At 63.6% G+C, this 57,671-nt stretch carries 47 protein-coding genes and 2 tRNA genes (1 of these 49 running past the window's edge); 12 read left to right on the top strand and 37 right to left on the bottom strand.

Going from position 1 to position 57,671, the window contains the following annotated elements:
- Nucleotides 1-3,114 carry the 3' portion of a DUF4082 domain-containing protein gene (locus QRM57_RS14390; RefSeq protein WP_284987111.1) on the top strand. 1,776 nt of this gene lie to the left of the window's left edge, so only the last 3,114 of its 4,890 coding nucleotides appear in the window; its start codon lies beyond the left edge, outside the window; the stop codon is at nucleotides 3,112-3,114.
- 52 nt (nucleotides 3,115-3,166) lie between these two features.
- On the opposite strand, the gene QRM57_RS14385 is transcribed toward QRM57_RS14390, so the two are convergent.
- The 8 genes from QRM57_RS14385 to coaD form a co-directional block, all read right to left on the bottom strand.
- Nucleotides 3,167-4,195 (bottom strand): TolB family protein, encoded by a 1,029-nt coding sequence (locus QRM57_RS14385; protein WP_284987110.1) that lies wholly within the window; start codon nucleotides 4,193-4,195, stop codon nucleotides 3,167-3,169.
- Entirely contained in the window at nucleotides 4,192-5,409 is a 1,218-nt protein-coding gene (locus tag QRM57_RS14380; RefSeq protein WP_284987130.1) for an MFS transporter, read from the bottom strand. Before QRM57_RS14380 ends, QRM57_RS14385 begins: the two co-directional genes overlap by 4 nt.
- 83 nt (nucleotides 5,410-5,492) lie before the next feature.
- Nucleotides 5,493-6,200: a hypothetical protein gene (locus QRM57_RS14375; RefSeq protein WP_284987109.1), complete on the bottom strand. Its 708-nt coding sequence runs from the start codon at nucleotides 6,198-6,200 to the stop codon at nucleotides 5,493-5,495.
- Between the two features lie 102 nt (nucleotides 6,201-6,302).
- Nucleotides 6,303-7,274 carry a bifunctional DNA-formamidopyrimidine glycosylase/DNA-(apurinic or apyrimidinic site) lyase gene (gene mutM, locus QRM57_RS14370; RefSeq protein WP_284987108.1) on the bottom strand — a complete coding sequence of 324 codons (972 nt, stop codon included), beginning with the start codon at nucleotides 7,272-7,274 and terminating at the stop codon, nucleotides 6,303-6,305.
- Between the two features lie 3 nt (nucleotides 7,275-7,277).
- Nucleotides 7,278-7,988 (bottom strand): ribonuclease III, encoded by a 711-nt coding sequence (rnc, locus tag QRM57_RS14365; RefSeq protein WP_257369063.1) that lies wholly within the window; start codon nucleotides 7,986-7,988, stop codon nucleotides 7,278-7,280.
- 23 nt (nucleotides 7,989-8,011) lie between these two features.
- Nucleotides 8,012-8,215, bottom strand: coding sequence for a 50S ribosomal protein L32 (gene rpmF, locus QRM57_RS14360; protein ID WP_011775139.1), 204 nt, complete (start codon nucleotides 8,213-8,215; stop codon nucleotides 8,012-8,014).
- A 33-nt stretch (nucleotides 8,216-8,248) separates the two neighbouring features.
- Nucleotides 8,249-8,776 (bottom strand): YceD family protein, encoded by a 528-nt coding sequence (locus QRM57_RS14355; RefSeq protein ID WP_257369064.1) that lies wholly within the window; start codon nucleotides 8,774-8,776, stop codon nucleotides 8,249-8,251.
- A gap of 164 nt (nucleotides 8,777-8,940) precedes the next feature.
- On the bottom strand, nucleotides 8,941-9,441 hold the full coding sequence (gene coaD, locus QRM57_RS14350) for a pantetheine-phosphate adenylyltransferase (RefSeq protein WP_211713506.1): 501 nt from the start codon (nucleotides 9,439-9,441) through the stop codon (nucleotides 8,941-8,943).
- 35 nt (nucleotides 9,442-9,476) lie between these two features.
- Between coaD and QRM57_RS14345 the strand changes: the two genes are divergently transcribed.
- Together QRM57_RS14345 and QRM57_RS14340 are read left to right on the top strand one after the other, a co-directional pair.
- Nucleotides 9,477-10,748, top strand: a complete 1,272-nt coding sequence (locus QRM57_RS14345; RefSeq protein WP_284987107.1) for an aminotransferase class I/II-fold pyridoxal phosphate-dependent enzyme — start codon at nucleotides 9,477-9,479, stop codon at nucleotides 10,746-10,748.
- Nucleotides 10,745-11,530 (top strand): spermidine synthase, encoded by a 786-nt coding sequence (locus QRM57_RS14340; RefSeq protein WP_284987129.1) that lies wholly within the window; start codon nucleotides 10,745-10,747, stop codon nucleotides 11,528-11,530. The genes QRM57_RS14345 and QRM57_RS14340 overlap by 4 nt, the downstream gene beginning before the upstream one ends.
- A 13-nt stretch (nucleotides 11,531-11,543) precedes the next feature.
- On the opposite strand, the gene rsmD is transcribed toward QRM57_RS14340, so the two are convergent.
- From rsmD to thiL, 4 genes are read right to left on the bottom strand one after another with little or no spacing between them, the layout of a single operon-like run.
- Nucleotides 11,544-12,110 carry a 16S rRNA (guanine(966)-N(2))-methyltransferase RsmD gene (gene rsmD, locus QRM57_RS14335; protein WP_284987106.1) on the bottom strand — a complete coding sequence of 189 codons (567 nt, stop codon included), beginning with the start codon at nucleotides 12,108-12,110 and terminating at the stop codon, nucleotides 11,544-11,546.
- A 39-nt stretch (nucleotides 12,111-12,149) separates the two neighbouring features.
- Nucleotides 12,150-14,405, bottom strand: a complete 2,256-nt coding sequence (locus QRM57_RS14330; RefSeq protein WP_284987128.1) for an ATP-dependent DNA helicase RecG — start codon at nucleotides 14,403-14,405, stop codon at nucleotides 12,150-12,152.
- Nucleotides 14,395-15,441, bottom strand: a complete 1,047-nt coding sequence (locus QRM57_RS14325; RefSeq protein ID WP_284987105.1) for a DAK2 domain-containing protein — start codon at nucleotides 15,439-15,441, stop codon at nucleotides 14,395-14,397. The genes QRM57_RS14330 and QRM57_RS14325 overlap by 11 nt, the downstream gene beginning before the upstream one ends.
- Before the next feature lie 22 nt (nucleotides 15,442-15,463).
- On the bottom strand, nucleotides 15,464-16,477 hold the full coding sequence (thiL, locus tag QRM57_RS14320; RefSeq protein ID WP_284987104.1) for a thiamine-phosphate kinase: 1,014 nt from the start codon (nucleotides 16,475-16,477) through the stop codon (nucleotides 15,464-15,466).
- 121 nt (nucleotides 16,478-16,598) lie between these two features.
- Between thiL and QRM57_RS14315 the strand changes: the two genes are divergently transcribed.
- The gene (locus QRM57_RS14315; protein ID WP_257369070.1) at nucleotides 16,599-17,108 is read left to right on the top strand and encodes a DUF3515 domain-containing protein; all 510 of its coding nucleotides are present in this window, start codon (nucleotides 16,599-16,601) and stop codon (nucleotides 17,106-17,108) included.
- A 21-nt stretch (nucleotides 17,109-17,129) separates the two neighbouring features.
- On the opposite strand, the gene QRM57_RS14310 is transcribed toward QRM57_RS14315, so the two are convergent.
- From QRM57_RS14310 to leuC, 6 genes are all read right to left on the bottom strand, one after another.
- Nucleotides 17,130-18,266 carry a D-alanine--D-alanine ligase family protein gene (locus QRM57_RS14310; protein WP_235521517.1) on the bottom strand — a complete coding sequence of 379 codons (1,137 nt, stop codon included), beginning with the start codon at nucleotides 18,264-18,266 and terminating at the stop codon, nucleotides 17,130-17,132.
- The gene (locus tag QRM57_RS14305) at nucleotides 18,266-19,318 is read right to left on the bottom strand and encodes an NAD(P)H-dependent glycerol-3-phosphate dehydrogenase (protein ID WP_284987103.1); all 1,053 of its coding nucleotides are present in this window, start codon (nucleotides 19,316-19,318) and stop codon (nucleotides 18,266-18,268) included. The genes QRM57_RS14310 and QRM57_RS14305 overlap by 1 nt, the downstream gene beginning before the upstream one ends.
- Nucleotides 19,315-20,088 carry a lysophospholipid acyltransferase family protein gene (locus QRM57_RS14300; RefSeq protein ID WP_284987102.1) on the bottom strand — a complete coding sequence of 258 codons (774 nt, stop codon included), beginning with the start codon at nucleotides 20,086-20,088 and terminating at the stop codon, nucleotides 19,315-19,317. The genes QRM57_RS14305 and QRM57_RS14300 overlap by 4 nt, the downstream gene beginning before the upstream one ends.
- Nucleotides 20,089-20,099: 11 nt before the next feature.
- On the bottom strand, nucleotides 20,100-21,425 hold the full coding sequence (gene murA / locus QRM57_RS14295; RefSeq protein ID WP_257369073.1) for a UDP-N-acetylglucosamine 1-carboxyvinyltransferase: 1,326 nt from the start codon (nucleotides 21,423-21,425) through the stop codon (nucleotides 20,100-20,102).
- A 224-nt stretch (nucleotides 21,426-21,649) separates the two neighbouring features.
- Nucleotides 21,650-22,252, bottom strand: a complete 603-nt coding sequence (gene leuD / locus QRM57_RS14290; RefSeq protein WP_284987101.1) for a 3-isopropylmalate dehydratase small subunit — start codon at nucleotides 22,250-22,252, stop codon at nucleotides 21,650-21,652.
- A gap of 9 nt (nucleotides 22,253-22,261) precedes the next feature.
- Nucleotides 22,262-23,713, bottom strand: coding sequence for a 3-isopropylmalate dehydratase large subunit (gene leuC, locus QRM57_RS14285; RefSeq protein WP_235521522.1), 1,452 nt, complete (start codon nucleotides 23,711-23,713; stop codon nucleotides 22,262-22,264).
- A 114-nt stretch (nucleotides 23,714-23,827) separates the two neighbouring features.
- Between leuC and QRM57_RS14280 the strand changes: the two genes are divergently transcribed.
- Entirely contained in the window at nucleotides 23,828-24,547 is a 720-nt protein-coding gene (locus QRM57_RS14280) for an IclR family transcriptional regulator (RefSeq protein ID WP_014922101.1), read from the top strand.
- A gap of 54 nt (nucleotides 24,548-24,601) precedes the next feature.
- Complete coding sequence (locus QRM57_RS14275; protein WP_284987100.1) at nucleotides 24,602-25,138, top strand: DUF1697 domain-containing protein; 537 nt, start codon at nucleotides 24,602-24,604, stop codon at nucleotides 25,136-25,138.
- Here the strand turns inward: QRM57_RS14275 and QRM57_RS14270 are convergent.
- From QRM57_RS14270 to QRM57_RS14225, 10 genes are all read right to left on the bottom strand, one after another.
- Entirely contained in the window at nucleotides 25,135-26,754 is a 1,620-nt protein-coding gene (locus QRM57_RS14270) for a GTPase (protein WP_284987099.1), read from the bottom strand. The genes QRM57_RS14275 and QRM57_RS14270 overlap by 4 nt on opposite strands.
- Nucleotides 26,751-28,529 carry a dynamin family protein gene (locus QRM57_RS14265; RefSeq protein WP_502868652.1) on the bottom strand — a complete coding sequence of 593 codons (1,779 nt, stop codon included), beginning with the start codon at nucleotides 28,527-28,529 and terminating at the stop codon, nucleotides 26,751-26,753. The genes QRM57_RS14270 and QRM57_RS14265 overlap by 4 nt, the downstream gene beginning before the upstream one ends.
- 102 nt (nucleotides 28,530-28,631) lie before the next feature.
- Nucleotides 28,632-28,704 (bottom strand) — tRNA-Glu (locus QRM57_RS14260).
- A gap of 126 nt (nucleotides 28,705-28,830) precedes the next feature.
- A tRNA-Gln gene (locus QRM57_RS14255) sits at nucleotides 28,831-28,902 on the bottom strand.
- A gap of 137 nt (nucleotides 28,903-29,039) precedes the next feature.
- Nucleotides 29,040-29,768 (bottom strand): HAD family hydrolase, encoded by a 729-nt coding sequence (locus QRM57_RS14250; protein ID WP_257369077.1) that lies wholly within the window; start codon nucleotides 29,766-29,768, stop codon nucleotides 29,040-29,042.
- An 11-nt stretch (nucleotides 29,769-29,779) separates the two neighbouring features.
- Nucleotides 29,780-31,303: a glutamate--tRNA ligase gene (gene gltX, locus QRM57_RS14245; protein WP_284987097.1), complete on the bottom strand. Its 1,524-nt coding sequence runs from the start codon at nucleotides 31,301-31,303 to the stop codon at nucleotides 29,780-29,782.
- A gap of 122 nt (nucleotides 31,304-31,425) precedes the next feature.
- Complete coding sequence (locus QRM57_RS14240; protein ID WP_257369079.1) at nucleotides 31,426-32,202, bottom strand: fumarylacetoacetate hydrolase family protein; 777 nt, start codon at nucleotides 32,200-32,202, stop codon at nucleotides 31,426-31,428.
- A 23-nt stretch (nucleotides 32,203-32,225) separates the two neighbouring features.
- Nucleotides 32,226-33,104 carry an MBL fold metallo-hydrolase gene (locus QRM57_RS14235; RefSeq protein ID WP_284987096.1) on the bottom strand — a complete coding sequence of 293 codons (879 nt, stop codon included), beginning with the start codon at nucleotides 33,102-33,104 and terminating at the stop codon, nucleotides 32,226-32,228.
- A 513-nt stretch (nucleotides 33,105-33,617) separates the two neighbouring features.
- Nucleotides 33,618-34,730: a branched-chain amino acid aminotransferase gene (locus QRM57_RS14230; protein ID WP_257369081.1), complete on the bottom strand. Its 1,113-nt coding sequence runs from the start codon at nucleotides 34,728-34,730 to the stop codon at nucleotides 33,618-33,620.
- A 117-nt stretch (nucleotides 34,731-34,847) separates the two neighbouring features.
- Entirely contained in the window at nucleotides 34,848-35,900 is a 1,053-nt protein-coding gene (locus QRM57_RS14225; protein ID WP_284987095.1) for a 3-isopropylmalate dehydrogenase, read from the bottom strand.
- 125 nt (nucleotides 35,901-36,025) lie between these two features.
- Here QRM57_RS14225 and QRM57_RS14220 point away from each other — a divergent pair, with 125 nt between their 5' ends.
- From QRM57_RS14220 to QRM57_RS14205, 4 genes are all read left to right on the top strand, one after another.
- Nucleotides 36,026-37,210, top strand: a complete 1,185-nt coding sequence (locus QRM57_RS14220) for a sensor histidine kinase (RefSeq protein ID WP_284987094.1) — start codon at nucleotides 36,026-36,028, stop codon at nucleotides 37,208-37,210.
- Nucleotides 37,211-37,213: 3 nt separating this feature from the next.
- A complete protein-coding gene (locus tag QRM57_RS14215; RefSeq protein WP_235521533.1) occupies nucleotides 37,214-37,927 on the top strand; it encodes a response regulator in 714 nt (237 codons plus the stop codon).
- A gap of 108 nt (nucleotides 37,928-38,035) precedes the next feature.
- The gene (locus tag QRM57_RS14210) at nucleotides 38,036-38,830 is read left to right on the top strand and encodes an ABC transporter ATP-binding protein (protein WP_284987093.1); all 795 of its coding nucleotides are present in this window, start codon (nucleotides 38,036-38,038) and stop codon (nucleotides 38,828-38,830) included.
- 3 nt (nucleotides 38,831-38,833) lie between these two features.
- Nucleotides 38,834-41,302 carry an ABC transporter permease gene (locus QRM57_RS14205; RefSeq protein ID WP_284987092.1) on the top strand — a complete coding sequence of 823 codons (2,469 nt, stop codon included), beginning with the start codon at nucleotides 38,834-38,836 and terminating at the stop codon, nucleotides 41,300-41,302.
- A 110-nt stretch (nucleotides 41,303-41,412) separates the two neighbouring features.
- Here the strand turns inward: QRM57_RS14205 and metG are convergent, their stop codons facing one another.
- The 9 genes from metG to QRM57_RS14160 form a co-directional block, all read right to left on the bottom strand.
- Nucleotides 41,413-42,972, bottom strand: a complete 1,560-nt coding sequence (metG, locus tag QRM57_RS14200; RefSeq protein WP_284987090.1) for a methionine--tRNA ligase — start codon at nucleotides 42,970-42,972, stop codon at nucleotides 41,413-41,415.
- A gap of 34 nt (nucleotides 42,973-43,006) precedes the next feature.
- The gene (locus QRM57_RS14195; RefSeq protein ID WP_235521537.1) at nucleotides 43,007-43,762 is read right to left on the bottom strand and encodes an ABC transporter ATP-binding protein; all 756 of its coding nucleotides are present in this window, start codon (nucleotides 43,760-43,762) and stop codon (nucleotides 43,007-43,009) included.
- Nucleotides 43,759-46,569: an ABC transporter permease gene (locus QRM57_RS14190; RefSeq protein WP_284987088.1), complete on the bottom strand. Its 2,811-nt coding sequence runs from the start codon at nucleotides 46,567-46,569 to the stop codon at nucleotides 43,759-43,761. The genes QRM57_RS14195 and QRM57_RS14190 overlap by 4 nt, the downstream gene beginning before the upstream one ends.
- Nucleotides 46,570-46,781: 212 nt before the next feature.
- On the bottom strand, nucleotides 46,782-48,377 hold the full coding sequence (serA, locus tag QRM57_RS14185) for a phosphoglycerate dehydrogenase (RefSeq protein ID WP_211711613.1): 1,596 nt from the start codon (nucleotides 48,375-48,377) through the stop codon (nucleotides 46,782-46,784).
- A gap of 289 nt (nucleotides 48,378-48,666) precedes the next feature.
- Complete coding sequence (ilvC, locus tag QRM57_RS14180) at nucleotides 48,667-49,692, bottom strand: ketol-acid reductoisomerase (protein ID WP_235521540.1); 1,026 nt, start codon at nucleotides 49,690-49,692, stop codon at nucleotides 48,667-48,669.
- A gap of 65 nt (nucleotides 49,693-49,757) precedes the next feature.
- Nucleotides 49,758-50,270: an acetolactate synthase small subunit gene (ilvN, locus tag QRM57_RS14175; RefSeq protein ID WP_021470923.1), complete on the bottom strand. Its 513-nt coding sequence runs from the start codon at nucleotides 50,268-50,270 to the stop codon at nucleotides 49,758-49,760.
- Nucleotides 50,271-50,272: 2 nt separating this feature from the next.
- Nucleotides 50,273-52,177 carry an acetolactate synthase large subunit gene (locus QRM57_RS14170; protein ID WP_284987087.1) on the bottom strand — a complete coding sequence of 635 codons (1,905 nt, stop codon included), beginning with the start codon at nucleotides 52,175-52,177 and terminating at the stop codon, nucleotides 50,273-50,275.
- A gap of 287 nt (nucleotides 52,178-52,464) precedes the next feature.
- Entirely contained in the window at nucleotides 52,465-54,186 is a 1,722-nt protein-coding gene (ilvD, locus tag QRM57_RS14165) for a dihydroxy-acid dehydratase (RefSeq protein ID WP_235521542.1), read from the bottom strand.
- 88 nt (nucleotides 54,187-54,274) lie between these two features.
- Nucleotides 54,275-55,225: a LysR family transcriptional regulator gene (locus QRM57_RS14160; RefSeq protein WP_284987086.1), complete on the bottom strand. Its 951-nt coding sequence runs from the start codon at nucleotides 55,223-55,225 to the stop codon at nucleotides 54,275-54,277.
- A gap of 177 nt (nucleotides 55,226-55,402) precedes the next feature.
- Here QRM57_RS14160 and QRM57_RS14155 point away from each other — a divergent pair, with 177 nt between their 5' ends.
- Together QRM57_RS14155 and QRM57_RS14150 are read left to right on the top strand one after the other, a co-directional pair.
- Nucleotides 55,403-56,347, top strand: coding sequence for a sunset domain-containing protein (locus QRM57_RS14155; protein ID WP_284987085.1), 945 nt, complete (start codon nucleotides 55,403-55,405; stop codon nucleotides 56,345-56,347).
- Between the two features lie 15 nt (nucleotides 56,348-56,362).
- Complete coding sequence (locus QRM57_RS14150) at nucleotides 56,363-57,496, top strand: PQQ-dependent sugar dehydrogenase (protein WP_284987084.1); 1,134 nt, start codon at nucleotides 56,363-56,365, stop codon at nucleotides 57,494-57,496.
- Nucleotides 57,497-57,671: the final 175 nt, after the last annotated feature.

Here is a 57,671-nt window from a genome sequence, read left to right as displayed (position 1 = left end):
ACGAGTTGGAGTTACACCTACGTGCAGAAGGGCCTTGCCACGGCAACCGTCCAGGCACGGGCCATCGACGACAGCGCCAACGTGGGTGCTGCCGTGAGCCGCAACCTCACCCTCAACGGCCCCTACAGTGTCTTCGGCCAAACAGTTCCCGCTGTCCAGGACTCCGGTGACGGCGGGGCTTATGAAATGGGCTTGCGCTTCACGCCCTCTGTGGATGGCTTCATCACAGGCGTCCGTTTCTATAAGAGCACCGCCAACACCGGAACCCACACAGGCTCCTTGTGGAGCTCCACCGGCGAGCGCCTGGCCACGGCCACATTCACCAATGAGACCGCTTCGGGGTGGCAATCAGTCCTGTTCGCCCAAGCAGTCCCCGTGGCTGCGGGCCAGAAGTACACAGCCTCGTTCTGGGCCCCCAACGGCCACTACGCCACCAAGGACTATCAGTGGGCCAGCTTTGGTTTCACTGACGCCCCGTTGAAGGTAGCGGGAGGATTCGGGGCGGAGCCGGCCGGCGTGTACAGCACATCGCAGAGTTTCCCGACCACCAGCTACAACGGTGGCAACTACTTCGCAGACGCCATCTTCAGCACTGTAGATACCTCCCCCATGACAGTTTCGGGCCAGACACCCATCCCGTCGTCGTCGAGCGTAGCGGTCGACACCAAAGTGAGCGCGGTATTTTCCAAGCCGGTCACCCCAGCCAGCGTCCAACTGACGTTGCAGTCGCCCTCCGGGCCAGTAGCGGGCACTACCGCATATGACGCCGCCACGCGGCGGGCTACTTTTACGCCGTCGAGCGCATTGGCGTTCAGTACCCAGTTCACGGCGACCTTGGCCGGCACTGACTCAACCGGTGGTCCAGTGACGGCGGGTGGGACCTGGTCCTTCACGACGGCGGCGACCCTCCCGGTTCCCGGCGCGTGCCCCTGCAGCCTTTTCGATGACTCTGTCACACCAGGGATAGCGGAACTGCGGGAAGGCGTACCCGTAACCCTTGGTGTGAGGTTCTCGAGTGTTTCGGCAGGCCAGGTGCTTGGCGTCCGCTTCTACAAGTCCGCCGGCAACACGGGCACCCACAACGGCGCCCTGTACACGGCAACCGGCCAGCAGCTGGCCACGGTCGCGTTCACCAACGAAAGCAGTTCCGGATGGCAGACGGCCATGTTCAGCCAACCCATCCAGATGGCTGCGAATACGGACTACATCGTGTCCTACAAGTCCCTGACCGGGACGTATTCGGCCACGACCAACGGATTCGGTTCGGGTATGAGCGTAGGACCACTGCGGGCAGCTTCTGACGCTGGCGCGTACACGTACAGCGGAGATTTTGCTTCCTCCAGGTCCACAACCAGCTACTTGGTGGACGTCGTGGTCACAGTGCCGAACACTCCATTCACTGTGGGTTCCCAATCGCCGTTGCCCAACGCCTCCAGTGTCCCCCTGAACACCACGGTCAGCGCCGTGCTCTCCGAGGCCGCCGTAGCGTCGAGCGTGAGCACGACGTTGAAAGTAACCGGCGGAGCCGCCGTAGCCGGGACGTCCAGCTACGATCCAGCAACGCGTAAAGCCACGTTCACTCCCACAGCCGCCCTCGCAGCAGGGACGGGTTATACGGCCACGGTGACAGCTACGGCGCAGTCCGGTCAGCCGATGTCGGGCGGCGGGACGTGGACCTTCACCACGGTTCCGGCACCGAGGACCCCTGGTGTGTGCCCATGCACTCTGTACCAGGACACGGTGACGCCAACGACGCCGGATGCCAACGACGGCGTGCCGTTGTCCCTGGGCGTCAGGTTCGCGAGCGACACAGCCGGGCAAGTCACCGGCGTGCGCTTCTACAAGGCGGCCGGCAACACCGGCACGCACACCGGTTCGCTCTACACCGTCAACGGACAACTGCTCGCTACCGTCACATTCACCAATGAATCCAGCAGCGGATGGCAGACAGCCGTGTTCAGTCAACCGGTGAACATCGAGGCCAACACGGAATACGTGGCAGCGTACAAGTCCCCCACCGGCAGTTACTCCTACTCTGCGGGCGGATTCGGTCCGGGCTTCACCAGTGGACCGCTGCGCACGGACACAGATTCTGGAGAATATGCCTACAACAGCGACTTCCCCAATGCGTCCACCACTGCCAGTTACCTGGTGGACCTGGTCTTCGCTACGCCAACAGCACCCCTCACTGTAACGGAGCAGGTTCCGGCACCGGGCGCCACGGACATCCCCACCGACGTGAAGCCGTCCATCACCTTCTCCTCCGGGATCAACGCCGGTTCGTCCTTTACCCTGACGGCGAACGGCTCATCCATTGCCGGCACGGCCGCTCTCTCCTCCGATAGCCGGACGGTCACGTTCACGCCGGCCGGACCCCTTCCCAACAGCACGGTCATCTCAGCCAGCGTGGCCAACGTGGTCTCCCAACAGGGGCAGGCTTACCCCACCACCAACTGGCAGTTCACAACTGCAGCCCCGACCGTCCAGGTGTCCACCATCTTCGGTTCACTGACCCCCCAGACAGCGTCCGCCTCGGATGCCCTGTCTGTGGAGTTGGGCACGGCCTTCACCGTTTCCCAGGCGGGCAACGTCACGGGCATCCGTTTCTACAAGGGGACCGGAAACACAGGAACCCACGTCGGCTCGCTCTGGAACTCGGCGGGCACGCGGCTGGCACAAGTGACCTTCACCAATGAGACGGCAACAGGATGGCAGACCGCCACACTGGCCACGCCCGTGGCGTTGTCGACCGGCCAGACCTACGTGGTTTCCTACCGTGCCCCCGTCGGCCGGTACTCGTATACGCAAGGCTTCTTCAACCAGACCTGGACGTCCGGCGTCTTCACCGCTTCCGGGCCCAATAACGGGCGCTACCGGTACGGCTCAGGAGGCGTCATGCCGGCCAGCTCGTTCGGGGCGACGAACTACTTCGTGGACGTTGTCTACTCAAGTGCCGCACCCGCCCAGCAAGCGGCGGCGGCGCCGTCCCCGTCGCCTACCGCCACAGCCACGCCTACCCCGACAGCTACGGCAACGCCTACTGCGACACCGAGCCCGTTACCGAGCCCGACGCAGTCCGGTGGTTTGCTCTGCGGGCTGTTGCCGCTCTGCTGATCACACAGCAGAGGACCTAGTTAACGGGTGGCTTGCTCAACGGGTGGCTTGCTCAACGGATGACGCTGGGCGACCACGCGTGGGCAATGAACATAGCCGGTTGCGAACCGGGAGTGGTGCCCAGCTGCCAGATGTTGCTGTCCCCTTCCACGGCCTCATCCGCCAACCCGTAAAGAAGGTTCTGGTTGTCCAGCCATTCAATCTGGTCATCGACGCTTCGCTTCTCGGAAAGGACCGTCTCCTGCCCGGTGGCGAGGTCAAGCACAGCCACCTTCCAATGCGCAGCCAAAGCACCGCCGTCGTTCTTCTTGAAGGCAATCCTGGTCCCGTCGGGCGAAATCGATGGGCACTCCACATTGTCGTGCACAGCGGTCAGCGTCTTTGCTGAGATACTTCCGCGGACCAACCAGATCCGCCCCGACGACGCCGCCGTGGCGTAGAAGGCATCCTTTTGTCCCGGCACGAACGTTACTCCCCAGATGTTCCTGTCAGTGGCCACCAGCCGTTGTCCGTTGACCAGGAGGGCGTAGTCCTCCAGGTTTTCGGGTGTTCCTCCCGACTGTGTGATCTCCGTGGCCGTCGAGAACCCGGCGGTCGCATACGAGTGGCCCGTGACAAACACGGTGGTGGCGATCATTGAGCCATCAGGACTGATCCGTGTCCTGCTGGGTATGCCCTTGATGGGCCACGAGCTTTGGGGTTCCCAGTCCCGGTTCAAGAGCGAAGCTTCGAACGCGGTCACCAGCCCGCGGTTGGTCTTCAGGCAGACGGAAGACTCCTTTGTTCCATACACACGGTCGCATTCCTGTTCGCTGACGGACCTGGCTCCCGCCGGAGCCGAGAGGGGAACGGTTGCTGCGTGGCCGTATCCCTGCCCGGAAGCTGTGTTCCGGAAGAGGACAAAGGGAACGCTTGGCAGCGGTTGCGCTGCCGTGACACCCACGGTCGAGGCCGCAGAGCGGCTCTCCTCAAACCGCTGATAGGCCCCCACCGCGTAGATTCCTGCTCCTGCCAGGACCAAGGCAGTCACGGCCAGCAGAAGGCCCCACCTAACCTTTCCCAGGCCCAGCGCTTCACTCATGCGTCGGCGTTAACGACATTGGCTGGCGAAGTGCCCCGCAGGATGAAAATGACGGCCACAACCACGCACCCCAGCAACGCGCCCGCTATCACCATGGCTGACGATGCACCCGCCGCGTACCAGAGCACACCGAAGCCGGCTGAAGCGATCATCCTGGTGAGCGCCACAACTGTCTGGGCCGAAGCGATACCCGTGGCCAGTTTCCCGGGCGGGGTCAGTTGGCTGGCCAATGCGGCCAATACGCCGTCGGTTGCCGCGTAAAACGCACCCAGCAGAACCAGGCAACCCACTGTGGTAACAAGTCCACCGATGGGCGAAGCCGCGAGGAGATAGGTGGCCAGGAGCGCCACGTGGCCGCCAACAAATACCGGGATCTTGCCTACCCGGTCAGCCAATCGTCCCATGGGAACCGCAAACGCCAGGAAGACCACGTTGGTGCCTACGAACAACAGCGGGAACCACTGGACAGCAAAAGAGTCCCTGGCCTGCAGGACCAGGTAGATAAAGCCGTCGCCAATGGTCACCAAGCCCAGGAGCCCGGCAGCGATCAGCACCTTTCCCAGGCCCGGCTCCTTCAGGTGGCTCCACGAAAAAGCGAACAGCCGGCGCCCCTCGCGTTCGGCTGCGTCCGGCAGCCCATCCGCCCGGACGTCCGGCACAATCAGCCCCAGGACGGCAACGCCAATCACAGCGAACGCAAGCGAGACGACAAAAACCGTGCTGAAACCGTTGGGAATCATCAGCAGGACAAAGAACGCGATCAACGGTCCGGCTGCTGCCCCGATATTGTCCAGCATCCGGTGCACCCCGAAGGACCTGGCAAGATGCTCAGGCTGCGCGGACACTGAAATGAGCGCATCCCTGGGGGCAGTGCGTATACCTTTGCCGATCCTGTCCCCCGTGACAATCGCGGCAATCGCCCAGAATCCCCCGGCGAACAGGAAACCTATCCTTGCAACCATGGACAAGCCGTACCCGGCCAACGCAATTCGTTTTGGATGGCCGCTCCGGTCCGCTGCCCAGCCCGCGGCAATTCTGACGATCGCGCTGGCGCCTTGATTGATCCCGTCAATGAAACCAAATGCGATCGTGGACAACCCCAGGAAGCCGGTCACGTACAACGGGAGAATGGCTGTGACCGATTCCGAGGAGACATCCGTGACCATGCTGACGATGCCCAGCCATACGATCACCGGTGACAACCGGAACGGCACTCCACTCGGCAGCGCCGTTTCCGCACCTTGCGGCTTGGCCCGTTTGCCGCCCCGGTCTGAAAGCGAAATGTACACGGCCGCCCCTAGCCCGCCGTCGTATGCAGGGTGCCCAGCAGTTGGAACCGCGATGCGCCGGTACCCGTCGTCGTCACGGACACTGTCACGGTATCGCTGCCACGAACGAAACGTGAGGCCACAGCACCGTCAGCGGCGGGAGCTTGCTCAGACCAGAACCCATGGGACACAAGGGACTGGCTGAAGGAGCCCAGCACTTCGCTTTGGGGTTTGGCCACGATCCCATCCGCTGCCACTTGAAGGGCATTGCCCGAAGTCGACACTGAGGTGGAACCTATGGTTGTTCCGGCAGGCAGGGTGAGAATGTCAACCGGCCATCCGTCCACCACCTTGCCGGCGGCCGTACCCGGCGCAGGCAAGGCACCCGAGATCAAGGGGGCGGGCGCGGATGGTTCGGGCAAGCCGGAGGGGCTCGCGGTCACCGGTGGAAGGACTTCCAGGGGTTTGGCGGTGGACTGGCCGTCGCCGCCGGTCTCCGGGCCGGCGCCAGCCTGGCCCGGCGACGGACTGCCGGACGCAGGGGTACCCCCACCCGGGGTCGCGCCGGCCGGAGCACTTTGACCCTGGCCACTGGAGCTGGGGGCCGGGCGTGAAGCGGAGGAATCCTGCGCGGTGGTGGACGCGGTCCTTCCAGCCATTTGATCGAAAATTACTGCCACGGCGGCGACCAGCAGGGCAAGGCAAATACCTGCGATGACCAGCCGCCGCGCCATCATGGTTTGGCCGGGCTGGGTACGCCGTCAAGCGGCTGATTCGGGGCCACACGTTTCATGGGGACAGTCTGCCATCGCGACCCGGATTCCGGAACAGTTTTGGCGCTACCAACGCCCATTCCGCGGGCGTGGTTGGCACACAGGGCAGGTATAAGAGGAGCGGTTCATGAACTGCTCCCGTTTGATGACACTCCTGAGCCCGGTTGCTTCGCAGCGCGGGCACAGCTCACCAGCCCGCCCATAAGCGTTAAGGGAACGGGAAAAGTACCCCGAATCACCGTTCACATTCACGTAGAGGGAATCAAAACTCGTCCCTCCTGCAGCCAACGCAGCATTCATGACCTCTTGCGCGGCCACCACCAGGCGCTCGGCATCGGAACGGCGAAGGGTGTCCGTGGCCCGGGCGTAGTGGAGGCGGGCGCGCCACAGTGCTTCATCGGCGTAGATGTTGCCAATTCCCGAGATGACACCCTGGTCCAGGAGCGCCCTCTTGAGGCCCGTCTTGCGGTTCTTGATCTTTCGGTAGAACGCATCGAAGGAAAAGTGCGGGTCGAGCGGGTCCCGGGCGATGTGCGATGCTTCTTCTGCGATCTCGGGCAGGGGCGATTCGCCAAGGCCGCCAGGGCCGCCGTCGACGGTTGGGATCAACGACGTGACGAAGAGTCCACCGAAAATGCGCTGGTCGACAAACCGCAGCTGCTCCGGCATGCCGTCCACCGGGCTGAGCTTGATCCGGACCTTGAGGTGCTTCTCATCCGGCACCGCCGGATCCTGCATGAGCAGCTGGCCGCTCATTCCCAGATGGGCCATCAGCGCCACGCGCGGCATCTCCAAAGCGGTGGCCGCGTGCGTGGTGCCAGCAGGGTTCTCCATGGCCAGGGGCATCCACAGGAACTTCCCGCGTCGAACGACATCCAGCACGGTTGCATGTTCGAGGTTCCCCACGAAATCCTCGGTACCCAAGGCATGCCGCCGGATGGAGCGGGGATCAATGACGTCGACGCCGGTGATGGTCCGGCCACGCACCCAGCGGGCCAGACCTCGGCGTACTACCTCTACTTCAGGGAGTTCCGGCATCCGTCAGGCTTGGGCCGGACCGGCAGCTGATGAGTCCATGGCGGTGAGTGCACGCCAGGCATCGGCAGCAGCTTCCTGCTCCGCCTCTTTCTTGGAATGGCCAGAGCCGCGACCATAGGGGGTCCCACCGATGTTCAGGACGGCTTCGAAAGTCCTGGCGTGATCGGGACCGGAGCCCTCCACGGCGTAGTGGATGACCCCAAGCTGGCGGCTGGCCGTCAGCTCCTGGATGCTCGTTTTCCAGTCCGTGCCGGCACCGAGGGCGCCTGCGTCCTTCAGGAGCGGACCTACCAGGCGCATGACCAGTTGGCGGGCGGTTTCGATATCGTTCGAAAGGTACGTGGCACCGATCAGGGCTTCCATGGTGTCAGCCAGGATGGACGCCTTGTTCTTGCCGTCGGTCAGCTTCTCACCTTGCCCGAGGTAAATGAACTCGCCGACGCCGATGGAGCGCCCAATGCCGGCCAAAGCCCGCGTACTGACGACGGCGGAACGCCGCTTGGCTAGTTCGCCTTCAGGCAGCGAGGGGTTCTCACGGTACAAGGAATCGGTGACCGAGAAGCCCAGGATGGAGTCGCCGAGGAACTCGAGGCGCTCGTTGGTGGGGATCCCGCCGTTCTCATACGCGTATGAGCGATGTGTGAGAGCAAGACGAAGCGTCTCGGTGTCAATGGAGACACCGAGACGCTTCAGAAGCTCTTCAGTTGAAGACATCCTTAGTCAGCCTGTACGGCAGATTAGGCGTCTGCGACCTTGCGGCCCTTGTATTCAAGGAACAGCGCGGTGCCGGCAGAGTCAGTGACGACCTTTGCCTGGTGCGGCAGGCTGTAGGTAACCTGACCGTTTTCGATGGTCTTGACCAAGTTGGGGGCAGTTGCCTTCCACTGGGCACGGCGGGCGCGTGTATTTGCGCGAGACATTTTCCGCTTGGGAACAGCCACGGCTATCTCATTTCTCTCTTAGACGAACACTTACTAATCGGTTTGCCGGTCAGTCTTAGCCAGATCAGCTAGGGCAGCCCAGCGAGGGTCAATGACCTCGTGGTGGTGCCCCGGCTCGTCTTCCAGGCGCGCTCCACATTCGGAGCACAGACCCTGGCAGTCTTCCCGGCACACCGGCTGGAACGGCAGCATAGTGACTACTGCGTCCCGCAACACCGGCTCAAGATCGATCAGATCGTACTCGACTCGACGTTGCTCTTCATCGTCTTCTTCACCCGAAAGCTCAACGCCTTCGTAGAAGAAAAGTTCTTGCACATTGACCTCAAGGTCATACGCAAGGGGATCCAGGCATCGCCCGCACTCGCCGGTTACTTCGACGAGGGCGGAGCCAGATACCAGAATTCCTTCGTGTACGGCCTCCAAGCGAAGATCCAGCTCGATATCCGAGCCTTCCTTCACGCCAATGAGCGCCACACCAAGGTCACTTGGCGCAGGTACATGCTCGTTGAGTGTCCGCATGGTCCCTGGACTGCGTCCAAGGTCCTTGACTACCAGCGCCAAGGGCGAACTTGCATCTCGCTTAATGAGAACTCCTGTAGAACATATGACCGACGTACCATCTTAGCCTGATCTCGCTGGAGGACTCAAACCGACGCCGGGCGCGCGCAAAGGCACGGTGGTTTCAGCTGGGAACTCTGCGTGAAGGCGCAAGGTACCCATCAAGCTTACCCCTTGCGCGGCGGTTCGGTGGGCGGCTCGCCAGCGAGGAGCCGTTTCAGCACCGACTTAGGGACGAAATCGGAGATATCGCCCCCCAGCACGCTGATCTCCTTGATCAGGGTGGAAGAAAGATGCACGTAATGCGCCTCCGCCGGCAGGAAGACGGTTTCGACGCCGGTCAGCTGGCGGTTCATGGTGGCCATCGGCAGCTCGTAGTCAAAATCCGACGAGGACCGAAGGCCCTTGACGATTGCGGACACACCCCGGTTCCTGCAGTACTCGGCGAGGAGCCCTTCACCCATGGGCTCCACGATGATTCCGCGCAACGACGCCAGCGTTTCGCGTGCCATCTCCATGCGGTCTTCGAGGCTGAACCGGTACTTCTTGGCGTAGTTCGTCGATACCGCCACGATAACTTCGTCAAACAAGCCGGCAGCCCGGGCGATGACTTCGAGATGTCCGTTGTGGATAGGGTCAAAAGATCCAGGGCATACCGCGCGTCTCATGAGACGAACCTACCCCATGGCTCTGCCGGGATACCATGGCTCCCATGGCATCCGCAGGCATCAGCCCCCTTGATACACACGCCGGCAACGGATCCCCCCAGAGTACGGGCAGCGCCGTCCCGTGGCAGCGGGCAGCCCTCGGAGCGAACCTGCTGTCGCCCAATGGAGGGCTCGGAGTCACCATCTTCGAGGAAATGACCACGCTGGCGATATCCACGGGCGCCATCAACCTGGGCCAAGGCTTCCCCGACGAGGACGGCCCGTCGGAGATCAAGGCCGCCGCCCAGGATGCCATTGCATCCGGAGCCAACCAGTACGCTCCGGGCAAGGGCATCCCCGCGCTGAGGGAAGCAATCGCGGCCCACCAGAAGCGGTTCTACGGATTGGAACCCAATCCCGACACGGAAGTACTGGTCACCACCGGCGCTACCGAGGCAATCGCCGCGGCGCTGCTGGCCTTCGTGCAACCCGGCGATGAAGTCCTGACCTTCGAGCCGTTCTACGACTCTTACGGCGCCATCATCGGCTTGGCAGGCGCCAAACACGTCACCGCTCCCCTGCTGGCGCCGGACTTCATGCCTGACCTCGACGCCTTGGAAAACGCGTTCAGCAGCCGGACCAAGGTTGTCCTCCTCAACAACCCGCACAACCCCACCGGTGCCGTCTTCCCCCAGCAGGTCCTGGCCAAGGTCGTTGAGTTGGCGGCAAAGCACGACGCCATCATCGTCAGCGATGAGGTGTACGAGCACCTGACATTCGGCCCGGCCCACATCCCCGTCACGTCCCTGCCGGGAGCGGCCGGACGGACCATCACCATCTCCTCCGCCGGAAAGACGTTTTCCTTCACCGGCTGGAAGATCGGGTGGCTCAGCGGGCCGGAACACCTTGTGGCGGCTGTGCGCACTGTGAAGCAATTCCTGACCTACAGTTCCGGCACTCCCTTCCAGAGCGCCATCGCGGTGGGCCTCGCGCTACCGGACGAGTTCTACACCGGCATCGCAACGACCCTTAAGCACAAGCGCGATATCCTCGCCGCGGGCCTGCGTGCCGCTGGATTTGGGGTGTACTCCCCCAGCGGAACGTACTTCATCAACGTCGATACAGCCCCCCTGGGCATCAGCGATTCCGTAGACCTGGCACGGCGGCTGCCCGGCCTGGTAGGAGTGGCAGCAATCCCCGTTCCAGTGTTCTGCCACCCTGAAGGCGCCGAGCGGACCCGTTCCCTGCTGCGCTTCGCGTTCTGCAAGAAGACCGGGGTTCTGGAAGAAGCTGCCGAACGCCTGGCCACGCTCAAGGACCGGCTCTGAACCCCGCCCAGCCCCATGCCACCCGCTTCCTTCGGACGACGGGCCAACACGCCACCATCGAGGCCGACACCCTCATAAACGGCAGCTTCGTCCTCAGCATCGGCGGAGCAGAACAATCCCACGTCAACCTCCAGGACCCGGCAGAGATCTTCTACGAGTACCTGCGCAGGATCGGACACGTGGTGGACCTTGCAGCAGAACCGGGCAAGCCCCTCACCGCCTTGCACCTCGGAGCCGGCGCCCTCACCTTGGCCCGCTACATCCAGGCCACCCGTCCGGGTTCGGACCAGTATGCCGTTGAGCTCGAGCGCGAACTCCTGGATTTCGTCCTCCAAAAGCTGCCCATGCCCGACGGCACCGCACTGAGCACCCATATCGGCGACGCCCGCGACGCGTTGGGTGAGCTGCCCGCCCACCTGACGTTCGACGTCGTTATCCTTGACATCTTCTCCGGACCCGAGGCACCAGGCCACATCGCCTGCCAGGAGTTCTACGAAGAGGCAGCCGCAAGGTTAAGCCCGAACGGCGTCCTGATCATCAACGTGGGCGATGAGCCCGCCCTGACCTTGGTACGCAGCCAGGTGGCTGCACTGCGGGCAGCGATGACGGACGTCGCCGCCTTTGCCGAATCAGGCATGTTCGAGGGCCGGTACCCGGGCAACATCGTCCTGGTGGGCACCCAAAAGCCATGGCCGCCCGGTTGGACCGCTGAGCTCCTTGCCCGCGGACCGCATCCGGCCGCAGTACTCACAGGCGTCGACCTCGATCGCATCACAGGCTAGGCAGGGACACGCCTCAGGACGGCTCCGCGAACCACAGTTTGGTCTCGCCGTATTTCTTGTCCGCGAAGCATTCCAAGGACTGCGGCCACGCGGGTTCGGGACTTCGCGAACTTCGCTCCACAACTACAACTGCAGCCTCGTCCAGGTGCGGTGCCAGTTTGGCAAGCACAGCGCTGAGGGCATCTTCGTCCAACGGGTACGGCGGATCCAGGAAGACCAAGTCCCACACATCAGCTTCGCCGGCACGTTCAAGGAACGATTCCACCTTTGACCTGTGGACCGATACCCTCTTGCCTCCAAGCACCTGGTTCACCAGGTCGGCATTGCGCTGGCAGACATCGCTGGCCCTGGCGTCAAACTCCACCAGATCAACGCTGCGGGCGCCACGGCTGGCGCTCTCGACTCCCAGCGAACCCGAACCGGCGTAGAGGTCCAGGACCCGGAACCCATCAATAACCGCCAATGACTCCAAGCGGGAGAAGAGCGCCTCCTTGACCCGGTCCGTCGTGGGCCGCGTCGCTGTTCCGGGCACGCTCGCCAAGGGATTGCCGCCGGCGACACCGGCAATGATGCGGCTCATAGGGTGGTAGCTTTCAGGTAATAAAGCGTCCCTGGACTCTTAACCGCGTTCAAGGAACGCCTCCTTTTCGGGATTCAAATAGTCGTCGATTGCCGCAGCGAGGGCCGGCTGGTTACCCAAGGCAGGGTCTTCTGACACAAGGGCCTGGGCGTCAGTGCGTGCGCGCGCAATGATGTCCTCGTGGTCAAGGACACGAAGCAGTTTCAGTGTGGAGCGGCCCCCGGATTGGGAAGCGCCAAGGATGTCGCCCTCCCTGCGAAGCTTCAGGTCCTCTTGGGAGAGCTCAAAGCCGTCAGTGGTTGAGGCAACGGCTTCCAGGCGGCGCCGGCTCGGGTGACCTGGTTCCAGGGTAGTCACCAACAGGCAAGTGCCGGGCAGTCCTCCGCGGCCCACCCGCCCACGCAGCTGGTGGAGCTGCGAAATCCCAAAGCGGTCAGCGTCCAGGATCACCATAAGGGTGGCATTGTGGACGTCCACACCCACTTCGATGACGGTGGTGGACACCAAGACCTTGGTTTGGTTGGCCGCGAACGAGGCCATGGTGTCGGACTTGAGCTGCGGGTCCTGCCGGCCGTGGAGCGGTGCCACCGGAACTCCGGACAAGGACGGCTCATCGAGGAGGCTTTCGACGACGGCAGTCACCGACGCGAGCTCCCGTGACGCACCGTCGTCCGCGAGGTCGGCGTCGCTTGGTTCCGCTTCACCCGGGCTGAAGTCGCCGTCGTCGTCCGATCCGATCTTGGGGCAGACGACGTACACCTGGTGGCCCGATTCGACTTCTTCACGGGACCGCTTCCAAATCCGGTCCACCCAGCCGGGGTTCTCGGCAAGGCCCACCACGTGGGTTGAAATGGGGGCGCGCCCCGCCGGAAGCTCATCAAGGATGGACGTTTCAAGGTCGCCAAACACCGTCATGGCAACAGTCCGGGGAATCGGCGTGGCCGTCATGACCAACAAGTGCGGAGGCCGTTGCGCCTTGGCCCTGAGGGCATCCCGCTGCTCCACTCCGAAGCGGTGCTGCTCATCCACCACAATCAAGCCGAGGTCCTGGAAGCTCGTTTTGTCGCTCAGCAACGCGTGCGTGCCGATCACGATGCCTGCATTCCCGGACGCGGCATCCAGCATGGCCTGTTTCTTCGCCGCGGTGGGCATGGAGCCCGTCAGCAACGTCACCTGGACAGTACCCTGGGCGGGATCGCCACCGAGCATTCCAGCGCCGCCAAAGACGTGGTCCCGCGCAAGCTCCCCCAACGTCCGCCGGATGGAGTGGAAATGCTGGGCGGCCAACACCTCAGTGGGGGCAAGCAGGGCGGCCTGGCCCCCGGCGTCCACCACCTGCAGCATCGCACGGAGGGCAACGATCGTCTTGCCGGATCCCACCTCACCCTGCAGCAACCTGTTCATGGGCGTGTCCCGGGCGAGTTCCTCCGCAAGCGTCTTTCCGACGGCGGATTGGCCGGCTGTGAGGGTAAACGGCAGGTTTTGGTCGAACTTACCCAGCAAACCGCCGCTGATCGGCCGCCGGGCCGTTGCTTCCTCCGCCGCGAGCTGGGCCCGTCGGCGCGCCAAGGCTGTCTGCAGGACCAGGGCTTCCTGATAACGGAAGCGCTCCTGTGCCCGCTGCCAATCCTTGGGGGTCTCCGGCGAATGGATCAGGCGATATGCCTCGGCAACACTGAGGTGCCCGTCGCGATGAACGATACGCTCCGGAAGGGGATCGCTCATCGCATCCAGGTCCATGGTCTCCAGGAGGGCGCTGATGACTTTGTGGATGGACCAGCTGGTGAGTTTCGCGGTGGCCGGATACACCGGGATGGGCATCGCGGCGAGCTTTTCGGGGTCCATGGAGCCCTCGGCCCCGGGATCCTCGTCAAGCAGCAGGAAGTCAGGGTTGGTCAGGCCCAGGGCACCACCATAGCTGGTCACCTTGCCCGAGAACATTGCCCGGCGGCCCGCGAGAAGCTCCGACTTGGCCCTGAAACCGTTGAAGAAACTGACCTTCAAAGTCCCAGGCACGCTGGTTCCGCCGGCTTCATCGGTGACCACGACATCGGTAATAGAACCTCGCCGGGCACGCATTTGCCGGGTGGTGTTGGACAGCACCCGGGCAATCAGCGTGACTTCCTCGTCCAGGGGAAGGTTGCTGATGGGCGTCAGCTCACCCCGGCTCAGGTAGCGGCGCGGAAAATAGTTCAGCAAGGAACCGACGGTCTTCAGGCCCAGGTGTTTGTCGATGACGGAAGCGGACCGCTTGCCGATTCGGCGTTCCAGGGGCAGTTCGAGTTCAGAATTCATGCCGTGGCTGGCCCGGGTCACCGGGTACTTCCTTGTCCTGGGCGGCGGTGTCCGGGGCGGCGCCGGACGGAACCGCAAGCTGGCTGACAGCGATGTCCGTGGGTTCCCCCAACGAACGGATCAGGGCAACGGCGGGCTCAGGATCGGGGACGTGCACATGCACCCGCCAACGGTAGCTGGGCTCAACGGCTGGCTCGTCGTCATCCTCCGGGCCCTGCGCTCCGCCAACCTGGCTCATGATCACGGAGTCGCCCATTTCGTCCAGGCGTTGCCGGAGGATGGCCGCGTTCAGTGGAGACAGGCTGATGGTGCACATGACTTCAACACCGTCGTCGGCAGGCATGTGCTCATGGATATGGGGATCCTGCAGTTTGTAGCCGTGCAGGCCGTCCAACAGCTCATCCTGGAGCTCTTCGCCGAGGACAGCCGAGCGGAGGCAGTCGAGCACCAGCAGCATGCCAACGCCCCCGGCGTCGACCACGCGGGCTTCGTGGAGTTGCGTGAGTTCGTCTTCGGTGCGGACAACGGCCTGGTAGGCGGCATCCACCACGGCATCAAGCGAAAGGCCCAAGGCATGGTTGCTGTCATCACCGTTCTGGGCCGCTTCCACGGCCTGGGCCGCGTTGGCGGCTGCTTCGAGGACCGAGAGCATGGTGCCGGCAACAGGTTCACTCAACGCCGACCACGCCCGGATTTGTGCCCTGTTCAGGGCAGTTGCGAGCAGCGGCGCGCTCAAGCGTGACTTGCCGGCCAGGGGCTCAGCTGCTGCGCAGAGAAAGACGGCGAAGAGCGTACCGGAGTTCCCGCGTGCCTGTTCCATGGCAGCCTGGCCGGCCCGCGAAAGAACCGCTCCCACGTCGTTGCCTGTTTCGGTGGAATCCGGCGTGCTGCCACCCAGGGCCGTGACAGCCGCCCGGACCGTGAGGTAAAGGTTGGTGCCGGTATCGCCGTCGGCTACAGGAAAGATGTTGATCGCGTTGAGGCGGTCACTATGGTTCCCCAGGACTACTTCCGCTTTGCCTAGCCAACGTTTCATGGCGTGCGCATTCGCGGCGATCTTAGTCTGCAAAGTGATCCCATCCAACGGTGTCAGCGGCTTGCCCGGCAATCCGGATACCGCTGCCTGGCGGCTCGACAACGGCTTGAACCGAGCCTATCGCAGTGAAGCCCTCCGGTAGCTGAATTCCAGCTGGGAACGTAGCCAGCAGCCCGTGATCCTCCCCGCCACCCAGGACCCAGGACATGGCATCGGCGCCCAGAAGTGTTGCTGCCGGCTCCAAGGGTACCGTGTACGCCTTCAGGGCCGTGGGATCGAAGTCCAGGACTACCCCGCTGGCCGAGGCCAGCCGGTTGCCGTCGCGTAAAAGGCCGTCCGAGATATCCAACATGGCGGAGGCTCCAGCCCGCGCGGCGGCAGGGCCCGCCGCCAGAGGAGGCAGGGGGCGGCACTGGTTGTCCACCAGGGCACGGAGTTCGCTTGCCAGGCTGCCCAGTGGAACATCGCTTTCAAGGAGGGCCCACCCGGCCGCGGCCCGGCCCAGTGTGCCGGCCACGGCGAGTCGGTGGCCGGGTTTTGCGCCCGAACGCACCACCGGTGCAAGACCGTCCAGCGAACCCACGACGGCGACCGTCACCGCGATCTCGCGGCCACGGCCAAGGTCTCCCCCGGCAACGGAGCAGTCGATCGGGCCCAACGCGGTGATGGCCGCAGTCAGGCCGTCGGCAAAGGATTCGACCCATTGCACCGGCGTGCTCGGGGGCATGGTCAGGCTGACAACCAGCGAAGTAGCCGTACCGCCCATGGCGTTGATATCGCTGAGGTTCTGGGCCGCAGCTTTCCAACCGACATCAAACCCTGTGGTCCGGTAACCGTTGTTCCATTGCAGCCGGAAGTCCTGGTCCTGGGTCTGGGTGTCGATGGAGATCAAGGTGCGGCCATCCGGAGCGGCAACCAGGGCAGCATCGTCCCCGGGCCCCAACAATATTCCTGGACTGCGGTTCAGGCGCGGAAAGATCCGGGCAAGGAGCTCGGACTCCGAAAGGTCTTGGACGATCAATTGTTCTGCTGGCACGGCTCTACGCTATCGCGATCCACCGACAGGATAGCGTCGGGGCCGTTTCCACGGGTCATCCCGGATTGTGACCCGGACAACGCGAATCTGCGGGCCAGCACACGCGGGATAGGCTTGATCCATGCACCACAAGACCCTCCGACGGACTGCCATGTCCGCGTCACTGGCCGTTGCTTCCACCCTCGCCATCACGGCCTGCTCGCCGGCCGTGGACGTCACGGCAGCTTCGGATGCGGCCAATCCTGCCTGCGCCCCGATGATGGTGGCCCTCCCGGACCGGATCGGGGACGCCGCGCTCCGCAAGACCAACAGCCAGGCCACGGCGGCATGGGGTGACCCGTCGCAGGTGATCCTCCGGTGCGGCGTGAATGTTCCCGGTCCCACCACAGACCGCTGTGTGAGCGTCAACGGCGTCGATTGGGTCATCAAGGAAGGCGACCCCGTTTACACCTTGACGACGTTCGGCCGGGAACCGGCCACGGAAATCCTGATCGACCCCGCCAAGCTGGAAGCGGCCAACATCAGCTCCGCCACCGTCCTGACCGAACTCACCGCTGCAGTCGGCAAGATCAAGGCGACCGGCAAGTGCGTGGGCCAGGAAGACCTCCAGAACCTGCCGACCGGCAAGTAGTTGGCGCAGGCCAGTCTTGAGTTAGCGCAGGCCGGTCTTGCGGGTCAGCGCCAGCTGGATCAGTTCATCGATCAGTTCGGCATAGCCCAGCCCTGAGGCCGCCCACATTTGCGGGTACATGCTCTTGGGGGTGAAGCCAGGCATGGTGTTGATCTCGTTGATGATCAGCTCGCCGGCCGGGGTGTAGAAAAAGTCGACGCGGCTGAGTCCTTCGGCGCCAACGGCGTCGAAAGCGACTGCGGCCAGCTCCCGTACGCGGGCGATGGCCTCGTCCGGCATATCGGCCGGGCAACTAAGTGCGGCAGCGCCGTCTTCCACATATTTGGCAGCAAAGTCGTAGAACTGGTGCTCTCCGGCTGCCACCGCAATTTCGCCGGGCATGGAGGTTCGGGGAACGTCGGTGCCACGTCCTTGGAGAACGGCGCACTCAATCTCCCGGCCAACGATTCCTGCTTCGATGACCAGCTTGAGATCGTGCCGGCGGGCTTCCTCGATGGCGGCGTCGAGCCCCTCCAGTGAATCCACTTTGGAGATGCCCATGGAGGAGCCGGCCCGGGCCGGTTTGACGAACACCGGGAACCCCAACTTGTCGACGCGCTTCCGGACAGCCTCCGCATCAGTGAGCCAGTCACGGTCAGTCACAGCCACATACGGTCCCACGGTCAAGCCGGCAGCTTCGAAAACCACCTTCATGAAGTGTTTGTCCATGCCCACCGCTGAGGCCAGTACACCGGCGCCAACGTAGCGTGTATCGGACAATTCAAGGAGACCCTGGACAGTTCCGTCCTCGCCCCACGGCCCGTGCAGCAGCGGGAAGACGACGTCGACCGAACCCAACTCCTGGGGAACCGCATTGGGCTCGGTGACGATCAACTGGTGTTCGCCCCCGACCTCCGCCAGGGTCACAGTCCGGCCCGACGGCGTTACCTCGGGAAGCGCTGCCGAACTCAACGACCATTGGCTGGTGTCGCCTGACGCCAGGACCCATTGTCCCGACTTCGCGATACCGATGGGAATGACCTCATACTTTTCCCTATCGATGGCACCCATGACACCGGCCGCCGTGACGCAGCTGACCGCATGCTCACTTGAGCGCCCACCAAAGAGGATCGCGACCCGGGGGCGGTGTGTAGCGGGAGTGGAATCTTCAGTCACCATCAGTAGTCGCCTTCGGACTTCAGTGCCCGGGCCAGCAGTCGCGGCCCCAGGTCATCAACGGACATTCTGCCTTCAAGCACGGCCACAACGGCTGCCGTGATGGGCATTTCGACATTCAGTTTGCCGGCGAGCTCGTGAACGGCCGGGCCTGATTTGATGCCCTCGGCAGTCTGGGTCATCCGTTCTGCCACTTGTTCCAGGCTGAGCCCTTCGCCGAGCAGCCGGCCGGCAGTGTGGTTGCGGGAAAGCGCCGACGAGCAGGTGGCCACGAGGTCACCGAGACCGGCAAGCCCGGCCATGGTGAGGGCCTCTCCGCCCAAAGCCAGGGCAAGACGGGAGGTCTCCGCCAGCCCGCGGGTGATGACCGATGCCTTGGTGTTGTCCCCCATCTGGCGTCCCTCGCAAATACCCACCGCCAGGGCAATGACGTTCTTGACGATTCCGCCGATCTCCACACCAACCACATCGGTGCTGGTGTAAGGGCGGAAATACGGCGCGGTGCAACAAAGCGCAATGGCAGCCGCTGTTTCGTTATCGCTGCAGGCAACAACTGAGGCGGTGGGCTGCTCCCTGGCGATTTCCATGGCCAGGTTTGGTCCGGAAACCACGGCTACCCGTGAATCGGGGAGCCCCAGTTCCTGCGCAATGACTTCACTCATGCGCGCATCCGTGCCCAGTTCCAGGCCCTTCATCAGGGACACCACCACGGCGTCGGGTGCCAGGAGGGCTTTCCACTCTCCCAGTTGCGGTCGCAGGGACTGCGCGGGGACGGCCAGGACCACCAGCGTTGCGTCCTTCAGCACTTCGGCGACGTCGGTGGAAGCCGTAATGGACGCAGGCAGTTCGATGTCCTTGAGGTACTGCCCGTTACGGTGAAGCGAGTTGATCTCAGCCACGACCTCTGCGCGCCGCCCCCAGATCCGGATGCTGCGTGTGTCACCGGACGCGGCAGCCGCGTCAGCCAGGATCTTGGCGAAGGTGGTCCCCCATGATCCTGCCCCCAGGACAGCAATGGTCTCCGGAATCCCGGCAGGGCTCTCCACGAGGGTCATTCGCCGTCCTCCGGTTCCGGGGTGCCCGTGGATCCACGTTCGACAAAGCGGCCGTGCTTGGACTGCTTGTGCATCGCGGGGTCCCACCGTTCCTTGGGAGCAGTCTCGCCCCGAAGTGTTTCAAGGAGCGAGGTGATGGCATCCATGATGACGTCCGTGGCCTCGGACAGCGTGGCCCGATCCAGCGGCCGGTCTGCGAAGGCGCTCAAGTCCACGGGTGCTCCCACGAGCACCCGCGCAGTCTTGCGCGGGAAGACGTGGAAACGCTTTGCGTACCTGGGAAAGACTTCATGGGCACCCCAGTGGGCTATCGGCACCACGGGCGCCCCGGTCTGCAGCGCCAGCCTGGCAGCACCAGTGTGCCCCTTCATGGGCCACAGGTCCGGGTCACGGGTCAGTGTTCCTTCGGGATAGATGATGATGGCGCCACCGGCGTCCACCACCTCCTTGGCGATCTGCAGCGAACGGTTGGCGCCCGCCGTCGAGCGTTCAACCGGAATCTGTTTGGTGGCCTGGAGCAGTGCACCCAAAACCGGGACTTTGAACAATCCGGCCTTCGCCAGGAAGTGCGGCGGCCGCTTCTGGTTGTAGACCATATGCCCCACGACGATGGGGTCGATCTCGGTGCAATGGTTGGGTACCGCGATGAAACCGCCCTGCGGCAGTTTCTCCAGCCCCTCCCATTTTTTGTTCATCAGGATGTTCATCAAGGGGCGCGCCAGGCCCGCCAGCAAGATGAACGTGGCACGGCTCTTGGCCGATTCCTTCACAGGATCTCCCGCTACTTGGTGGTAGTGATGTCGAAATCGGCGCCCAGGCCAGCCAGTTTCTCGGTGAAGCGCTCGTATCCGCGGTTGATGATGTCAATCCCGGTCACCTTGGAGGTGCCCGTCGCAGCAAGGGCTGCGATGAGGTGGCTGAAACCGCCGCGCAGGTCCGGGATGTCGATGTCCGTTCCCCGCAAGGGAGTGGGTCCGGAGATGACAGCCGAGTGCAGGAAGTTCCGTTGTCCGAAGCGGCAGGGGACGCTGCCCAGGCATTCGCGGTGTACCTGGATGTTCGCACCCATCCGAGCCAGGGCTTCGGTGAACCCGAAACGGTTCTCGTAGACGGTCTCGTGGACGATCGAAACACCTTCGGCCTGGGTCAGCGCAACCACGAGGGGCTGCTGCCAGTCCGTCATGAAGCCGGGGTGAACGTCGGTTTCCAGGACCAGCGGGCTGAGCTTGCCGCCCGGGTGGTAGAAGCGGATGCCGTCGTCGCCGATGTCCATGCCGCCACCGACCTTGCGGTAGGTGTTCAGGAAGGTCATCATGTCGCGTTGGGAAGCGCCCTCGACGAAAATGTCGCCACGGGTAACCAGCGCAGCAGAAGCCCAGGAAGCGGATTCGTTGCGGTCCGGGAGCGCGCGGTGGTTGTAACCCCCAAGGTCCTTGACGCCTTCGATGCGGATAGTGCGGTCCGTCTGGACGCTGATGATCGCACCCATTTTCTGCAGCACCGCGATGAGGTCGATGATCTCCGGTTCCGTCGCCGCCCCGATGAGTTCGGTGATGCCCTCGGCCCGGGTGGCACTGAGCAGTACCTGCTCGGTGGCTCCCACAGACGGGTACGGCAGGGAAATCTTGGCGCCATGCAGGCCATGGGGAGCAGAAATGTGGATCCCGCCCGGACGCTTTTCCACAACTGCACCGAACTGGCGGAGCACATTCAGGTGGTAATCGATCGGCCTGTCGCCGATTTTGCATCCGCCGAGATCAGGAATGAAAGCCTCGCCGATGGCATGGATCAACGGCCCACACAAAAGGATGGGAATCCGTGAGTCTCCGGCGTGCGCGTCAATGGCGGTACTTGAAGCAGTTTTGGCACCCTGGGGATCCAGCGTCAGGTCACCTGTCACGGGGTCCTTCACGACAGTCACCCCGTGGAGCTGCAGCAGGCTGGTGACAACCTCTACATCCTTGATTTCCGGCACGTTCCTCAGCACCGATGGTTCACTGCCCAGCAACGCCGCCACCATGGCTTTGGGCACCAGGTTCTTGGCACCGCGAACGGTCACTCGCCCGGTTAACGGGACGCCACCGCGGATTGTCAGAACACTACTCATCTATACCGGTTTCCTCACGACTACTCGCCCCCCAAACTTACAAAGGCTCCAGCTAAGCATAGAAGCTCGCGTTACCGAACCGAAATGGACGCACCCGGCGATACAAGGATCGGTGTCGCTCCGAAGTCCAGTGACAAGGCGGTCATAGGCCCACGAAAAAGGACCCCCGGGCCCCAACAGGGCTCCGACGGTCCTCTCTCAGCGCAATTCCGAGGTCCCAGCTGCTACTGGACCTTCGCCGGCAGCGTCTTGGGTTTGAACGACGGCCGCGTTGCCTCGTATGCCGTGATGTCTTCCTCGTGCTGGAGGGTCAGCCCGATGTCATCCAAGCCTTCCAGGAGGCGCCAGCGGGTGTAGTCGTCGATCTCGAACGGAGCTACGACGTTGCCGCACTCCACTGTCTTGCTGACGAGGTCCACCTTTACCTCGGTGCCGGGCTGGTTCTCCAGGACCTTCCAGATCAGCTCGATGTCGTCCTGGGCAACCTGGGCTGCCAGCAGGCCTTGCTTCCCGGAGTTGCCGCGGAAAATATCGGCGAACCTCGAGGAGAGCACGGCCTTGAACCCGTAGTCCTTCAGGGCCCAGACAGCGTGCTCACGGGATGACCCCGTGCCGAAGTCAGGGCCGGCCACCAGCACGGAACCGGCAGTGAACGGCGCCTGGTTGAGGATAAAGGACTCGTCCTTGCGCCAGGCAGCGAACAGTGCGTCTTCGAAGCCGGTCCGTGTGATGCGCTTGAGGTAGACCGCGGGGATGATCTGGTCGGTGTCGACGTTGCTCTGTCGCAGCGGTACACCAATGCCGGTGTGGGTTGTGAATGCTTCCATGGGATCCTCCTAGACTGCGGTTCCGGTCAGTGTGCCCGCGGAAACGGACTCGAGGTCCGACGGCGAGCTCAGTGTTCCCCGGACGGCTGTGGCTGCTGCCACCACGGGCGAGACCAGGTGCGTGCGCCCGCCCTTGCCCTGGCGGCCTTCAAAGTTTCGGTTGGACGTGGACGCGCAACGCTCTCCAGGCTCCAGCTGGTCCGGGTTCATGCCCAGGCACATGGAGCAACCGGCGAAGCGCCATTCAGCTCCAAATTCCTTGAAGACCTTGTCCAGGCCCTCGGCTTCGGCTTCCAGGCGGACCCGCGCGGATCCCGGGACAACCAGCATCCGGACGTTGGGGTCTTTGGCCCGGCCGCGAATGATGTCCGCGGCGATACGGAGGTCCTCAATGCGGGAGTTCGTGCAGGAGCCCAGGAAGACGGTGTCCACGCGGATGTCCTTCATGGGCGTGCCTGCTTCCAGGCCCATGTACTGCAGGGCGCGTTCGGCGGCAGCCTTTGCGTTCTCGTCGCCAAAGTCTTCCGGGGAGGGAACCTTGGCGGAGAGCGAGACGCCCTGGCCGGGGTTGGTACCCCAGGTCACGAACGGTTCCAGGGTGTCGGCGTCGAGGTCGACCTCGACGTCGAAGGTCGCGTCCGCATCCGTGTGGAGCGTGTTCCAGTACTCGACGGCGGCATCCCAGTCCGCACCTTCGGGCGCGTGGGGGCGACCCTGCATGTAGTCGTAGGTGGTCTGGTCCGGGGCCACCATGCCCGCACGTGCACCGGCTTCGATGGACATGTTGCAGATGGTCATGCGCGCATCCATGGACAGGGACCGGATGGCCGAGCCGCGGTATTCCAGGACATAGCCCTGTCCGCCGCCTGTGCCGATCTTGGCGATCACAGCCAGGATGATGTCCTTGGCTGTGACGCCGGGGCGCAGGGTTCCCTCAACGTTGATGGCCATGGTTTTGAACGGCTTGAGCGACAACGTCTGGGTGGCCATGACGTGCTCAACCTCGGACGTGCCGATGCCCATGGCCAGCGCACCAAAGGCGCCGTGCGTGGAGGTGTGCGAGTCGCCGCAGACTACTGTCATGCCAGGCTGGGTGAGGCCCAACTGCGGACCGACCACGTGGACGATGCCCTGCTCTTTGTCACCCAGGGAGTGCAGGCGGACGCCGAATTCCTTGCAGTTGGCACGCAGCGTTTCAATCTGGGTGCGGCTGGTCAGGTCGGCGATCGGCTTGTCGATGTCCAACGTAGGAGTGTTATGGTCCTCCGTGGCAATGGTGAGGTCCACGCGGCGCAGCTTCCTGCCCGCCAGGCGCAGGCCTTCGAAGGCCTGCGGAGACGTCACTTCGTGAACGAGGTGCAGGTCGATGAAGAGAAGGTCGGGCTGGGCATTGGCTCCTTCGCCCTCACCTTTGCGCACGATGTGCGCATCCCAGACTTTCTCGGCCAGTGTCTTTCCCACGGCCTGCTCCCTTCACTGCGGTTTGGTTGTTCCTAGACCACTGAAGCAGCACCGCTGCGAAATAGGCCAGTGAAACAACTTGCATCTCAGATATTGAGACGGCAATATCATTACATGGACAATTCTAGTGGAGTCGGTGTCATTGATAAAGCGGCCCAGGTCCTCGATGCCCTCGAGGCCGGACCAACGACGCTCGCCCAACTTGTAGCTGCCACGGGCCTCGCCCGGCCAACGGTTCACCGGCTCGCTCTGGCGCTGGTTCACCACCGTTTGGTGAGCCGCGACATTCAAGGTCGATTCGTCCTCGGCAGCAGGCTCGTGGAGTTGGCATCCGCTGCCGGAGAAGACCGGTTGATCGCCTCGGCAGGCCCCGTGCTCATCCAGTTGCGGGATGCCACCGGCGAAAGTGCCCAGATTTTCCGCCGGCAGGGCGACTGGCGCGTGTGCGTGGCTTCCGCGGAACGCCCCATCGGCCTCCGGGACACGATTCCCGTTGGTACCCAGTTGTCCATGAAGGCCGGCTCCGCCGCCCAGGTACTCCTGGCATGGGAAGATCACGACCGTCTTCTGGAGGGGCTGCAGAATGCCCGCTTTACGCCCACCGTCCTGGCAGGAGTACGACGCCGGGGCTGGGGTCAGAGCCTCGGCGAACGCGAACCCGGGGTCGCCTCGGTTTCGGCCCCCGTCCGTGGGCCTTCCGGAAGGGTGATCGCGGCCGTCTCCATCTCGGGTCCCATTGAGCGCCTCACCCGCCAACCGGGCCGCCTGCACGCCGAAGTGGTCTGCAACGCTGCCCGTGTCCTGACCGAAGCACTACGGAAGAACAACGACTAGTCCCCCACTGGTCTACGCTGTTCCAGCATCCACCCCTCCGGACGGGAGCCCAGCATGAACAACTACGCGATATTCCTCCGGGGCATCAACGTCGGCGGGATCAACATCAAGATGGCCGACCTCAAGACTGCGCTCCAGGACTACCCGTTCACCAAGGTCAAGACATTACTGGCCAGCGGAAACGTGGTGCTGCAAACCGAACTCAGCGCCAAGGACGTCAAGGACCAATTCGAGAAGTGCCTCAGGGATGCCTTCGCCTACGACGCCTGGGTGGTGGTTCTCTCTGCCGATCGGGTTGCCGAACTCGTCGAGGCTTGTCCTTACCCGGCCGACGACAAATCCACCCACAGTTATGTGACGCTGGCATCCGATACCGCCATGCTCGACGAACTTTTCGACGCAGGGCAGGCATTGGACGGCGTTGAACAAGTACGGCTCGGCCCCGAAGCGTCCGCCTGGTTGGCGCCCGCGGGCGGCACGCTGGACAGCCCTTTCAGCAAGCTCTCTTCGAAAGCGCGCTATAAAGCCAGCACCACCACCCGGAACCTGCGGACCCTCATCAAAGTCAGGGACGCGGTGGCAGCACTCTAGGTCGAACGGGCATCCTTCAACGCCGCGTTAAAGGCCTTGAGGCGTGTCATCTCCACCTCGACGGGCTCAACGATCCGCTTCTCGGCCACTGCGGCCACTGACACCTTCAATCGTTTCGCCGCTCCGGAAGCCCGCAACTTAGCTGCCCAGCCACCCAGGAAGCGGCCAACAATAGCCAAGAGGATTCCCAACGCCACTCCCCCGGCCACCATCAAAGTGGGCCACGGCCAGCCCTCCGTTCGCGGGACGTCCGGCACCGGCATCTGGAAGTAACCCAGCGCGGCCAGGACTCCGAGCCAGCCAAGTCCACCCACCGCCACCACGAACGCCAACCATTGCAGGGAGTTGAACAGCGCCCACCACACGGGCCTCTTTGCGGCCTTCAGGTCGGTTCCGGCGATGGCCTGGTCCAAGGCATCGGGCAGTTGTTCGCGGCCGTCCCTGGCGACAGCGCGGATAGCGGCGCGCCACGGTCCCGGAGCACCTGTGGACGCGTCATCCACGAAGTCCCGGACAGCGGCATCCGTCCGCGCCCGCTCGGGCGCGCCTGCCGGAGGCAGGGAGGTCCGGCTCAGCTCCGGCCTAGTATCACCCCGGCCCAGGTTCAGCCTCCGCAAGGGGTCCGGTCGGAAGCGGAGCAGCCACCGGGTCACGGGCCATCCTGTCCGCCGGGCCGACTCCCTCTTGAACGAGCGCTGGACCGCGTCCACTACAACGGGCACGTTAGCTGCGGCAGCCAACTCCGACGCGAGCCGTGCCTTGGCATTTGCCTTGATCCCGCGCGCTTCGCCCGCCCCTGAGGCTCTGGCCAGTTCCGTGGCCGCCTTGGCTACATCGGCCGCGAGGCGCTGTGTCGTTGCCTCCCGCTGGACCACGACGTTCCTGATCGCATCGCGGACGGCCGCTACGCCGTCGCCCGTCAGCGCGGAAGCACTGAGCACGCGGACCTTCCCCAGGCCATCGCGGGCCAGGATGCCCCCCAAGGACTGCATGACGGCGGAGGCGTCCGTGGGGCTGAGCCTGTCCACCTGGTTCAGGACCACCAGCGTGACGGCGCCATGGGAGGCCATGGGCTTCAGGAAATCATTATGGACCGCCGCGTCTGCATACTTCTGGGGATCAAGGACCCACACCAGGACGTCCACCATGCCCACCATGCGCTGGGCGATCTCCCTGTTCTCGGCGCGGGTGGAGTCGAAGTCCGGCAGGTCAAGGAGGACCAGGCCTGTGTCTTCGTCCGCAAGCCCGGCCACCGGTGGCAGGGTGTGGCGCTCCTTGACCTCCAACCAGTCCAGGAGTGGACCGCTGCCGTCTTCTCCCCAAACTCCCGCCAAGGGCTCTGAAGTGGTGGGACGCCTCGCCGTCGCTGTCGCCAGCTCACTGCCGGAGACTGCGTTGAACAACGAGGACTTGCCGCTGCCGGTGGCACCAAAAAAGCCCACCACCGTGTGTCCTGCTGATAACGAACGCCGGGACGCTGCCCGCTCCAGGACGTCGTAAACCGATTGAAGCTCTTCGTCAGGAAGCACTCCTTCGGCAAGTTCCCGGGCTTCGTTGAGCGATTCAAGCCTGCGCTGCAGGCGGGAGGATTCACGGACCTGGCTGTGGCGGTTCATGCGGCTTCCGCCATGCGGCGAAGTGCTGTGGCGTGCCGGGCGAGGTCGTTGCGGGACCGTGGATGCGCTGCTTCAAGGCGGCCCAGGAAGCGTTGCTTTTCATCGTCCAGGAGCCGTTGACATTGTGTGTGCAGGTCTTCCCTGGCCTGTTGCGCCAAGCGCCTGACCGCGTCCTCCCCAAACACAGCTTCCAAGAGTTTCTGACCCACTACTGCCGTTCCACCCGCGATCCCGATCTCAAGGCCTGTCAATCCGGCGGTCATCGAAAACACCACCACCATGAGCGCGGCACCCAGCCCGTTGATGCCGAAAGACAGCCAACGCGCCTGGGTCCGCTTGCCCTGTCCCTGCGTCCGGATCATCTCCATGAGGCCTTCCTGCCACGCGCGGATGGCGGCGGCAGACCTGGCATCGAATCCTTCGCTGGTGCCGGACAGGTCATCGGGGCCCAGCAGCTGGCGCCCCGCGGGATCCGAACGCCATCGCCTGTCCACGTTCTCCGCGGCGTTGGCAGCCTCGTCCAGGATCACTGCCTGCAGCCCGGTTTCGATGGCCGTCTCCACCTTCACGGCGGGGGCGGGTTCGCCCCGGAAGAAGGCCCCCATGCGGTCGCGCATGCGACCTATGTTTTGCTCGAGGGCCCTGAAGAACTCACCCGTGCCCACAAAGTCCTGCCAGCGTGCCAGGACTTCACCCCGCAGGAGCGCTCCGTCTTTGGTAGCGGCGAGAATGCGCGTAAGTGCCAGCTCATATTCCTCCACACAACTTTCCTCCAGCTCGCGCGCCGCGGTGTCCTGCGCTGCCGCTGCGCCGGCTATGCCGTCCAGGCGGGCACTCACCGCCTTGACAGCTCCATTGAGTGTGCGGCGGGCGACGTCAGCACGTCCTGCTGCGTTCGCAGCCAAGGCGCCCAGCCATTGACGCAACGGGACCACCGCCTCGTGGGGCAGCATGCCAAGCGCGTCCAGCTCGCTTTCCGGAACCACGAAGAGCTTCGCTTCGCCAAGGCCCTGCCGGTCCAGCATCGCCTGCAGATCGGCCCTCACCTCATCCTCGGCGGCGGCCGGTACCCGGTCCAGCACCACGGCGACAGTGATGTCCCGTGAAGCCGCATCCAGAAGCAGACGCCAGGGGACGGCGTCGGCGTATCGGTTTGCGGTGGTGACAAACACCCAAAGGTCCGCAGCGGCCAGGAGCTGCCCGGCCAGCCTGCGGTTGTCATCGGAGATGGAGTCGACGTCGGGCGCGTCCAGCAGTGCGATGCCTTGGGGCACGTTGTCATGGCCCACCAGTACCAGTGACGTGATCGCCTGCGCGTCAGGGGCCGCTCCGGCCTGGTTGGCCGGCACAGGGTTTGCCGACACCGTGCCGCGGATCCGGTGCAGGTTTGGCAGGATGCGGTTCCCTTCGAACCACACGGCATCCTGAGGGTGGTGCAACAGGATGGGCTGGCGCGTCGTGGGCCGGATAGCCCCGGCGCGCGTCACCGGAAAGCCGACCAGCGCGTTGACCAAGGTGGATTTACCGGCTCCGGTTGAACCGCCGACGACGGCCAGCAGCGGAGCGTCCAGGCTCCGGTAGCGGGGAATAACGTAATCGTCGAGCTGGGCCAGCGACTCACGGATCCACTGGCGGGCTTCCTGCGCCTCAGGCACCGCCAGCGGCAGGGTGGTGGCCGCGAGTTCGGCGCGTGCAGCTTCCAGGGTTTCGACGGCGGCCGCAGCCCCTCGGGGTACTGGACTGGCCCCGGATGCTGATGGGTCTTGGTTTGCGATCACAGCATCATCATGCCAGCCCGATCACTATAGGACGCTCGGGGCAGGCGCCAGGGCAAAAAGAAATCCCCCGGAACCGTGAAGTTCCGGGGGATTCAACTGTGACCCCAGCGGGATTCGAACCCGCGTTACCGCCGTGAGAGGGCGGCGTACTAGGCCGCTATACGATGGGGCCTCGCACTTTTATCACCGTTTCCGGCGATCAAGCTGAATGAGTATTTCATACTTTCAGCTCCGCTCCAAATCGCTTCAGCGAAGTGGAAGGTTCCGATTTTCCGCGTATTCACGCGGATTTTCAGAGCTGGGATACCAGGACTCGAACCTAGAATGACGGTACCAGAAACCGTAGTGTTGCCAATTACACCATATCCCAAAGTGACTTTCGGACCGGAGTTCCTCGCCGCGGTTTCCCTTGGCTTTTCCCTCCGTGCCCCTCAGCACGAGTAATGACTCTACCGGAGTCTCGCCACCTGCACAAATCGTAAAGCCGTTACCTGCATCACACGGATCTCAGGCTGCGGTCGGAGCCGTCATCAGCAGGCGGGATAGGGAATCCACCTGCCGTCCAGTGAACTCCTCCACCACTTCCCCGGTCCTGTTCAACCACACGCCCACCAGTCCCGCCGCGGTTGCTCCGTCCGCATCGAGGAGTCGGTTATCGCCAACGTAGAGGGTCTCCGCCGGCGAAGTCCCCAGGAGGCGCACACCTTCGAGGTATATGGCAGGGTCCGGCTTGGGCACGCCAACGGTGTCCGTGCCCACCAGTGTCGCGATCCTGGCCAAACCGGCGCTGTCCAGCTTCGCGCGCTGGTAGTCGTGGACGTTGTTACTGACCGCGCCGTAGGGAATCCCCGCCGCATCCAGTGCGTCCAGGACTTCTTCAACGTCGTCGAAAGCCCGTACGTATGACGTCTGGCGCCGGTGATACTCGGCCACCCATGCCTGGGACTCCTCGCCGTCCCCCAGTTCCACGCCAAAGTGGCCCAGGGCAGCCCTGCCGCGAAGCAGCCGCTGCTCGTTGAACGTCAGCTCCCCTGCCAGGTAGCGGTCATAGAAATGCGTGGTTTCGTGCGTGAAGATGCGTCCGAACTTCACCCACCCGGCCTGGTCCAGGCCGGGCAGGAGATGTTCGCTGACATCGCGCAACGCCGTCGTCATGGCGTACTCAAGGTCCACCAGGGTGTCATCAATATCGAACAGGACACCACGGATAGTGCCAAAAGTGCTTGCTATCGCCATGACGTTCGCCGTTACTGGCCGCGGAAAGCGCGGACGCGCGCCAGTGCGGAATCCTTGCCCAGGATCACCATGGATTCGAACAGCGGCGGGGAAATGCGACGACCGGAGATGGCCGTGCGCACCGGGCCGAACGCGGCGCGGGGCTTGATGCCCAGGTCCTCGACCAACGCCTGCTTAAGTGCAGCCTGGATGTTCTCGGCAGTCCAGTCCGTAATGGGCTCCAGTGCCGCCAGGGCCGCATCAAGGACCTCCTCCAGGTTCTGGGGCAGACCCTTCCGGGCGTCGTCCGCGACGTCGATCGCGTCATCAGCCTTGAACAGGAAGGCCAGCATTTCCGGAGCCTCGCCCAGGAGGGTGATCCGTTCCTGGACCAAGGGAGCTGCCTCTGCGAGGATCTCCTCCTGCCGGGGGGTGAGGATCTCACCGACGAAACCGGCAGCGCGGAGGTACGGAACCAGCCGCTGCTTGAAGTCTTCCGGAGCAAGCATCCGCACGTGGGTTCCGTTGATGGCTTCGGCCTTCTTGATGTCGAAGCGTGCCGGGTTGCCCAGGACGTCATGGATGTCGAAGTTGGCAACGAGCTGCTCCACGGTGAAGATGTCCTCATCCGCGCTCAGGGACCAGCCGAGCAGCGACAAGTAGTTGAGCAACCCTTCGGGGATGAAGCCACGCTCGCGGTGCAGGAACAGGCTCGACTCGGGATCGCGCTTGGAAAGCTTCTTGTTGCCCTGGCCCATAACGTACGGAAGATGCCCGAACTCCGGCATGTACTCGGCAACCCCAATGGCGTAGAGCGCCCGGTACAGCGCAATCTGGCGCGGAGTAGAGCTCAGCAAGTCCTCGCCGCGCAGGACGTGGGTGATCCCCATCAGGGCATCATCCACCGGGTTGACCAGGGTGTACAGCGGGGCTCCGTTGGCGCGGACCACTGCAAAGTCAGGGACCGAGCCAGCCTTGAAGGTAATTTCCCCCCGGACCAGGTCGTTGAAAGTCAGGTCCTCGTCCGGCATGCGCAGGCGCAGGACAGCCTCCCGGCCTTCAGCCTTGAACTGGGCGAGCTGCTCCTCCGTCAGGTGGCGGTCAAAGCCGTCGTAGCCGAGCTTGGGGTCGCGGCCGGCTGCCTTGTGGCGGGCCTCGATCTCCTCCGGAGTGGAGTAGGACTCATATACGTGTCCCCCGGCCTTGAGCTTGGCGATGACGTCCTGGTAGATGTCGCCGCGCTGGGACTGCCGGTACGGTTCGTGCGGTCCGCCGACCTCGACGCCTTCATCCCAGTTGATGCCGAGCCACTTGAGGGCATCCAGCAACTGGTGGTAGCTCTCCTCGCTGTCGCGGGCAGAGTCGGTGTCCTCGATGCGGAAGATCAGCTTGCCGCCGGTGTGGCGTGCGTAGGCCCAGTTGAACAGGGCCGTCCGGATCAAGCCAACATGCGGAGTTCCGGTCGGTGACGGGCAGAAGCGGACGCGGACAGGAGTCTCGGCGTTGACGGCAGGGATGACGCTGGGGGCAGCGTTGGACGCAGAAGCAGTAGTCATAGTGGTTCCAACTTTACCGCTTGGCGCAGCCTGGGTTTCCCGGCCCTTAAGGCTCGACGGCGGCACTCGCCTTTCGTGCGAAAGGCGAGTGCCGCCGTCGTGGTTTGGCTTTGACTGAATGCCTAGCGGCGGACCACCGGGTTGGAGAGCCGGCCGATGCCTTCGATCTCCACTTCGAAACGATCGCCTTCACTGACCAAGCCAACGCCGGCCGGGGTGCCGGTCATGATGACGTCGCCTGGAAGAAGCGTGAAGGCGTGCGAGACGATGGAGACGAGCTCGCGTACGCCGCGGATCATCTGGTTGGTGCTGCCGTCCTGGCGGAGTTCACCATTGAGGCGGCCCTGGATGGACAGGTCTTCGTGATCCAACTCTGTCTCGATCCACGGCCCAAGCGGCGCAGAGGTGTCAAAGCCCTTGGCGCGTGCCCACTGAAGGTCCGTCTTCTGAACGTCGCGTGCCGTGAGGTCATTGCCGCAGGTGTAGCCGAAGATCACGTCATCCGCGCGCTCTTCGGGAACGTCCTTGCAGATGCGGCCGATGACGACGCACAGCTCAGCTTCGAAGGAAACTTCCTCCGAGAACTCAGGAAGGACGATGGGATCATTCGGGCCGATCACGGACGTGTTGGGCTTGAGGAACAGCAGCGGCTGCTGGGGAACTTCGTTGCCAAGTTCCGCGGCATGCTCAGCGAAGTTCCGGCCAACACCGATCACTTTGCTGCGCGGAATGATCGGGGCGAGGAGCCGCACGTCCTCAAGCTTGTGCTTTACGTGGGTACGTTCGACGCCATTGAAGAAGGGGTCGCCGTTGATGACAGTGATTTCCTCACTGCCGGCCTCGCCTTCAACAACGCCGTAAAGGGGATCAGAATCAACTACAAAACGGGCGATACGCATGGGCCCAAGCCTACCGTCACGGCTCAGCTTCGCAGGTAATCCAACTGGGCCGCCACGGACGTCTCGGCCGCCCACCTGACGGAAGGGTCGACGTCGGGATACACGGCGTCGGTGACTGCCGCGATGGACGCGTCTTGGCCAAGGCGGTCAAGGGCTGTCCTGATCTGGTCCAGTCGCTGCTCACGGTGATTGCGATACTCCCGGCACTTTTCGTCCAGGGCAGGTAGCACGGGGCCATGTGCCGGGAGGAGTGTCGCGGGCCCGAGTGCCTCCAGCCGATCCAAACTGGCCAGGTAGTCCCCCAGCCTGCCGTCCGGATAATCCAGCACAGTGGTGCCACGGCCAAGGATGGTGTCGCCAGTGAGGACCGAACCATGAGGGCCATCAGCGGGGAGATGGAAGCACACCGAGTCGGAGGTGTGGCCGGGCGTAGCGATGACGCGGATTTCGACGCCGCCAATTGTCAGCACTTCGCCGTCGGCGAGCGGTTCTCCACCATGGCAATACCCGGGCAGGAAGGCACGCACCGGTGCGCCGGTCAGTTGGTGGAATCGCGCTGAAGCTTCAGTATGGTCCGCGTGCCGGTGCGTGATGAGTACGACGTCGACACCTCCTGCCGCCGCCAGCTCGGCCAGGTGCTGCTCGTCCTCGGGTCCCGGGTCCACAACGGCGACACGGGCGGAACCGGGCGCACCGATGACGTAGGAGTTGGTGCCATCCAAGCTCATCGGGCCCGGATTGGGGGCCAGCCGGAATCGCGTCAACCCACTGCTGCGCTGCAGGGAAGAGGAGGCGCCGCCCAGGGGTGCACTGCCTGGTGTGGGGTCAGCCGTTGTCGGGCTGCTGGAGGGTGAGTTGCGGGAAGGTGAGTTGCCGGAAGTCGCCATTGATTCAGAAGTCACCAGTCCATCTTGGCACTTCCCAACCCTCACTCACATCCCACCCTCTTCAACCCAACCCTCACTCACATCCCACCCTCTTCAACCCGCCCCTCACTCACACCCCACCCCCTTCCACCCAACCCTCACTCACACCCCACCCCCTTCCACCCAACCCTCACTCACACCCCACCCCCATCACCCCAACCCTCACTCACTTACTGGACAGCCGAAGTACGCTCGACGGCGATATTCGACGCCTACGGTTTGTGGCAACTTTGGCCGCTTGTACGCGGAAGGTGAGAGAGCGTCCACCGCAAACAGGCGGAAGGTGAGAGAGCGTCCACGGGAAGCAGGCGGGACGTGAGGGAGCGTTTGGATCAAACGGGTGGGACGTGAGAGAGCGTCCACGGGAATCGGGTGGGATGTGCCCGAGCGTTTGGATCAAGCGTCCGGGAAGCAGAACGGCGGCCCTTCCGCTTGATAACCAAGGGAAGGGCCGCCGTCGTGCGGTGGTATTTCGGGACGTCCGGAAGGCTAGACCAGGCGGGTGAGCCAGCCGTGGGTGTCCTCAACGGTTCCGGTCTGGATGCCCAAGAGCTGCTGGCGGATGGCCATGGTGGTCTCGCCGGCTTTGGCGTCCTCGGCACCGATGAACTCGGTGGCGTCCTTGAGGACACCGATGGGCGTGATCACAGCAGCGGTACCGCAGGCGAACACCTCGGTGATCTCGCCGGAGGCAACGCCATCGCGCCATTCATCCAGCGTGATCTTGCGCTCGCTGACTTCGCGACCCATGTCCTTCGCCACCTGGATGACGGACATGCGCGTGACGCCTTCGAGGATGGTTCCGCTCAGTGCCGGGGTGACAAGTGAGCCGTCCTTCATCACGAAGAAGACGTTCATGCCGCCGAGTTCCTCCACGGCGTCGTCGTTGAAGTGGTCCAGGAAGAGGACCTGCTTGCAACCGTTCGCTTCGGCTTCCTGCTGGGCGATCAAGGACGCTGCATAGTTACCGCCGCACTTGGCCGCTCCGGTCCCACCGCGGCCCGCACGGGCGTATTCACGGCTGATCCAGATGGAGACCGGCTTGAGTTCGCCACCGAAGTAGTTACCGGCGGGGGAAGCAATGACGCGGAAGGAGACCTCGCGTGCAGCACGCACGCCAAGGAAAGCCTCGGTGGCGATCATGAACGGACGCAGGTACAGGGCTTCGCCGTCGCCGGAGGGAACCCATTCCTGGTCCGCCTGGACGAGTTCACGGATCGCTCCGAGGAAGTACTCTTCCGGCAATTCGGGAAGGGCGAGCCGGCGGGCCGACTTGTTGAGGCGGGCGGCGTTGGCTTCCGGACGGAAGGTCCAGACGGAGCCGTCAGCGTGGCGGTATGCCTTGAGGCCCTCAAAGATTTCCTGGCCGTAGTGCAGGACCGCAGCCGACGGATCAAGGGAAATCGGTCCGTAGGGCTCGATCCGGGCGTTCTGCCAACCGCCATTGCCATCGGCGTCGACTTTGTAGTCGACGACGGCGGTGTGGTCGGTGAAGTAGTCGCCGAATCCCGGGTTCGCCAGGATGGCTGCACGCTCCTCAGCAGACTTCGGTGTTTCCGAAAGCTGCTGGCTGAATTCGACGCCATGGGCAGTCTGAGTCATGTTTCCTCCACAGTCAGCTACCTGGCAGGGCGAACGCGGCCCCGAAGGGTGTGGTTCAGCGATGGACCAGGGAAGCAGGTAAATAATTCAAGACAAGCTTACGCCTGAGATTTGGGCCTAAAGTGCGGCCGCAATGGCGTCACCAACGGCAGCTGTGCTGCGCGGCTCGCCGGTGCGGCTTTCGACGTCGGCGACTACTGCCGCTTCAATCTTGCGGGCCGCCGTGGTGTAGCCAAGGTGGTCCAGGAGGAGCACTGCGGAGAGGATGGCCGCAGTGGGGTCGGCTTTCTGCTGTCCGGCGATATCCGGGGCGGAGCCGTGGACGGGCTCGAACATGGACGGTGCTGTGCGGTCCATGTTGATGTTGCCCGATGCCGCCAAGCCAATGCCGCCGGTAACGGCTGCCGCGAGGTCGGTGAGGATGTCGCCGAAGAGGTTGTCGGTGACGATGACGTCGAAGCGCGAGGGCTCGGTCACCATGAAGATGGTGGCGGCGTCGATGTGCAGGTAGTCGTGGGTGACCTCGGGGAATTCCTTGGCCACTGCCTCGACGGTCCGCTTCCACAGGTGTCCGGCGAAGACGAGCACGTTGTGCTTGTGGACGAGCGTGACGTGCTTGCGCGGACGCCCGTTGGCGCGGCGGAAGGCGTCGCGGACAACACGCTCCACGCCGTGTGCTGTGTTCAGGGAAACTTCGGTAGCAACTTCGTGCGGAGTGCCGCCACGCAAGGTTCCACCGTTGCCCACATAGGGACCCTCGGTACCCTCACGGACCACGACGAAGTCAATGGTGCCTGGGTTTGCCAAGGGGCTGCCGACGGTTCCGTACAGCCGGGACGGGCGCAGGTTCACGTAGTGGTCGAGGCTGAAGCGGAGCTTGAGCAGCATCTCGCGTTCGATGATGCCCGACGGGATGCGGGTATCGCCGGGAGCAGCTCCGACGGCGCCGAATAGAATGGCGTCACGGGTGCGAAGGTCCGCCAGGACCTCCTCCGGAAGGGTCTCGCCGGTCTCAAGCCAGTGCTGTGCACCGAGCTTGTAGTGGGTCTGCTCGAGGGTGACGCCTTCCGCGGCGACGGCCTTTTCGAGGACCTTGACGGCTTCGGCGATGACCTCTGGGCCAATGCCGTCGCCTGGGATGACAGCGAGATTGATGGACGTTGCACTCATACGTCTATCTAGCCAAGCAATCCACATGCTGGTCAAAATCGTCTCACTCTGCGAACACCCCGTAGCGCCGGGTTCAGACCACGGCATGATGCCCTGACACTCCAGCTCCGCATAGAGTCGTATGCGTGGATAGCAGGCATGCAATATACGAATGGTTCCGGGTCAACCGCTTCAAAGTGGACCTTACGGCTACGTGCCTCCTGATCCTGCTCTTTGGGCCGGTCTATCTCCTTGCCGGGCACCCGTGGCTCGCCCTCCTTTCCTGCAGCCTCCTGTTGCCCCTCGCTTGGCGACGCACCCGGCCGGCCATGGCCGCCGTCGTCGTTATCCTTGTGTGCCTGGTCCAGTGGGCGGTGGGTGCGGAACCCGTGGCGGGCCAAATCGCGGTTCCGCTCGTCATTTACGCCACCGCCGCTTACGGACCTGCCTGGGCAAGCCGGACAGTGTTGCTCGCAGGGATGCTTGGCGGCATCATGCTGACCACACGCGAGTTCTCCAGCAGTGCCGAGTCGGGCATCATGGGCCTGACCATCGGGGCCCTCTATACGGTGCTGATTTGGATGCTGGTGCTGGTGAGTTGGACGTTGGGGGACCTCACCCGCGTTCGACGACTCCAGCTCCAGGCATTGGAGGACCGCACCCGGCGCCTTGAAGTAGAACAGCAGCAGGAGCGCCAGTTGGCCGCAGCTGACGAACGATCCCATATTGCGCGGGAAATGCACGACATCGTGGCCCACTCTTTGTCCGTAATCATTACCCAGGCAGACGGCGCACGTTACGCAGCCGCAGCGAAGCCCGAACTCGCCACCGAAGCGCTGGCCACCATTGCCGCCACAGGCAGGGATTCCCTGGCAGAGATGCGACGGCTGTTGGGCATCCTCCGCTCCGACGACGACTCCCCCACCCGCCCGCAGCCCCGCCTCTCGGACCTTGACGAGCTTCTCCTGGGTTTCCGCGCCGCGACACTGCAGGTGTCCTTCGACCAAAGCGGTGCTCCCCGCAGGGCGCTTCCCGCAGGAGCGGAGCTGACCGCCTACCGCATCATCCAGGAGGCGCTGACCAATGTCATGAAACATGCCGGCCCGAAGGCCAGTGCGCGGGTGACGCTCGCCTGGCAAGGCAGGGGCCTGCAGCTGGACATCCTCGACGACGGGCGGGGCGCCGCCGCTGATCCGCCGGCGGCAGGTGGCGGCAACGGCCTGCGGGGCATGGGCGAGCGCGTGTCCCTCTACGATGGTTCCTTGACCGCAGGCCCGGAACAGGGCGGCGGTTTCCGCGTGTCCGCTTTCATCCCCTATTCGGAGGCCTAACCCATGTCCGATGTTCCTGCGCCCATCCGGGTTGCCTTGGTGGACGACCAACACCTGGTCCGCTCGGGATTTGGCATGCTGATCAACTCCCAGCCGGATCTGGAAGTCGTGGCCGAAGCGGCGAACGGCATCGAAGCCGTGCAGGCTCTAGGGGCCACAGCGGCCGACGTCGTCCTCATGGATGTCCGCATGCCCGGGATGGACGGCATTGAAGCAACCCGGCGCATCCTTGAGCAGGCAGCAGCCCAACCCGCGGGATCGCAGCGCGCAGAGGTCAAAATCGTGGTGCTCACCACCTTCGATCTTGATGAGTACGCCTTGGCTGCCATCCAGGCCGGCGCGAGCGGGTTCCTGCTCAAGGATGCCCCGCCCGAAGAGCTCCTGGAGGCGATCCGTACCGTGTACCGTGGTGACGCCGTGATCGCACCGTCCACCACCCGTCGATTGCTGGACCATGTGGCGCCCCTTTTGAGAACGCAGACGCCTGAGCAGAGCGAGCACGCCGCGGCCGTCGAGAGCCTCACCGCCCGCGAGCGCGAAGTGTTCCAGCTGATTGCCCAGGGGCAGTCAAATCCGGAGATCGCGGCGGGCTTGTTCTTATCCGAGGCCACTGTGAAAACGCATGTTGGGCACATCCTGGCAAAGCTCGGCGCCAGGGACCGCGTCCAGGTTGTGGTCATCGCGTATGAGACCGGTGTGGTTGCGCCTGGGGCCTAGCCTCATCCCGGGTTCGTGCCGGGCTCAGACCACGGTATGAGGTGCGGCGCCCGGGAATCGGTCCCCGGCCCGATCCGGCAAGGGTGCACCGAAACCTAGCGTGGAACCATGACAACATTCACGCCTCTCCCCCACCCTTCAGGAACGAACCCGCCGCAGGGATCGGATGCCGCCCAAGCCCGTCCCGCCGTCGAAGCATTTGAGCTGACCAAAAGCTACGGACGCGCCGATACAAGCGTTACGGCCCTGAACAAGGTGTCGGTGAGTTTCGACGCCGGGAAGTTCACGGCCATCATGGGCCCCTCCGGATCCGGCAAGTCCACCCTCATGCATTGCCTGGCGGGCCTGGACTCGGCGGATTCCGGGCGCATTGTCCTGGGTGGCACGGAGCTGACCGGCCTCAACGACCGCCAACTCACGGCACTGAGGCGCGAACGGATTGGCTTTGTCTTCCAGGCTTTCAATCTGGTGCCTACTTTGACAGCCGAGCGGAACATCACGCTTCCGCTTGCGTTGGCGGGCACAACGGCCGACGCCGGATGGCTCAATACCGTTGTCAGCACGCTTGGCCTGAAGGATCGCCTGAAGCACCGTCCACATGAGCTCTCCGGGGGCCAGCAGCAACGCGTGGCAGTAGCCCGGGCACTGTTGACCCGTCCCGACGTCGTGTTCGGTGACGAACCTACCGGCAACCTGGACTCGAAGGCCGGCGGCGAAGTTCTTGCTCTGCTTCGCCGGAGCAGCCAGGAAATGGGCCAGACCATCATCATGGTGACCCATGATCCCGTGGCTGCAAGCTACGCGGACCGTGTGGTGCTGATGAGCGACGGCGGCCTGGTGGGGGAAATCCACGATCCCACGGCAGATTCTGTCCTGGCGGCCCTTGGCAAGCTGGGGGCGTAAGGCATGTTGCGCGTTGCACTGTCCCAACTGACTACGCATTACCGGCGCTTCGTGGCGATCGGCCTTGCCGTGATGTTGTCGGTGATGTTCCTCGCTGCCACCCTCATGGTGGGCGCAAGCACCAACGCGTCCTTGGGTGCGAGTATCGGCGAGGCCTTCCGTAAAGCGGACCTCGTGGCGACGTCCAAGAACGGCGAACCTTTCACCCAGGCCGCCGTGGTCGCTGCTGCTTCTTCGCCCGCTGTGGCTGAGAGCTACGCGGAGCGGTCGACGTATGTGACCTTCCAGGCCGGCGGGGGTGAGCAATTCGGCCGGCTCCGGAATGCTGCCCCCGTTTCCTTGGAGGGCGCCGTCCTCTCATCGGGGTCCATGCCCTCGCAGCCTTTGGAAGCGGCCGTGGATGTCAAGACCGCAGAGCACCTGGGACTTACCGTCGGCAGCACCCTGGAATTGCACGGGGCCGGTCCGGTCAAGAACGCCAAGGTGACCATTACTGGGCTGACGCAGGCCACGAACGACCCCTTCTCTTCTTCGGCAGCCCAACTAATAGCCTCCGAGTCGGTACTCAACGCGGTGCAAGACGCCGGAGCCGGCTATACGGGCTTGCAGTTCGCACTGAAACCGGGCGAGGACGTGTCCGCGGCGAAGGACTACATCTCCCGCCGGATGGACGCTGCCGGGGTGGTGTCGCCCGTCGTTGAAACGGCCCAGGAGAAAGTCACCTCAACGGTCGCGATGCTCAGCGCCGGGCAGGACCAGTTGACGGTGGTCCTGCTCGCCTTCGCTGGGGTGGCCATCCTCGTTTCAACCTTGGTGGTAGCCAATACGTTCTCTGTGCTCGTGGCCCAACGGACCCGGGAATTGGCCCTGCTGCGTTGTCTGGGCGCCGGGCGTTCCCAGATCCGCGGCTCTGTCATGCTTGAGGCCTTCGTGGTCGGGTTCGTTTCCTCCGTGCTGGGTGTCCTTGCCGCCACTGGCCTGATGACGGCGCTGATCGCCTGGGCCAAGTCACAACCGGAGCAGGCTTTCGCGACCCTGGCAGTCCCTCCGTCGGCCATTGTTGCCGGCATGGTGGCAGGCACCTTGTTGACCGTGGTTGCGGCGCTGGTTCCGGCCAAGGCGGCAACCGCCGTCGCGCCTCTTGCCGCCTTGCGTCCCGCCGATGACGCGTCCGTCCGGAACCGGCGTGGCAAGCTCCGGCTCCTCATCGGACTGCTGGCTTTTCTGGGCGGTGCCGGACTGCTGGCCTACGGCAGCCTGAACGTGGCGCTGCCGGTTGCGTTGCTGGGTGGCGCCGCGTCGTTCGTGGGCATCCTGCTCTGCTCCTCCCTTTTCATCCCCTCTGTGGTCGCCTTGGCAGGCCGGCTCGCGGCACCGGCCGGCGTGCCCGGCAAGCTTGCCGCCGTCAATGCCACCCGTAACCCGGCGCGTACTTCCGCGACGGCCGCGGCCCTGCTGATTGGCGTGACCTTGGTGTCCCTCATGATGACGGGCGCCGCGACGTCCCGGCAGGCGTTCAACGACACCCTGGCAGAGAACTACCCTGTTGACCTTTCCGCCCCAACGTCCGTGGACGGCACAGCAGACCCTTCCCAGGCGGTGGCCCGGATCAAAACCCTCGACGGCGTCAGCGCGGCGGTCCTCCTGCAGGCCGTGGGAACCTTGAAGGACGCGTCCACCCCCGATGGCGGACAGACCGTGTACGCCCTCCCGGGAGCCGACGCAGGATCGGTGGTGCGGGATGCCAACCTGAAGCCGGCCCCTGGCGTGGTGTACCTGCCCGAAGACTCCGCCGCCGGGCGCGCGAGTATCGGCACGACAGCCGGCGATATTTCACTCGATGCGAAGGTCCTGCGCACCCGCAACGTCCCTGCCTTCGTCGATGCAACCAGCATTACCTCCGCGGCGCTCCCGGAGACCCCTGGCATGGTGTGGGTGAAGTTAGGCGACTCCGTCCCGGCGGACCGGGTGCAGGCAATCCAGAAGGAGATCGCGTCGGCCCTCGGCGTCCAGGAACGCACTGTCAGCGGCGCAGCTCTCGAACGTGTGACGTTCAACAGCATCATCGATGTCCTGCTGCTTGTGGTCACAGGGCTGCTGGGCGTGGCCGTGGTCATTGCCTTGATCGGCGTGGCTAATACCCTGTCGCTCTCGGTTCTTGAACGGACGCGCGAAAACTCGCTGCTCCGTGCCTTGGGGCTGACCAAAGGCCAACTCCGCGGGATGCTGGCTATCGAAGCTGTGCTGGTGGCGGGAGTGTCAGCCCTCCTCGGCGCGGGCATGGGCATCGTCTATGGCTGGCTCGGCGCGCAGGCAACCCTCGGCGGCATGGCTACGGTGGTTCCCGCTGTGCCGTGGCTGCAACTGCTGGCAGTCTTCGGTGTGGCCGTGGTGGCCGGGCTGCTCGCATCAGTGATTCCGGCCCGGCGAGCCGCACGCTTATCCCCGGTGGAAGGACTCGCCACAGCCTGACGCTCCATCACCAAATGGCGCTCAAAACCGAACGCTCCCGCATTTCCTTCGGTCCTGCCGGGTGGAAATGCGGGAGCGTTCCGCTGATGGGGATGGTTCGTGGAAGAGCGCTAGGCTTCGGCGGGTTCCTCGAAGCGCGGGAAGACAGGGGCAGGTGCCGGCAGTTCAGTGCCAGCGACAATCGGCGTGGCGATCGCAGCGAACTGGCGTGCGTCACCTTCCGGCTGCCCGAGGACCTCAAGGAGCTTGGCCGACGACGACGGCATCACGGGTTGGGCGAGGATCGCCACGATCCGGACCACTTCCAACGTGACGTAAAGGACCGTGTTCATCCGTTCCACGTCTGTTTTGCGCAGCACCCAGGGGGCCTGTTCCGCGAAGTAGGCGTTGGTATCACCGAGCACAGCCCAAATGGCCTCAAGGGCGCGGCTGAATTCCTGCTTTTCGAACGCAGAACGCGCGATGTCCAGCAGTCCACCGGCCCGGGCCAGCAGGGCGTTGTCCTCGTCGGTGAACGCACCGGGCTTGGGTACCTTGCCTTCGCAGTTCTTTGCCACCATGGACAACGAACGCTGGGCAAGGTTTCCGAAGTTGTTGGCGAGGTCCGAGTTCATCCGGCCCACGATCGCTTCGTGGTTGTAATTGCCGTCAGCGCCGAACGGAACTTCGCGAAGGAAGAAGTAGCGGCACTGGTCCAGGCCGTACTGCGCCACGAAGTCCTGAGGTGCCACCACGTTGCCCAAGGACTTGGACATCTTGACACCGTTGTTGGTCAGGAAGCCGTGGATCATGACGCGCTTGGGCAATTCAAGCCCTGCGCTCATCAGGAAAGCAGGCCAGTAAATGGCGTGGAACCGCGAAATGTCCTTGCCGATCACGTGGACATCGGCCGGCCAGAACTTCCTGAACTGTTCGGACTCGACGTCTGGGTACCCCACACCCGTGAGGTAGTTGGTCAGGGCGTCCACCCAGACATACATGACGTGCTTCTCGTCGCCCGGGACAGGAACACCCCAGTCGAAGGTGGTGCGGCTGATGGACAGGTCTTCGAGGCCACGTTTGACAAAGCTTATGACCTCGTTGAAACGGGACTGGGGAGCACCGAACTCCGGCTGCTCGCCGTAGAGCTCCAGGAGCTTGTCCTGGTAGTTGGAGAGCCGGAAGAAGTAGCTTTCCTCAGCCGTCCAGGTTACCAGCGTGTCCGTCTCCTTGGAGTAACGGAGGCCGTCCTCCTTGACCACGGTGTCGTCCTCGACGTAGTACGCCTCGTCGCGGACCGAATACCAGCCCTCGTACTTGGACAGGTAGATGTCGCCGTTGGCTTCCATCTTCTTCCAGATGGCCTGCGACGCGGCGTAGTGGTCCTGGTCCGTGGTGCGGATGAAGCGGTCATGGGAGATGCCCAGGTCCTGGCTCATCTGCTTGAACGCCGCCGAGTTCCGGTCCGCGAGCTGCTTGGCAGTGATGCCTTCCTTCTCAGCGGACTGCTGCATTTTGAGCCCGTGTTCGTCCGTTCCGGTCATGAAGAAGACTTCATAGCCATCAAGCCGCTTGAAGCGCGCCATGGCATCGGTCGCAATGACCTCATAGGCGTGGCCGATGTGCGGCACGCCGTTGGGGTAGCTGATTGCGGTGGTGATGTAGAACGGGGATTTCTCTGGAGACGTCACTCTAAAAAGTTACCTTTATTTCGGATGAAAGAGCTTAGTTAAGTTCGGTCAGCGTATCGCTGAGGCGTACCAACTCGTGGTCGTGGGAAGCCACCATGACAGCGATACCGTCGCTGGTGGTGTCCTTCAGGATTCCGATAATGCGGTTGGCCGCGGCACGGTCGAGGCTGGCTGTGGGCTCGTCCACTACCAGGACCCGGGTGCCCAGGATCAGTGCGCGTGCAATGGCCACGCGCTGGCGTTCGCCACCCGAGAGCTGGGCGGGACGGTGCCGCATCCGGCGGCCAAGCCCCACCAGGTCCAAAAGGTCCTTGGCCATTTCCGTGCGCTGTTCCACCTCGCCGTCGGGAACGGCAGGAAGCAGGACGTTCTCCAATGCGCTCATGCCATCGATCAGGGCACCGCCCTGGTCCACGTAACCGATGAGGGCACGACGACGGTCGGCAATTTCGTCGTCGCCCATCGTGTCCAGGGGGACGCCTTCCCAGAAGACCTTGCCCGACGTCGGCAGCGTCAGTCCGGCGCTGACCGTCAGGATACTGGTCTTGCCCGAACCGCTTCGGCCGGCGATGCAGTGCATCTCACCGGCGTGCAGCGTCAGGTTGAAGTCGTCTACGACGTCGACTTCTTCGGCTCCGCCTTTGTCGCCACCGTAGTGGATGGTGACGCGGCTCAGTTCCAGGGGCGTAGCGTGGTCCGCGGCCCGCACGATCGTGTTGGCGCGGGTCTGCAGCGACTCTTCGGGGGATTCCGGGGTGGCCGCCAGCTCGGGGTTGGGAGTCTCGGTCATTTGACTACTTTCGTTGCGATCGGAATCCAGCAAATAACGGCCAGCAACCCGGCCAGGCCGGCCCAGAGGGCCGCGTAGGGGGCAAGGAGCAGACCCAATCCCAGTGCGCCAAGGACGCCCAAAGGAAGAGCCACGGTGCCCACCAGTGCATTTTCGAAGAAGCGGACCTGTCCCAGCATGTCCGGGTTCCAGCCCATGGCACGCAGTGTGCCCAAGTACTCCCGCTTGGCATGGAGCTCAAAGCGGCCGGTCACAAGCGTCAGGAGAAGCCCAACCACCACGCCAAAGACGGCAAGGATCACGCTTGGAGCCGCAATGCTGGCAGCCGCAAGGCCACTCAGCGCACTGGCGCCTGCCGCACGGGGAATGTCGATCAGCAGGGCGATCAAGGCACCTACCGCGGCACCGAAGACCCCAACGGCCACAGCCAGCGAGATGGAGTTGAACCTGTTGGTGGTGAGCTGCCTGTTGGCGAACGTCAACGGGGAATCCACGGTAACCAGGCGTTCATCATGCTGCGGTTCCTGGTCAACCACGACGCGGTGGCGCAACTGCTGGGCGGCCAACAAAGCCGCTCCGATGTAAATGACCAGCATGGTCGCCGAGACGATCACGGTGGCAATGTTCCAGCTGAGGAGACTGAGGACCACTCCGGCAACCGTCAGCGCAGCAGCACCCACGGCGAACTCTTCAAGGACCCAGGACCGGATCCGCTTCTGGGTCCAACCCATGGCCCGCAGGATGCCGGCCTCGCTTCTCCGCTGGCGTATGTAGCTCACCGTTGAGGCACCGGTCAGGAGCGTGGCGCCCAACAGGGTCAGGAACAGGAGGGTGATGTTGGTTCCTGTCAGGGACCCGGAGACTGCGTCGGCAGCATCCTGGCGTACCCATGACTGCTGGACGGTGCCCAGGGGCGACTCCTTGCCGGCGTCGTCCTTGCTGTAGCCGGGAACAAAGATGTTGGCGTCTTCGCGGGCGGATCCAGCCACCACGGTGGCTTCGAGGCCGAGTTCGCGGATCTGGGTGGCGAGCTTCTCAACCTCGGGCTGGGCTGTCTTCCAGTTTCCCGCGGCGTTGGCACGGACGCGGACGGCGTCGATCACGTTGGCGTTGGAATCGTAACCACGGGCCGCGGCCAGGCCATAGTAGTCAGTGATGGCGCCGGCAGACTGGCTGACCAGGCCTGTAGCGCTCAAGGAAGGCTTCAGGGCCGTGCTTTGGACGTCCTTGCCGTTGGCGTCCTTGCTCAGTGTCATCGGGGCGGGGTCGTAGCCACCCAAAGGCAGCTTGTTGACGTCACCGGCTGCGGCTTGGACGGCGGCCGGATCAAAGGTGCCATAAACCATGGGCAAGGGGGCAGCGGGCTTCTTGCCCGTTTCGAGGTCTTCCCGGTACGACCGTTCGTCGACCGGTTTGCGCTGGGTCTGGTCCACAGGCGCTCCGAAGGAGGACTTCTCAGGCAAGCGGTTCACAGTGACCCAGTCCCCCGGCGTGGCGCTCTTGTCCGAAGCGCCGTTGGCGGCGTCCTCGCCGTCCTTGTACTTCGGCGCAGCTGCGAAAGCGGTGCTCCAGGTGGCCGGGTTGTACAAACCCTGGCTGAACGACGCCGTGCTGCCAAGCAGTTGGCTGTGGTCGGTGGAACCGGGCCACTCCAGGGCAAACGGGGACTTGGAAACGAACGGGAGGTAGTCCTTGTCCAAAGAACGGGTGACCGTGCCGACGTCCTTGACGACCTTGCCGCTTGCGTCAATTTCCTCGATCTTGACCGAGTACTGCAGGTCCAAGGAAGTACCCGTGCGCACGATCAGCGGGATCGCCTTGGAGTCGTTCGTCAGCAGGCCATCACGCTTGGCTTGCTGGTACTGCGTCATGAGCGGTGCCCAGTACTTGAGCTTGACGCCCAGGAAATCAGGGCCCTCCTCGAGCTGTTGCATGCTCAGGCCTGTGGTGAAGAGGCTCTCAAAGTGGCGTCCGATGGCTCCCGCGTCGCGGGCGTCCGCCGGGGGCGCCTTTTCAAGCGGCGCCAGGAAGTCGCCCGCTGAGCCCAGCAGGGCCCTTTCGGCAGCAGGATCGACGGCGACGACGGACTCAGTCACCTCAGGTGCCAGGGGAAGAGCGACAGAAAGGTTGAACAGGTTGTGCTCGGACCCGAGAGCCGGAGCCGGGAACTTGACGCCGGTCTCCCCCTCAGGACCGGCGATCCGGACGTTGCTGCCGCCGGCAGCCTGCTCCTGCACCAAGCGGCCCTTACCCAGGGTGCCCTCGGCACTGGTCTTGAAAAGAGTCTGCTGGTTGACTCCGTCAGAGCTGGTTGCCGATGCTGTCAGGCGGTACTTCTTCGGTGAATCGGACAACACGGACTCGGCCGCAGGCCACTTGCTTGAATCCATGGCGGAGGGGTCGCCCGCAGTGATAGCGCCGGCAAGGCCGGCGTTATATCCCAGGTAGTCCATCGCATTCAGCCGGGGGGCTTCCAGGTTCTGGGACACGCGCGAGACCAGGCTGATGGGAGCCGCTACGGCCGTCTGGCCCATGCCGCGGATTTTGTCCAGTTGATCAAAGCTGATGCCGCCCTGACCATTGGCAATCTCCGGCTGGATCAATGCACCGCCGTCGCCGTTCCGGGACTGATCCGGCTTTGCCTGGACCAGGATGTCGTAGAGTCCCCGCGAGTTCTCGTCCACTGTACGGTTCAGGGCTGCCTGTGACTGGCTCTGAACTAGGACGGACAAACACATGGCGACGATCAAAATGGCCGCGGTCAGCAGCAGCACACGGCTTCTGATGAACCTTTGGACGGCGTTCATTGGGCTCCCTGAGACCTTGATTGCGGGCGCGCACACATGGTCCGGCATTTTGCGAAAAACGCGGGAAATACCGGGCTGTATGTGCAAAAAGTTTGTGGCCGGCCTGCTGCCGGGTCCGAATCCCGGACCCAGCCATTGTAAGCAGACCGGCCACTCCTGCGTGCCTTAGGGTGTGTCGCAGGCACGCGAACATCAGCTGATACGGATCAGTCCTAGTCCTCCAGGTCCACTTCCCGGACCATGTCTGCACCGATCCCGGCCTTGATGGCTTCCAGGACCTGCTGCGGAACGGAGCTGTCGATGGTCAGGAGGGCAAGGACCTGCCCGCCCTCGGTCTGGCGTGCAACCTGCATGCCGCCGATGTTGATGTTATTCATGCCCAGGATGTGGCCAATGGTGCCGATAACGCCCGGGCGGTCTGCGTACGCCACGACCACCAGGTGTTCGCTGATGGGAATTTCAACGTCGTATCCGTTGACGCCCACGAGCTTCTCCACCTGCTTGGGGCCCGTCAGAGTTCCGGCAACAGAGATCTGCGAACCATCGCTGAGAGCTCCGCGGATCGTCAGGACATTGCGGTAGTCCTCAGCGTCCGGTGTGGTGATAAGGCGGGTGTTGATGCCGCGCTGCTCGGCGATGACAGGGGCGTTGACGTAGGAAACCTGCTCGGTGACCACATCAGCAAAAACGCCCTTCAGGGCAGCGAGTTCAAGGACCTTGACGTCAAGCGCAGCGATCTCGCCTGCCACCTCAACATCGATCTGCGTGAGGGAAGCATGGGTCAGGGCGGTGAAAATGCGCCCCAGCTTTTCGATCAGCGGGATGCCTGGACGGACGTCCGGTGCAATGACTCCCCCGGCGACGTTGACGGCGTCCGGCACGAGCTCGCCGGCCAAGGCAAGGCGCACCGACTTGGCCACGGAAACGCCTGCCTTTTCCTGTGCCTCATCCGTTGATGCTCCAAGGTGCGGAGTAACCACCACGTTGTCGAGCTCGAAGAACGGCAGGTCGGTGCTCGGCTCCTTGACGAAGACGTCCACGCCGGCACCAGCGATCTGGCCTTCCTTCAGTGCGGTGTAGAGGGCTTCCTCATCCACCAGTCCACCGCGGGCAACGTTGATGACGTACGCCGATTCCTTCATCTTCGCAAACGCATCCGCTCCCAGCATCCCCACCGTCTCCGGCGTCTTGGGCATGTGGATGGTGATGAAGTCGGAGTTTTCCAAAAGTTCATCGAGGGTGACCAGCTTGACGCCGAGCTGGGCTGCGCGCGCCGAGGTGATGTAGGGGTCGTACGCGAGGATCTCGGTCTCGAAGCCCTGAAGACGTGCCGCGACCAAGGCACCAATACGTCCGAGGCCAATGATGCCGATCTTCTTTTCGAAGAGTTCGATCCCGGTGTACTTGGAACGCTTCCACTCGCCGTTCTTCAACGCCGCGCTGGCCTGCGGAATGTGGCGGGCCAGGCTGAGGATGTGGCCCACAGTAAGCTCAGCGGCCGAGACGATGTTCGACGTCGGGGCATTAACCACCATGACGCCGGCCTGTGTTGCGGACTTGATGTCCACGTTATCCAGTCCGACGCCGGCACGGGCGATGATCTTGAGGTTCTTGGCAGCGGCGATCGCTTCGGCATCCACCTGGGTGGCCGAGCGAACCAGGATGGCGTCGACGTCGGCGATTGCGGACAGCAGCTGGGAACGGTCGGCGCCGTCGGTCTGGCGGATTTCAAAGTCCGGGCCCAATGCCTCGACGGTGGCGGGCGAAAGTTCCTCGGCGAGGAGGACGACGGGTTTGCTGGCTGACACGGGGTGGCACCTTACTTTGGACAACTTTGGGACAGAACTGGACAAGGAGCGGATGCGTGGCCCGGGCACGGCACCGGGACCAGCCCAGAATATCGAATCCGGGCTCTGTTTCCGGTGCCGGGGAGGGATGTTACGACCGGCCGGACCGTTGCTGTGAAGAAGTTCACAGCCAAGCTTGCTGAGTAACCGGAAGGGAAAAGTGTGGGGAAACAACGACGCCCGCCCGGTTGTGTAGGCCGGACGGGCGTCTGCTGCAGTTCTTGGGCCGTAGGGTCCAATCAACCGGAAATCAGCGGGCTGCGGAACCCTCGACGTAGTCGGCGTCCTGCTGCTGCCAGGAGAAGAGCGAACGCAGTTCACGTCCAACTTCCTCGATCGGGTGCTGCTCTGCCTTGGCACGCAACTCCTTGAACTCGACGCCGCCGTTGTCCTGGTCGTCGATAAAGCGCTTGGCGAAAGCACCGCTCTGGATGTCCGCGAGGACAGCCTTCATGTTTTCCTTCACCTCGGGGGTGATGACGCGGGGGCCGGAGACGTAGTCGCCGTACTCAGCGGTATCGGAAACGCTCCAGCGCTGCTTGGCGATGCCACCTTCCCACATGAGGTCCACGATGAGCTTGAGCTCGTGAAGTACCTCGAAGTAGGCGATCTGCGGCTGGTAGCCGGCTTCGGTCAGGGTTTCGAAGCCGTACTGGACGAGCTGGGAAACACCACCGCAAAGAACGGACTGCTCACCGAACAGATCGGTTTCGGTTTCTTCGGTGAAGGTGGTCTTGATGACGCCGGCGCGGGTGCCGCCGATGGCCTTGGCGTAGGACTTGGCCAGGTCCCAAGCGGCACCGGAAGCGTCCTGCTCAACAGCGATGATGTCCGGAATACCGCGGCCGGCTTCGAATTCACGACGGACGGTGTGGCCCGGAGCCTTCGGGGCGATCAGGATGACGTCGACGCCGGCAGGAGCCTCAATGTAGCCAAAGCGGATGTTGAAACCGTGTGCGAAGGCAAGCGCCTTGCCTTCGGTCAGCTTGTCCTTGATGGAGTCGTTGAAGATCGACCGCTGGTGCTGGTCCGGAGCCAGGATCATGATGACGTCTGCCCATTCGGCGGCGTCGGCAACGTTCTTGACCGTGAAGCCTGCGTCTTCTGCCTTGGCGGCCGACTTTGAGCCGTCCTTGAGTGCGATGACTACCTCGACGCCGGAATCGCGCAGGTTGAGGGCGTGGGCGTGGCCCTGGGAACCGTAGCCGACGATGGCTACCTTGCGGCCCTGGATGATCGACAGGTCTGCGTCGTCGTCGTAGAACATTTCAGTCACTTGCGTAACTCCTCTTGAGTGGTTTCTTAGATATTGATGGTGGTGCTGCGGTACTGGGCGCGTGCTCACGCGGAGCGGAGCGCCCTGTCACTCATGGAGCGGGATCCCCGTCCAACGGCCAAGGTGCCGGACTGCACTATTTCACGGATGCCGAACGGCTCCAGCACTGAAAGCAGCGCTGCGAGCTTCTCGGGGGTACCGGTTGCCTCAATCACCAACGAGTCTGTGGACACGTCGACGACGGCGGCACGGAACAGGTCTGCAGCCTGGGTAACCTGCAGACGTGTCGCGGCATCCGCACGTACCTTAACCAGGATGTGGTCGCGTTGTACGGAAGATTCAGAAGTGAGCTCCACAATCTTGATCACGTTGACCAACTTGTTGAGCTGCTTGGTGACCTGCTCGATCAGGTCGCCGTCGGCGTCGACGACGACAGTCATGCGGGACATGCCGGGAACCTCGGTGGGTCCCACAGCAAGGGAATTGATGTTGAATGCGCGCCGGGCGAACAGGCTGGCCACGCGGGTCAGCACGCCGGGCTTGTCTTCTACCAGAACCGACAGTGTGTGGCGGGTCATGCCTAGTCCTCCTCTTCCCATTCGGGGGTCATGTTGCGGGCAACCTGGATCTGGTCATTGCTGACCCCCGAGGGCACCATGGGCCAGACCATCGAGTTGGGGCTGACGACGAAATCGATCACCACTGGGCGGTCATTGATTTCGAGGGCCTTCTGGATGGTGGCGTCGATGTCCTCGTCACGCTCGCAGCGCAGGGCTGCGCAGCCGTAGGCGTCAGCCAGCTTGACGAAGTCCGGAATCCGGATGGTGTCGTGGCCTGTGTTCAGGTCCGTGTTTGAGTAGCGGCCTTCGTAGAACAGTGTCTGCCATTGGCGGACCATGCCCAGCGAGGAGTTGTTGATAATGGCGACCTTGATCGGGATGTTGTTGATGGCGCAGGTGGCCAGCTCCTGATTGGTCATCTGGAAGCAGCCGTCGCCGTCGATGGCCCAGACCACGCGGTCCGGCTCACCAACCTTTGCGCCCATGGCAGCCGGAACCGAGTATCCCATGGTTCCTGCACCGCCGGAGTTCAGCCACGCGTGGGGGCGCTCATACTTGATGAACTGTGCCGCCCACATCTGGTGCTGGCCAACGCCGGCAACGTAGATTCCTTCCGGACCCGTGAGCTCGCCGATGCGCTTAATCACGCGCTGGGGTGCAGTCAGGCCGTCCTCGGGCTCGGTCCAGCCCAGCGGGTAAGTGTCCCGGAGGTTGCCCAGGAAAGCCCACCAGGAATCCAGGTCGGGGGTTCCGCTCAGCTCGAACTGCGTCTTCACGGCCTCGGTCAGTTCCGGAATGATTTCCTTGACCGATCCCACAATCGGCACATCGGCGGTGCGGTTCTTGGAGATTTCCGCAGGGTCGATGTCGGCGTGGATGACCTTTGCGAACGGCGCGAACGTCTTCAGCACGCCGGTCACCCGGTCATCAAACCTGGCACCGAGCGTGATCAGCAGATCGGCCTGCTGGAGCGCGGTAACAGCGGACACGGATCCGTGCATGCCGGGCATGCCCACGTGCTGCGGGTGCGAGTCCGGGAATGCACCGCGTGCCATGAGGGTGGTGACGACAGGAGCGCCAGTTGCCAGGGCGAGCTCCATGAGCTCCGCCGAGGCGTGGCCCTTAACGACTCCACCACCGACGTAGAGGACAGGCTTGCGTGCTGCGGCGATCAGCTTGGCAGCTTCGCGAACCTGCTTGTTGTGTCCGCGGACCACCGGACGGTAGCCCGGCAGGTCCACCTTCGGCGGCCAGGAGAACGTCATCTGGCCAACTTGGGCGTCCTTGGCGATGTCCACCAGCACAGGGCCGGGACGGCCCGTGGAAGCGAGGTGGAACGCCTCGGCCATGACATGGGGAATGTCGTTGGGGTCGGTGACCAGGAACGAGTGTTTGGTGATGGGCATCGTGATGCCCACGATGTCCGCTTCCTGGAAGGCATCGGTGCCGATGACTCCACTGGAGACCTGGCCGGTGATGGCCACCATCGGCACGGAGTCCATGTGGGCATCCATGATGGCGGTAACGAGGTTGGTGGCGCCCGGGCCTGAGGTGGCGATGCAAACGCCAACCCGTCCGGTAACCATGGCGTAGCCTTGCGCGGCGTGGCCGGCTCCCTGTTCGTGACGGACCAGGATGTGGTTCATGCTGGAGGCCATCAAGGGGTCATAGGTGGGCAGGATCGCGCCACCGGGCAAACCGAAAATATCATCCACGCCGAGTTCTTCGAGCGAACGGACAATTGCTTGCGAGCCGGTCATCACCGTTGGGGGTACAACGTTGTTCGGCCCAAGTACAGGAGAGAGAGGTGCAGCAGCGTCGACGACGACGGCCTCAGCCGTGCGGTCGACCTTTTCCGGAGCTTTGTGGGCTCCAGCGGACTTTGCAGCCATCAGCGAGGGGCTGATCGGCGATCCTTTGCTCATCGGACTCTTCCTTAGTGGATCTTCATTGGTGGGACTTGGGAATAAAAAAACCCCTCAGCCTTCCGGCTCTTCGAGGGGTTTGCGCGTGACGGTTCGTTACCAGTCGGGCTAAGCCACGCGCTTGGTAAGGACGACGACGCCGACGGTAACGAATGTGATCATGCGTTCAGTGTTCCCTCTTAGGGAGATACGTGTCAATTGACGACTATCGTATCTCACTATTTGGACAGCGATGTCCGCCTGCCGGACTCCGACTGTCTCAAAACAATCGGAGCCCCCGGCAGGATTCAGCCGCAGTAAGCCCCAGTGGAGGCACTGTGGACCAGCTTGGCGTACTTGGCGAGGACACCCTTGGTGAACTTGGCCGGCATGGGCTCCCAGCCGACCTTGCGGGCTTCGAGCTCGGCTTCGTCGACCAAAAGGTCGAAGGAACGGGCCGCGATATCGACCCGGATCCTGTCCCCGTCCCTGACAAAGGCGATGGGACCGCCGTCGACCGCTTCCGGTGCGACATGGCCGATGCACAGGCCGGTGGTACCGCCCGAGAAGCGGCCATCGGTGAGCAGCAGGACATCCTTGCCCAGGCCGGCGCCCTTGATGGCTCCCGTAATGGCCAGCATCTCGCGCATGCCCGGACCGCCCTTGGGACCCTCGTAACGGATGACCACAACGTCGCCCTTGTTGATTTCGCCGTTGTCCAAGGCATTCAAGGCACCCTGTTCGCGCTCGAACACGCGGGCCGTGCCTTCAAAGACATCCGCGTCGAAGCCTGCGCTTTTCACGACGGCACCTTCCGGGGCCATCGAACCGTGGAGGATGGTGATGCCACCGGTCTTGTGTATCGGGTTGTCCAGGGCGCGGAGGATCTTGCCGTCGAGGTCCGGGGGGTTGATCGAGGCGAGGTTTTCGGCCAGCGTCTTGCCCGTGACCGTGAGGCAGTCACCGTGCAGCAGCCCGGCGTCGAGCAGTGCCTTCATGATGACCGGCACGCCACCGATCTTGTCCACATCGGTCATCACGTAGCGGCCGAATGGCTTGAGGTCACCCAGGTGCGGGATTTTGTCGCCGATGCGGTTGAAATCGTCCAGTGTCAGCTCGACCTCGGCCTCGCGGGCAATGGCCAGCAGGTGCAACACCGCGTTGGTGGAACCGCCAAAGGCCATGGTCACCGCAATCGCATTTTCGAAGGCCTTCTTGGTCATGATGTCGCGGGCGGTAATGCCCAGGCGCAACAGGTTGACGACAGCCTCGCCGGATTTCCGGGCAAAGTCGTCACGACGGCGGTCTGCCGAGGGCGGCGCTGCGGAACCCGGGAGTGACATGCCGAGGGCTTCGCCGATGCAAGCCATGGTGTTGGCTGTGTACATGCCGCCACACGCACCCTCGCCGGGACAGATGGCCTTTTCGATGCGGGTGAGGTCTTCCATGCTCATCTTGCCGGCCGCGCAGGCACCCACCGCTTCGAAAGCATCAATGAGGGTGACTTCCTTTTCGGAGCCGTCCTCCAGCTTCACCCAGCCCGGCATAATGGACCCGGCGTAAAGGAAGACCGAGGCGAGGTCCAGGCGGGCGGCAGCCATGAGCATTCCCGGAAGGGATTTGTCGCAGCCGGCCAGCAGCACGGAGCCGTCAATGCGCTCGGCCTGCATAACGGTCTCCACGGAGTCGGCAATGACTTCGCGGGAGACGAGGGAGAAGTGCATGCCTTCATGCCCCATCGAAATGCCGTCGGAAACGGAGATGGTGCCGAACTGCATGGGGAATCCGCCACCTGCGTGGACGCCTTCCTTGGCTCCCTGCGCCAGGCGGTTCAGCGAGAGGTTGCAGGGCGTGATCTCGTTCCAGGAACTGGCGACACCAATTTGCGGTTTGGCGAAGTCGTCGTCGCCCATGCCGACCGCGCGGAACATGCCGCGGGCGGGCGCCGCGTGGATGCCGTCGGTGACGACCCGGCTACGGGGCTTGATGTCCGGAGTGCTGTCTGTCGCATTGTGGGTGGTGTCACTCATGGAGCAAAGTCTATGTGCACCCGGTGCCGGAGCACGCCGTTCGCTCCCGGGTTAAGCGCCACCATCCAATTGTTGCGGACGTCCGCCGTCAGGCCCCGCCCGCTCCCCGGGCGACGGGAGCGGACCCGTCGAGTTCCCTGGCAAGAGCGGCCGCTTCACTTTCGAGCATGTCGAGGACGCCCCTGATGGTGGTGCGGGCAGCAACTTCCTGGCGCGCCAACGCCACAATGCTCCTGCTCGCCTTAACATCCGCGAGCGGGCGGAGCACCAGGCCCTTACGGGCGCTCGCCCTGGCCGTGTACCGCGGCAGCAGGCAGATTCCGTGGCCTGCGCCCACCAACGCCTCCAAGACCCGGAGGTCGGGATAGCGTTGGCCCCTTTGGGCAGGTCGCCCCGCATGCAGCTCGATCTGGCGAAGGACCGTATCGAAGGGAAACCCTTCGGGCACGCCTATCCAGGGAAAATCGATGACATCGTCCGGGCGCAGCTCGTTGCGGGCAGCCAAGGGATGCCCGGCAGGCATGGCCACGTCCAGGGCCTCTTCCAGGAGCGGCACTACGGTGAGCCCGCTCCGGGCGAACACGTCCGGCCCATCCACGCTGTGGGCAAGCACAATATCGTAGTCAGCTACCAAGGGGGCGAAATGGGCCGTCCCGGGGTCCTCGAAGTGGGCATCGAAGGCCAGCCCTTCCACCGCTGCCACACGGTGAAGCACGCCAGGCAGCAGCATCTCGGCGGCACTGGGGAAGAAGGCAACGGACACCCGTGCCTGCCAGCCCTTCCTGTAACTGTCCACGGTGGACTCCGCCCTTGCCATGGCCGTGGCTATATCAGCGGCAGCGGCGGCCATGGCTTGCCCCGCTTCGGTCAGTTGCACACCGCGTCCGACTTTCTCCACCAGGACAACCCCGATTTCGGCCTGCAATGTCTTCAACTGCTGCGAGACCGCCGAAGCCGTGACATTCATGGCGTCCGCTGTGGCGCCAACACTTTGCCGGTCCGCCAATTCACGCAAAATCTGCAGCCTTTTGAAGTCCATGCAGCCAGACTAGGCGACCTGCGGGAATTCGGAGACCGTGAACATAAAGGCCATAATCACTAAGGAGACTGACAAATTTGGGTAAACCAGCAGGTCAAACGCTGGACAGCCCAAAGGCGGACACGTAACGTCGGAAATACCACGAGCTGCACCCCTGTGAGCAGAAGGGCATCCGCCATGGATTGGTTAATTTGGGTCATTGTCATTGTTTTGGTCGTCGCGATTATTTGGTGGCTCATGAGCCGCAACAAGGCGCCGGATTCAACCCCCACCCGGACCGGGGCAACAACAGCCCCAGCGGCCATGGAGCCGGGAAACCGGGGGGCCATCCCCGATACCGCAGCAGCAGCCGCGGGCGTGGCAGGTTTGGCAGGCGTAACGAACCTGGGCACCACAGCTGCCGAGGGCAGCGGGCCTACCCGCGAGGAACCTACGGCCGAGGAACCTGACGTCGTGGCGGAACATGACGTCATGGCGGAACCTGAGGTGGCCGAGGAAGCTGTGGTCGTCGAGGATTCGTCCTCCGCCGGTTCGTCGGACATCCAGCAGGACCAGACTCCCGGCCTCACGGTGGAGGAGCCGGTTGTTGCCGCGCCTGTTGTGGATGAGCCCACGGTGAGCGAACCCAAGGTGGACATCGAACCCAGGGTGGACATCGAACCGGTGGTGGATACGGACGTTCAGGTGGATAGGGACGCCGTAGTTGATACAGACGCGGCGGTGAATACGGACCCGGCAGTCGATCCTTCCGTGGCCGGCGGCAGCCACGCCGACAAAGAAGCCGACAATGCCGAGTGGGAATCATCGTGGACGGATGAGAGCGGGGCGCCCGTGCATCACCACGAGTACACGGACTCCCACTCCCCCACCCTGCCGGGCGCCGAAAGTGCAGCGGCGGAAGAAGCGGTTCCTTCAGGGCACCTGGCAGTTGAGCATCCTTACGGGACGGGATCCTCGAGCTCGCCGGGCGACGGCTACCCGGTGAAGGCGAGTGCTTCTGCCATGACCTATCACGATGAAGATACGGCTGGCTACGAAGACGTTGCCGCGGATGTCTGGTTCGAATCCGCGGCGCATGCGGAAGCTGCAGGCTTCCGGCCTCCCCGGCGAAGCCGGCATTAGCGGGCGCGCCCTGCCTTGTTCCGGCGGCAGCGGGCAGGACAGGACCGTCCACCAGCAGGCGGGCGGGCGGGACTGGCGTGTGCCATCGCCACGGTCCTTGTCCTGACCGCCTGCACCGGCAACCCGTCGTCGCCCGGTTCAGCTGCGACTCCCGGTGGCAGCGGCGGCCCGGTGTCGCACGAAGCTCCCAAGGGCCTCCGGGTGGAGCAAAAGCTCGACGTCGGATTGCAGCTGCCGTGGTCGGTCATCTTCCTGCCGGGCGGCACAGCGCTGGTCTCCGAACGCGATTCAGGCATGATCAAGAGCATCCGTCAAGGCAAGGCAGCCACCGTTGGCCAATTACCGGGCGTGGTCCCTGGCGGGGAGGGCGGACTCCTGGGGCTCGCGCTGTCCCCCACGTTCGCATCCGATCACTGGCTGTACGCCTACCTGACAGCCACCAGCGACAACCGGATTGTGCGGGTCCGGCTCAAGGGCGATGCGGACGGCAGCTTGGCTCTGGGCGAAACAGAGGTGATTTTCTCCGGAATCCCCAAGGCGTCCACACACAACGGTGGCCGCATCCGGTTCGGCCCGGACGGGCTCCTGTACGTTGGCACCGGTGACTCCCAGCGGCGTGACCAGCCACAGGATCCCAGCACCCTCGGGGGAAAGATCCTTCGCCTGACACCGGATGGCCGGCCGGCACGCGGAAACCCCTTCGGCGATGACAACCCCGTCTACAGCTACGGACACAGAAACGTCCAGGGCCTGGCGTGGGACAGCGGAGGGCGGCTCTGGGCCAGCGAGTTTGGGCCCGATGTAGACGACGAGCTAAACCTGATTACCCCTGGCGGCAACTACGGGTGGCCAACAGTAACCGGAGCACCAGGACGGAAAGGCTTCATCGACGCCAAGGTGGTCTGGCCGTCAACATCGGATGCCTCACCCAGCGGGTTGGAGATACTGGACGACGTCGCCTACACGGGCGCACTCCGCGGGCAGCGGTTATGGGCCATTCCCCTCGAAGGCGAAGCGACGGGCGCGCCTGTGGCCTATTTCACAGGAGAATACGGGCGCTTGAGGGACGTCGCCGGCGCTCCGGATGGGACCTTGTGGGTCATCAGCAACAACAAGAACCCCGATTTTGCGCTGATTTTGAGGCCTTGACCCCGGGGCAAACCTCCAGGTGGTCCTCGATTTCACACCGACGGGCAAATCGTGTAGAGTTACTTGTCGTTGCGGAGATCGCCGGGGAAAACAAAGCCCAGTGCGATCGAAGACAACAGATGCACCTCTAGCTCAACTGGCAGAGCAATTGACTCTTAATCAATGGGTTCCGGGT

Origin of the sequence: Arthrobacter sp. fls2-241-R2A-172 (assembly GCF_030208885.1) — a bacterium.
In the GTDB taxonomy this organism is placed as follows: domain Bacteria; phylum Actinomycetota; class Actinomycetes; order Actinomycetales; family Micrococcaceae; genus Arthrobacter.
Note: the sequence above shows the minus strand (reverse complement) of the source record. Positions and strands in the feature narration are given on the sequence as shown.

Bases quoted from the DNA above. Each gene is read 5' to 3' on its own strand.
- QRM57_RS14385 (WP_284987110.1), bottom strand. From the start codon at position 4,195: ATGAGTGAAGCGCTGGGCCTGGGAAAGGTTAGGTGGGGCCTTCTGCTG.
- QRM57_RS14375 (WP_284987109.1), bottom strand. From the start codon at position 6,200: ATGATGGCGCGGCGGCTGGTCATCGCAGGTATTTGCCTTGCCCTGCTG.
- mutM (WP_284987108.1), bottom strand. From the start codon at position 7,274: ATGCCGGAACTCCCTGAAGTAGAGGTAGTACGCCGAGGTCTGGCCCGC.
- rnc (WP_257369063.1), bottom strand. From the start codon at position 7,988: ATGTCTTCAACTGAAGAGCTTCTGAAGCGTCTCGGTGTCTCCATTGAC.
- coaD (WP_211713506.1), bottom strand. From the start codon at position 9,441: ATGAGACGCGCGGTATGCCCTGGATCTTTTGACCCTATCCACAACGGA.
- QRM57_RS14345 (WP_284987107.1), top strand. From the start codon at position 9,477: ATGGCTCCCATGGCATCCGCAGGCATCAGCCCCCTTGATACACACGCC.
- rsmD (WP_284987106.1), bottom strand. From the start codon at position 12,110: ATGAGCCGCATCATTGCCGGTGTCGCCGGCGGCAATCCCTTGGCGAGC.
- QRM57_RS14330 (WP_284987128.1), bottom strand. From the start codon at position 14,405: ATGAATTCTGAACTCGAACTGCCCCTGGAACGCCGAATCGGCAAGCGG.
- QRM57_RS14325 (WP_284987105.1), bottom strand. From the start codon at position 15,441: ATGAAACGTTGGCTAGGCAAAGCGGAAGTAGTCCTGGGGAACCATAGT.
- QRM57_RS14315 (WP_257369070.1), top strand. From the start codon at position 16,599: ATGCACCACAAGACCCTCCGACGGACTGCCATGTCCGCGTCACTGGCC.
- QRM57_RS14310 (WP_235521517.1), bottom strand. From the start codon at position 18,266: ATGGTGACTGAAGATTCCACTCCCGCTACACACCGCCCCCGGGTCGCG.
- QRM57_RS14305 (WP_284987103.1), bottom strand. From the start codon at position 19,318: ATGACCCTCGTGGAGAGCCCTGCCGGGATTCCGGAGACCATTGCTGTC.
- murA (WP_257369073.1), bottom strand. From the start codon at position 21,425: ATGAGTAGTGTTCTGACAATCCGCGGTGGCGTCCCGTTAACCGGGCGA.
- leuD (WP_284987101.1), bottom strand. From the start codon at position 22,252: ATGGAAGCATTCACAACCCACACCGGCATTGGTGTACCGCTGCGACAG.
- QRM57_RS14280 (WP_014922101.1), top strand. From the start codon at position 23,828: ATGGACAATTCTAGTGGAGTCGGTGTCATTGATAAAGCGGCCCAGGTC.
- QRM57_RS14275 (WP_284987100.1), top strand. From the start codon at position 24,602: ATGAACAACTACGCGATATTCCTCCGGGGCATCAACGTCGGCGGGATC.
- QRM57_RS14270 (WP_284987099.1), bottom strand. From the start codon at position 26,754: ATGAACCGCCACAGCCAGGTCCGTGAATCCTCCCGCCTGCAGCGCAGG.
- QRM57_RS14250 (WP_257369077.1), bottom strand. From the start codon at position 29,768: ATGGCGATAGCAAGCACTTTTGGCACTATCCGTGGTGTCCTGTTCGAT.
- gltX (WP_284987097.1), bottom strand. From the start codon at position 31,303: ATGACTACTGCTTCTGCGTCCAACGCTGCCCCCAGCGTCATCCCTGCC.
- QRM57_RS14240 (WP_257369079.1), bottom strand. From the start codon at position 32,202: ATGCGTATCGCCCGTTTTGTAGTTGATTCTGATCCCCTTTACGGCGTT.
- QRM57_RS14230 (WP_257369081.1), bottom strand. From the start codon at position 34,730: ATGACTCAGACTGCCCATGGCGTCGAATTCAGCCAGCAGCTTTCGGAA.
- QRM57_RS14225 (WP_284987095.1), bottom strand. From the start codon at position 35,900: ATGAGTGCAACGTCCATCAATCTCGCTGTCATCCCAGGCGACGGCATT.
- QRM57_RS14215 (WP_235521533.1), top strand. From the start codon at position 37,214: ATGTCCGATGTTCCTGCGCCCATCCGGGTTGCCTTGGTGGACGACCAA.
- QRM57_RS14210 (WP_284987093.1), top strand. From the start codon at position 38,036: ATGACAACATTCACGCCTCTCCCCCACCCTTCAGGAACGAACCCGCCG.
- QRM57_RS14205 (WP_284987092.1), top strand. From the start codon at position 38,834: ATGTTGCGCGTTGCACTGTCCCAACTGACTACGCATTACCGGCGCTTC.
- QRM57_RS14195 (WP_235521537.1), bottom strand. From the start codon at position 43,762: ATGACCGAGACTCCCAACCCCGAGCTGGCGGCCACCCCGGAATCCCCC.
- QRM57_RS14190 (WP_284987088.1), bottom strand. From the start codon at position 46,569: ATGAACGCCGTCCAAAGGTTCATCAGAAGCCGTGTGCTGCTGCTGACC.
- ilvN (WP_021470923.1), bottom strand. From the start codon at position 50,270: ATGACCCGCCACACACTGTCGGTTCTGGTAGAAGACAAGCCCGGCGTG.
- QRM57_RS14170 (WP_284987087.1), bottom strand. From the start codon at position 52,177: ATGAGCAAAGGATCGCCGATCAGCCCCTCGCTGATGGCTGCAAAGTCC.
- ilvD (WP_235521542.1), bottom strand. From the start codon at position 54,186: ATGAGTGACACCACCCACAATGCGACAGACAGCACTCCGGACATCAAG.
- QRM57_RS14160 (WP_284987086.1), bottom strand. From the start codon at position 55,225: ATGGACTTCAAAAGGCTGCAGATTTTGCGTGAATTGGCGGACCGGCAA.
- QRM57_RS14155 (WP_284987085.1), top strand. From the start codon at position 55,403: ATGGATTGGTTAATTTGGGTCATTGTCATTGTTTTGGTCGTCGCGATT.